Source organism: Ruegeria sp. YTSC106 (assembly GCF_059609765.1).
Map to the genome: position 1 here is coordinate 1 of NZ_JBXWMI010000019.1, position 56,041 is coordinate 56,041.

The following is a 56,041-nucleotide window of genomic DNA, read 5'->3' on the forward strand; positions in this document are numbered from 1 at the left end:
GGCGGCGGCTTTGGCGGTGGAGGCGGTTCAGGTGGCTCTGGCGGCGGCTTTGGCGGTGGAGGCGGCTCAGGTGGCTCCGGCGGCGGCTTTGGCGGCGGTGGCGGTTCAGGTGGCTCTGGCGGCGGCTTTGGCGGCGGTGGCGGTTCCGGTGGCTCCGGCGGCGGCTTTGGCGGCGGTGGCGGTTCCGGTGGCTCCGGTGGCGGTTCCGGTGGCTCTGGTGGTGGTTTTGCTGGAGGTGGAACTGCGGCCGCTGTACCTCGTACTCGACCACAAAGTGCTGCTGACGGGGTATACGCTGTCGGTGTTGAGTGTGTTGACGCAGCGACGGGTAAACTTGACGCGGCTTTATGTGATCCCTCTGTTACTGCTCCTATTGTGGGCCCTCCTTTGACCGAAGGCCGAGATCTCGCGCTGCCGTCCACATGGAATGTATGGACAGATTTCACCTATACCGAAATCGAAGACACGCGCGGGGTCGGAGAAGTCGACATAAATGACAACTATTTTGCGGCAGGGTTTGACAGGCTTGTCAGGCCGGACTTGGTCGTTGGATTTCAGGTTGAATATGAAAACCTTGATGTCGAAGGGTTTCAGGGTCAATTCAGACAAGACACTAAAGGGCTTGCTGCGGGCCCCTATTTTGCCTGGCGCATGTCCGAGAGGTGGGTGCTGAATGGACTGGCGACCGTCGGCGAGTTTTCGACGGATGTAAACGTGCTGGGCTTAAGTGGCGATTTCGACCGGACCCGGTGGCGAGCCAATCTGGAGGCGATCGGTCAGTACGAGGCCGGGAATTTCCTGTTACGTCCGTCGATTGCCTTTGACTATTATAACTACAGCGCAGAAGACTATGATCTGAGCGGCACTGTGGCAGGTGTTCCGGTCAACATAATTGGCGAAGTTGCTTCAGCGACTTACAGCGCCTTAACCCCTGAGTTGGAAATCAGCAGGCCATTTGTCACTTCGCGATCGATCGTGTCTCCTTTTGCGACGCTGAGCGCGACATACTGGTTCGACCGGGACAATGTTGGATTAGGCGCTGGATCCCAGACCGACTTGACTTGGGCCACGCGCTTAGGGGTGCGCGGGCGCGCGAGTGAGGCCGTTTATGTCGAGGCGACACTGGGATATCTGAGTTTGTTCGAAGATGATTTGGATACGACCGAAGCGTCCGTTTTTCTTTCTGTCAGCTTCTGAACCTCAAGGGGCGAAAAAGGGGGGCGCCGCCTCAAGTCAAGAGGCGGCGCCAAAACGATCAGACCAGCAGGTTGAACTGATTGATCAGCGGAAGCGAGCGTGCGCGCTTGCCCGTCAGGTCGAAAAGCGCATTGCCGAGCGCCGGCATCGAAGGCGGTGTTCCGGGTTCGCCCGCGCCGCCCATATGCCGATTGGTTTCCAGTACGCGCACCTCGACCTGCGGGGCAGTGTGTATTCGCATCGCGTCATAGTCGGGGAAGTTGAATTGCTCGACTTCGCCTTCCGCAAAGGTGATCTCGCCGAAACATGCGGCAGACAGGCCGTACATCATACCGCCGAACATCTGCGCCTTGACGTTTTCCGGGTCCAGCGCCAGCCCCATGTCGCAGGCAATCCAGGCCTTGCTGATGCGGATGGTGCCGTCTTCGTCGACCACTTCGATGACCTGAGCCACCGGGGTGCCGAAGCTGTATGTGAAGGCCACGCCCCGGCCGACGCCTTCGGTCGTCTGGCCGGCCCAGCCTGACATCTCCTTCACGGCTTCCAAACATCCCGCCGACGGCGCGTGTTCGTTCTTCATCAGATCCAGCCGGAACTCCAGCGGATCGCGGCCTGCGGCGTGAGCCATCTCATCCATGAATGTCTCATGAAAAAAGCCGTTGTGGCTGTTGCCGACCGAGCGCCAGAAGCCCACGGGGACAGCCAGATCAGCAATGTGACCGCTCATGCGGTAATTCGGTACTGCGTAGGGCTGGTTGAAGAAACCTTCGACCAGCACTTTGTCGGGGCCGCCGCCGGGGAACCCGGTGTAGCGCTCGACCGCCTGTTGGGTCGGAGATTGCGCAGCGACCTTCCCGTCTATGAGAACGGCCGTGCCGTCCTGAACCGCGCCGCGCATCCGGGCGATGGCGCCGGGGCGGAAATAGTCGTGACGCATGTCTTCTTCGCGGCTCCAGGTTGTCTGAACCGGCGTGCCGGGCATGGCCATGGCAACCTTGGTGGCGATTTCGCCGAAATCCAATTCTCCGCGGCGACCGAACCCGCCACCCAGATAGGTGGTGTGGATTTGGACGGCTTCGGTATCCAGACCGGCGGTGTTGGCAACGCGGAACTGGATCAGGGTCGGGGCCTGGTTTCCGCACCACAGTTCCAAAGCGTCGCCGGTAAACAGCGCGGTGGCGTTCATCGGCTCCATCGTTGCATGGGCCAGATAGGGCACGCGATATTCGGCGGTGATTTCCGTCGCGTTTTCCGGGCTTGCGCTGACATCGCCGTCGTCGCGCATGGTCGAGTTCGGTGCGTCGTCAAACGCCTCGGCGATCCTGGCAAAGATGCCCTCGGTTTCCGGCGGATAGGGCGCGTCGCCCCAATCAACGTCAATGGCCTCAACCGCCTGATTGGCCAACCATGTGTTGCTTGCGATCACGGCCACGCCTGTGCCCAGATCGACAACCTTCTCAACCCCGGGCATGGATCTTGCGGCGCTGTCGTCAAAACCATTCATTGCACCGCCCAGTTTGGGATTCATTCGGACGCTGGCGAATTTCATGCCGGGCAGGCGAACATCGACGCCGAATTCAGCGGTGCCCGTCGCCTTGCCCACCATGTCGAGACGCGGTTGGCTTTGGCCCAGATAACGCCATTCAGACGGGTCTCGCAACGGCACCTCAACGGGCTCCAGCCCGGCGGCATCCTCGGCAAGCATTGAATAGGCAGTCTTGTCGCCGTTGGGGGCAATGACATGGCCTGACGCCGTTTTCAGATCCGAGGGGTCGACACCCAACCGGTCTGCGGCAGCACGTTTCAGTGTTTCACGAGCCGAAGCACCGGCTTGCCGCATCCGGTCAAACCCATCTTTCATCGAGGTCGAGCCACCCGTGACTTGCAGGCTGAGCGTTTTGCCCAGAACGCCCAGTGCCTCGCCCAGATTGTGCTGGAAATTCGAGATATCGTACCCTTTGTTTGGCAACCCTTCGCCCACAAGGGCCGAGTTGTAATAGGCCGCCGCAGCGGGCCCGTGAAGAACGGTGATCTGATCCAGATCGACATCCAGTTCTTCGGCGATCAGCGCGGCCCATGTGGTTCGGACGCCCTGACCCATTTCCGCGCGGGGCGCGAACAAGGTGACACCGTTCTGGTCAATCAACACAAACGGGTTCAGTGCCGCCTCGCCTTCGCCGGGTTTCAAGGGGTTGGCCGCGGGGCGTGTAACGTAATAGGTGCCAAAGGCCACGCCGCCAGCTATCGCGGCAGAGCCGATCAGGAACGTACGGCGGAGGATTTTTCCAACGGAGGCCATTGCTTACGCCTCCTTCAGCTTGGATGCCGCGTCATGGATCGCTGCGCGGATAAGGGGATAGGTGCCGCAGCGGCACAGGTTGCCCTGCATCGCTTCGTCGATGTCTGCGTCAGAGGGGTCCGGGTTTTCCGCCAGCAATGTAGCGGCCTGCATGATCTGGCCCGACTGGCAGTATCCGCACTGCGCGACCTGATGTTCGATCCAGGCCTGTTGGATCGTGGCCAGCGCGTCCGGTGAGCCGAGCCCTTCGATCGTGGTCACGTCACCCCAGACATCCGACAGCGCCACCTGGCACGAGCGCACGGCCTCGCCATCGATGTGCACGGTGCAAGCCCCGCATGCGGCCACGCCGCAGCCGAACTTGGTGCCGGTCAGGCCGACCTCATCCCGCAGAACCCAAAGAAGGGGGACGTCATCAGGCAGGTCCACCTGATGTTGCTTTCCGTTGATCTTCAGGGTCGTCACCATGGCGCACCTCGTGTTGCTGTGGCTGGGTCATGACATAATTGTATAAAAGTGTCAGGGTGTCAATTGACAAATTGAGCAAAAAATGTCAGATCTTCAGGCATGAAAGATAACAGTGACGGCTCACGGCAACAGGCGATCCTGAATTCGGCGTTTCAGGCCTTTTCCACTTACGGATACCGAAAGACCTCAATGGACGACATCGCGCGCGGCGCGGGGATGTCTCGGCCGGCGGTGTATCTGCATTACAAGAATAAAGAGGCGATCGTCAGCAAGCTGACTGAGTTGTACTATGCCGAAAAGAGCGTCGCGGTGGCCGAAGCGCTGGCGACGCAGGGGTCGGTGCCCGAGGTTTTGACCCGTGCAGTTCAGGCGCAGACCGAAGGGATGGCAAAAATTCTGGCCTCACCCCACGGGCTTGAGATGCTGGACAACACCAAGTCCCTGTCTTCCGAAATCATCGCAGCGGGTGAGGCCAAATTGGCAGGTATCTATGCGGACTGGCTAACGCGTCAGGAACAATCGGGCCGGGTGCGCCTGCTGGCTGATGCGGCGGAGACCGGACGGACGATAACCGCCACGCTCAAGGGGTTAAAGCTGATTGGCGCCGGTGCCGAGGTCTATGAACAGCAGGTCGCACAGGTTGCGGCCCTTTTCGGCGCCGGGCTCGAAGTCAGGTAACGCGCTGACGGATCTTGTATTCGGGCGTGTCCCACAGGCGGTTCTGCATGATATCGGCGATAATCTCGACGGCGCGTTCGACATCGCCTTCGTCGATATACAAAGGTGTAAAGCCGAACCGCATTATGTCGGGTGAACGAAAATCTCCGATCACGCCGCGGGCGATCAGGGCCTGCATGGCGGCATACCCTTCCTTGAAACGGAACGAGATCTGGCTGCCACGCAGCTCTGGATTGCGGGGGCTGGCCAGTTGCAGATCCGGGCAGGTTGCCTCGACGCGTTCTATGAAAAGCTCGGTCAGTTCAACCGATTTGGCGCGAACGTCGGTCATGTCTGCCATATCCCAGATGTCCATGGCGGCCGACAATGCCGTCATCTGGATGATGGGTGGCGTTCCCACCCGCATCCGCTCAATGCCGTTGCCGGGGCGGTAATCGAGATCGAAGGCAAAGGGCGCTTCGTGCCCCAGCCAGCCGGACAGGGCAGGGCGTGTTTTTTCTGACAACCGCGGTGCCACATAAATGAAGGCCGGTGCGCCGGGGCCTCCGTTCAGGTACTTGTAAGTACACCCGACCGCGAAGTCAGCGTTGCACCCTGAAAGGTCCACGGGAATGGCCCCTGCGGAATGGGCCAGATCCCAGACCGTCACTACACCGTTGGCATGTGCCAGTTCGGTCAGCGCCTTCATGTCGTGCATGCGGCCCGAGCGGTAATCCACCTCGGTCAACATAAGAACGGCGACCTCTTCGGTGATCGCGTCGGATACGGATTCGGGATCGACAATCCGCAATTCGTAGTCGTCGCCGAGTGACCGCAACAGGCCATCCGCCATGTACAGGTCCGACGGAAAGTTCCCGTTATCCGACAGAACCACTTTGCGATCCGGATTCAGTTCAAGGGCCGAGGCCAGGGCCTGATAGACCTTGATCGACAAAGTGTCCCCGGTCACCACGCTGCCGGGCTCTGCTCCGATCAGACGACCAATCCGGTCGCCAAGCCCGGTGGGCAAGCCCATCCAACCTGCCTTGTTCCATCCGGTGATCAGCATTTGGCCCCATTCTTCGGTCAGCATCCTTTGTACTCGCGCGCCTGCCGATTTCGGCAGAGGGCCCAGAGAGTTGCCATCCAGATAGATGACACCCTCGGGCAGGTCGAACATGGCTTTGGTTGCTGCAAAATCAGTCATGAGGGCTCGCTAACTTGTGTGAACGTCGGTGATTGCTTTTGAGGTAGTCGATCCTCAAATGTGAGTCCATGCGATGCGACATACTGGTCTTTTGCCATTTTGACCCAAAAGCGGTAGGACATCGCTCAGATGCGACATGTGCTCGATCTTGTCGTCACTCAATGAGGGCTCTGCATGCGCTGGATAGATGTGCCGCCGGTTTGGCTGATTGCTTTTGCTGGGCTTGCTTGGTTGCAGGCCAAGTATCTGAAACTCGGCCTGTCGCTTGAGGGCGGTTTGACGGACCTTCTGAGCGGGGTGCTGATCGGAGGTGGCCTCCTGATAGCTGTCTTGGCAGTGGTCGAATTCCGCCGCCACAAGACAACTGTCGTTCCGCATGAAACACCGTCGTCTATGGTGCAATCAGGTATCTACAAGCGCAGTCGGAATCCGATCTATGCAGGCGATGTTCTGATCCTTGCAGGTCTTATTCTTCGTTTTGACGCCGTATTGTCCCTGGTTCTTGTACCAGTCTTCGTCTGGGAGTTGGAGCGTCGGTTCATCCTGCCGGAAGAAGATCGCCTGCGTCGAACCTTTCGCGCCGACTTCGCGCGTTATGAACGCAAGACACGGCGCTGGATCTAGGGTGAATTCTGCAATGACATCACGTCAGAAATGCTGCGCTTGCGAAATAATGTTGCGCAGGATACATCTTTGCTTAACAAAGAATACCGATCACCCGCTCAGACAGAGTAAGAATTAGGGGGACTGCCAGTGAAGATAGGCACGCCAAAGGAAATACTGGACGGCGAGAACCGGGTCGCGATGACACCGGACTCGGCCGTGCAACTGCAAAAACTGGGCTATGAGTGCCTGATCGAAAAAGGAGCGGGTGTTGCCGCCGGTTTTTCGGACGCGGCGTATGAGGCTGCGGGCGTAGAGGTGGTCAAGACAGCAGCGTCGCTGTGGAAAACCGCGGATATCATCGCCAAGGTTCGGATCCCGACCGAGACCGAGCTGAAACGTCTGACCAAGGGCAAGACGCTGATTTCCTTCTTCAATCCCGCGGGCAACGAAGAGGGGATGGAACTGGCCAAGTCCAAGGGCGCGAACGTGATCGCGATGGAGATGGTGCCGCGAATTTCGCGGGCGCAGAAAATGGATGCGCTGTCGTCGATGGCCAATATCGCGGGCTACCGCGCGGTGATCGAGGCGGGCAACAACTTTGGCCGTTTCTTCACCGGTCAGGTGACGGCGGCCGGCAAGGTGCCGCCTGCCAAAGTGCTAATCGTTGGTGCCGGTGTGGCCGGTCTGGCCGCGATCGGGACGTCGACCTCGTTGGGTGCGATCACCTATGCCTTTGACGTGCGCCCGGAAGTGGCCGAACAGGTCGAATCGATGGGGGCCGAGTTCGTCTATCTGGACTTCGAAGAGGAACAGCAAGACGGTGCAGCCACGGGTGGCTATGCTTCGGTTCAGTCAGAAGAGTTCCGCAATGCGCAGCTGGCCAAGTTCCGCGAACTGGCCCCGGAAATAGACATTGTCATCACGACGGCCCTGATCCCCAACCGCCCGGCACCAAAGCTGTGGCTGGAAGATATGGTCAAGGCAATGAAGCCGGGCTCGGTCATTGTTGATCTTGCGGCTGAGCGTGGCGGAAACGTCGAAGGCACGGTGCCTGACGAAAAGGTCGTAACCCCCAATGGCGTGACCATCATCGGCTATACCGATTTCCCCAGCCGGATGGCGGCGCAATCCTCGTCACTTTACGCCACCAATATTCGTCACATGATGACCGACCTGACGCCTGAAAAGGACGGTCAGATCAATCACGACATGGAAGATGACGTGATCCGCGGCTCGACCGTGACGCATGAAGGTGAGATCACTTTCCCGCCACCACCACCCAAGGTGCAGGCGATCGCGGCTCAGCCGAAGGTCGAGGTCAAGGAACTGACCCCGGAAGAAAAACGCGCGCAAGAGGTTGCCGCGTTCAAGGCGCAGACCAAACAGCAGTTCACCCTGCTGGGTGTTGGTGGCGCGCTGATGCTGTTGGTGGGACTGATCGCTCCGGCCAGCTTCATGCAGCACTTCATCGTCTTTGTGCTGGCCATCTTTGTAGGCTTCCAGGTGATCTGGGGCGTTGCGCACAGCCTGCACACACCGCTGATGGCGATCACCAACGCGATCTCGTCGATCATTATCGTTGGGGCGCTCATGCAGATCGGATCGGGGTCGTTCCTGGTTATCCTGCTGGCGGCGCTGTCTGTCTTCATGGCCGGGATCAACATCTTCGGCGGCTTCCTTGTCACCCGGCGCATGCTCGCCATGTTCCAGAAATCTTAAGGAGGTCGGGCATATGATTGGCTTCACTTCTGCCGCTTATGTTGTTGCGGCTGTCCTTTTCATCCTGTCGCTCGGCGGCCTTTCGAACCAGGAAAGCGCCAAGCGCGCGGTTTGGTACGGTATCGTCGGTATGGCGCTGGCGGTGTTTGCTACCCTGGTGGGTCCGGGTTCGGGTCTGTGGCTGCTGTCCATCCTGCTGATCATCGGCGGTGGCCTGATCGGTCAATATGTGGCGCAGCGCGTCCAGATGACCGAGATGCCGCAACTGGTGGCTGCGATGCACTCGCTGGTCGGTCTTGCGGCCGTGTTCGTTGGCTTCAACGCCCATTTCGAGATTGGCAACGTGGCGCAGGTCATGGCGATCGCTGACAGTGCAAGCCAGGCGGACCTGTCCGATCTGGGCGCTTTTGCCAAACTGATCGCCAAGAAAACCCCGGCTGAGCTGGCAATCCTGCATGTGGAACTGTTCCTGGGCATCTTTATCGGTGCGATCACCTTTACCGGTTCGGTCGTCGCCTATGGCAAGCTCGCAGGTAAAGTGACCTCGGCAGCGACCAAGCTGCCCGGAGGCCATGCGCTGAATGCGACGGCGGCAGGTCTCTCGCTGATCTGCCTGATCTGGTACACATCGACAGGGGGCCTGTTCCCGCTGTTCCTGATGACGCTGGCCGCGTTGTTCATCGGTTATCACCTGATCATGGGCATCGGTGGTGCTGACATGCCGGTGGTTGTGTCGATGCTGAACAGCTATTCCGGCTGGGCGGCTGCGGCGATTGGCTTCTCGCTGGGCAACGACCTGCTGATCGTGGTTGGTGCGCTCGTGGGCTCGTCAGGTGCGATCCTGTCCTACATCATGTGTAAAGCGATGAACCGTCATTTTGTCAGCGTGATCCTGGGCGGCTTTGGCGGTCCGCAAGGTGAGCAGATGGCTGTTGAGGGCGAGCAGATCGCAATCGAAGCCGACGGTGTGGCTGCGGCCTTGAACGATGCCGACAGCGTGGTGATCATCCCCGGTTACGGTATGGCCGTGGCACAGGCGCAGCAGTCGGTTTCCGAACTGGTGCGCAAGCTGCGGGCGCAAGGCAAGAACGTACGCTTTGCGATCCACCCTGTTGCGGGCCGTTTGCCGGGCCACATGAACGTATTGCTGGCCGAAGCGAAGGTGCCGTATGACATCGTTCTGGAAATGGATGAGATCAACGATGACTTTCCGGACACCGATGTGGCCATCGTCATCGGCTCAAACGACATCGTGAACCCTGCGGCGCAGGAAGACCCCAACAGCCCCATCGCCGGGATGCCGGTTCTGGAGTGTTGGAAGGCCAAGCAAGTGTTCGTGTCAAAGCGCGGTCAGGGCACCGGGTACTCGGGTATCGAAAACCCGCTGTTCTTCAAGGAGAACACCCGCATGTTCTATGGCGACGCAAAAGCCAGCTTGGACAAGCTGCTGCCCATGATCGACTGATCTTCAGGTTTGATCAGAGTGCAAAGGGCGCCTTAGGGCGCCCTTTTCTTCTTGAGTGTGCATGGGGGCGTTGCCCCCAAAACTCCCAGGATATTTCCAGCCAGATGAAGCAGGCGGAGTGTGGTAGTCTGGGGTGGAGCCGAGGATTGCGGGAGGTCGAAGATGGAGAAGGTGAACGGCATTGGCGGTGTGTTCTTTCGCGCCCGCGACCCAAAGGCGTTGAGCGCCTGGTATGAGAAGCACCTGGGTGTCGATTACTATGACCCCGTGCCCTGGAAGCAGCGTGAAGGCTATACGGTCTTTGCGCCATTCGCCGAGGACACCGAGTACTTCGGTCGGGCCGATCAGCAGTGGATGATCAATTTCCGTGTTGATGATCTGGCCGCGATGACGGCGCAGCTTGAGCAAGCTGGAATTACAGTGGAAGCCGATCCGGACTGGGACAGCGAGGTTGGAAAATTCGCCCGCATCCATGATCCCGAAGGCAACCCCATCGAGCTGTGGCAGCCAAATCAATGAGATAGCAGTGTTGTATACCATTGTATCCTTGTAAGTATATGAAATAAAAAGAGAATTGATGTATCTTTTGTGTGTCGTATAGTGCGCGAGACGAGGCGGAGCCCTGAATGACACCGATAGATGACCATCCCCTTCGCTATGCGCTGGCCAATGAACTGCATGCTCGACCGTTCCCGGTCGCGTCAATGCCCTGTACGGTGGTCTTTCTGGCGATCAAGAAACCAGAGGCTGCGGTCGCTCGTGATCGTTGTGAGGATTTGGCTCACTTGATCGACCTGCTGGACCGCCACGGCGCGCAGCATCCTCAACCTGATGCAACACATTACGCGGGTCAGATTGGTCGCCACTGGTTGAAGTGGGAGCAGCATACCGAATTCGTGACCTACACCGCGATCGCTCAGAACGTGAGTGATCGCGCCTTCAACCCGGCCGACTTTGAAGTCTTTCCGCCTGATTGGCTGATGGCCAGCCCGGGGCAAAGGGTAACGTCGGCGATGGTGCGCGTCGTTAAACGCGAAAGTGACGATGTGGTGAAGTCAAAACTGCTGGATTGGTTCGAGCCGGAAAGCCTGGCCGTGGCCAGAGTATTGGACGATGCCGCCATTTGCGCCAGTGACTTTCGTATCGATCCGGCAGGACATATGCGTTTTGCTTTATTCGTGGCCGAGGGCACCGGACGGCGCCGGACGGGGCGAATTATTCAGCGACTATGCGAAATCGAAACGTATAAGGCGATGTCGATGCTGGGTTTTGCGCGCGTCAAGCAGCTGATGCCGCGTATCGGGGAACTGGACGGGCAACTCACCCGGTTGATGGGGCAGATGACCGACAACTCGGCTCAGCCTGACGTGCTTTTGCAGGATTTGCTGTCAACGTCGATTGAACTCGAAACTTTGTCGGCCCGGTGCTCCTTCCGGTTCGGCGCCACGGGCGCTTATGAGGCTATCGTCAACCAGCGGATCGAAGTGTTGCGAGAACAGCGTTTCGAGGGTGGTCAGAATTTTGCCGATTTCATGATGCGTCGCTATGACCCCGCAATTCGCACCGTGAAATCTACGGAACGCCGCCTTCAGGCCTTGTCGGACCGGGCCATCCGTGCTGGTGAACTGCTGCGGACTAGGGTGGATGTTGAACGCAGCGCGCAAAACCAGGCGTTGCTGGAAAGCATGGACCGTCGCGCCGATCTGGCACTTCGTTTGCAGCACACGGTAGAGGGGCTTTCTGTCGTTGCCATCAGCTATTATGCGGTTTCGCTGGTCAGCTACCTTTTGTATCCGTTGACGGCCTCTGGCATCAGCAAAGGCATGCTGACAGCGGCGGTTACGATCCCTGTTGTCGCCGGGGTGTGGTACGCGGTCCGACGTATTCGCAAACGGCTCGGTTAAGCCGCAATTGCCAAGTTTCATCTGGCCTGTAGAAAGCGGGCACTTGGAACGCAGAGCGAGGGAGTCATATGATAAGCGTAGTTGCCGCATGGCGTGCTGTCGCCGCCATGTTCATTCTGAATGGTGCCCTGTTCGGGATCTGGGCGTCACGCATTCCCGCCGTGCGAGACAGGTTGGAACTGTCTCATGAGGCACTGGGATACGGTCTGTTGTTCATGGCGGCGGGGGCCGTCTGCTCGTTTCCGATAACCGGGCGACTGACGGATCGTTTCGGCGCTGTCGCAATCACCCGGATCATTGCGGTTCTGTACACAGTGTCGCTGATCTTGCTTGCCCTGGCTGATGGGTTCTGGGGGCTGGCGGTGTTCCTGTTTATCTTTGGCGCCTTCCACGGGTCCATGGATGTTGCGATGAATGCGTGGGCCGCTGAGGTTGAGCAGGCGTACGACAAACCTGTAATGTCCTCTTTCCACGCAATGTGGAGCCTTGGGGCCGGTCTTGGCGCACTCAGCGGATATGTTGCGGTTCAGATGGGGCTAACAGTTCTTGAGCATTTCCTCTTTGCTGGTGGTGTGGTTGTTGGTCTGGCACTTGCCTCATCAACGGTAAGCTGGACGTCGAGACGATCCGATGGCCCCCAAAGCTCGGTCTTTGCGTTGCCGTCCGGCACGTTGATACTGGTCGGCTTTGCGGCCCTGTGCGGTGCCTTGGGGGAAGGGGCCGTCGCGGATTGGAGCGCGATTTATCTGCGTGACATCACGGCGGCATCTGAAAGTGTCGCCGCCTTGGGCTATGCGGTGTTTTCAGTGACCATGGTGGCGTTTCGACTTGCAGGTGCCGTTGTTATCACGCGGTTCGGCCCGGTCGTTACGGCCCGTTTCGGCGGTATTTGCGCCGCGTTCGGGGTTTTCTCGGTGGTTTCTGCGGCGACGCCTTTGACTGCGTTGGCCGGGTTTGCCTTGATGGGAATAGGCTATGCCGTGATCATGCCGCTGGCATTCAGCCGGGCGGCCAGCGATCCGAATGTGCCGCCGGGGCAAGCCATCGCAAGCGTTGCGACTTTGGGGTATGGGGGGCTGTTGATCGGGCCGCCGTTGATCGGTCTTCTGGCGGAATTGTTCGGCCTGCGTTTGGCTTTTGCCGTACTGCTGCCATTGGCCGTTCTGATCGTTCTGTTGGCCGGCGCACTGAAGCGCGCCGGCTAGGTTTAGTTCAACGACCGCGGATGCGCGGATCCAGCGCGTCGCGCAGACCGTCACCCAGATAGTTGACGCTGAGAACGGTAAGCGAGATCGCCAGACCGGGCCAGAACACGCGCTCGGGGTATTGCTGCAGATAATCGACACCGTCAAACAGCAGGCGGCCCCATGTCGGGAAGTCAGGTGGGAAGCCCAAGCCCAGGAACGACAACGCGCTTTCGGTGATGATGGCCGTGGCAATCCCCAGCGTCGCCGATACCATGATCGGAGACAACACGTTCGGCAGGATATGCCGCGCGATGATCTGCGAATTGCTGGTACCGATGGACCGGGCAGCCAGAACAAATTCGCGCTCTTTGATGGCCAAAACGTCACCGCGTACGATCCGTGCTGTAGGCATCCACGAAGTGATGCCGATGGCACAGACGATCAGGATGAAGATCCCCCGCTCCAGCCCGAACGCGGCCGACAGGGGTTCGCGGAAGAGCAGCATCATGACCAGCAGCAAAGGCAGCAGGGGCAGGGCCAGAAACAGATCGGTCAGGCGCATGAGCGGGCCATCCAGCCGTCTGAAGAACCCCGCCAGAACGCCGATGAACGATCCCAGAAACAGCGCCAGCAACATCGCTGTGATGCCCACGGATACCGAAGTTTGCCCCCCCGACATCATGCGGGCCAGAATATCCCGGCCCAGTTGGTCCGTGCCGAAAGGATGCCCCCAGCTGGGTCCCTGATTTCGGGCTCGGATATCGATCTGCGTCGGATCAATGCTCCAGAGATATGGCCCCAGATACACGCCCGCCACGATGAAGATGAACAGGATCGCCCCGATCATTGCGCCTTTGTGTGTCTTGAACTGATCCCACACATCGCGCCATTGGCTGCGGGGTGGGGTGGCAAGCTCTTCCATCACGTCAGCAGTCGGCAGTGCGGTCGAGGCAGGAGCAAGCCCTTCGTCCGGGACCAGCGTATCGGTACGATCATGATCAGTCATAGCGAATCCTCGGGTCCAGAATGCCATAGAGAACGTCCGCGATCAGGTTGAACAGGACGATCAACACGGCAAAGATGAAGGTCAGGGTTTGCACCATGGGCAGGTCGTTTGCCTGAATTGCCCCGATCAGCAACTGACCGATACCATTCACCTTGAACACCTGTTCGGTGATGATGGCGCCACCGAAGATAGCCGGGATACCCAGCGCAATAACCGTCACCACGGGGATCATCGAGTTCCGCAGCACATGGACCATGACCACCGTGTATTCGCTCAGGCCTTTGGCGCGGGCGGTTCGGACGTAATCCTGATTGAGATTGTCCAGCATCGAGGCGCGCATGAACCGGCTGAGCTGCGCCGTGATTTGCAGGGCCAGAACCATGACGGGCATGATCATCTGTTTTAGCTGCAGCATGAAGCTGTCCCAACTGTTGACCACAAGCGTGGTGTCATAGATCGACGGGAACCAGCCCAGTTGGACCGAGAAGATCACGATCACCAGCACACCCGAAAAGAAGGGCGGGACAGAAAAACCGACCATCGACACGAAAGTACCCATCTGGTCAAACCAGGAATACTGACGATAAGCCGAATAGATCCCGATAGGCAGGGCGATCAGGATAGCGACCACGTATGCGGTGCCGACAACCCACAGGGTCTGGGGAATCCGCTGAACGACGATGTCCATGACAGGCGAACGGGTCTGCCAGGATATCACGCGCAGGTCGCCTTCGGAAAAGGTTGTACCGAACATCGAGTCGATCAGAACCTGCGGTTCGATCCAGAAGAACTGCACGATCCACTTCCAGAACCGGATATGCATCGGCTGGCCGAGGCCAAGCGCCTCGCGCATCTTTTCTTTGACTTCGGGGGGAACGGTGAGCGGAACCTGCGCCATCGGATCGCCGGGTGCGAGTTCGAGGAGCAGGAAGATGACGAGGCTGATGAACAGCAGTGTTGGAACCGCCAGCACCAGTCGTCTGATTGTAAAATTAAGCATTAAGAGGCGCCTTTATATGCGTCTTCTTGTTGGGGTGGTATGCAAATGACCGCGCCCCGATAACGATCGGGGCGCGGTTTTGCAAGGTCAGGGCTTAGGAACCGGTCTTGCGGTACCAGTCCGCAATGTTCCACAGCTCGCTGTCCCAAACGTTCAGGACAACGCCACCCAGGGTGTTTGCGTGCGCCGACAGACGACCACGGTGAACCAGCGGGATCATGCCACCGTTTTCAACCATGATGTCGTTCAGCTTTTTCGCGATCTCGGCACGTTGCTCAAGACCCGCAGTTTCAGCCAGCTGACCGTGCAGCTTGTCGAACTCTTCGTTGCAGAAGCGGCTGATGTTTTCACCCTGCCACTGGGTCTCGGGGCGAGGTGCCTTATCGCACAGGCCGTTGCCCAGATAGGACTGCGGGTCGGTGCCGTTGAAGGTGTTGGCGTACATCTCAACGTCAGCATAGAACTTCTGGAAGGTGTCAGGCGAGCCCGGGTCACCACCGAAGAAGACCGACGCGTTGATGTTGCGCAGTTCGGATTCGATACCGATCTGGCTCCACCACTCCTTGATCAGCGCCTGGAAGTCCTGACGGACAGCGTTGGTCGAGGTCTGGTAGACGATTTTCAAAGGAACACCGTCTTTTTCGCGAACGCCGTCGCCATCGGTATCCACGATACCCGCATCATCCAACAGCTTTTTCGCGCCTTCGATATCCTGCGTGTCGCAGGTCATCGAGGTCGAGTTGAACGCGGCAGGCGCCGGAACCCAGTTGCAGGTCACTTTACCAGCCTGACCATAGCCGATCTCCACCAGCAGCGGACGGTCGATGGCCATGGACATGGCTTTGTAAACGGCCGGATCCTTCAGGAACGGGTGCGGGTGCTTTGCGGTCGAACGCTCGCCTTCCGGCAGGTCGGGCGACGGGTTGGTCTGGTTCATCATGATACGCTCGACCAGCGGGCCGAAGCCTGCAACCGGCGTACCTTTGCCACCTTCCTGCATCTGTGCGATCACTTCAGGCGCCAACTGAAGGTTCCAGGCATAGTCAAATTCACCGGTTTCCATGACGGCACGACCAGCAGCAGTTGCGTCACCACCGCCCTTGAAGGTCACAGTCGCAAAGGCCGGTTTGGCCGGGTCACGATAATTGTCATTTGCCTTGAATGTAATCACGTCGTTCGGTTTGAACTCGGTGACGACAAATGGGCCGGTTCCGATGGGGTTGAAGTTCTGGTCGGTGCATTCAGGCGCTTTCGCACCAAGGCAATCGGCGAACTGTGCGGCCTGAATGATCGGGCTTTCGCCGCCGACAAACGGGCCATAGGGGAACGGTGTTGGCTTGTCGAAGGTAACTTTAACGGTCAGGTCATCAACAGCTTCGACCGAGGTGACGCCTTCGAACTTTGTCACCTGCGCGCAGCCACCTTCCGGGTGCATACAGTAATCGGCGGTGAACTTCACGTCAGCGGCGGTGAACGCAGAGCCGTCCGACCATTTGATTCCCGGCGTGATTTTCCATGTGATCGACGTCAGATCTTCGCTGACACCGCCATTTTCCACGGTCGGAATCTCGGATGCCAGATACGGCACCATGTTGCCGTCCTGATCGTAGCGGGCCAGAGGCTCGATCACCAGCGAAGCTGATTCCACGTCTTTCGTGCCGCCAGACAGGAACGGGTTCAGGATCGACGGAGCCTGCCAATAGATGATGCTGACATTGCCGTCCGAACCGCGCTCGGCAAAGGCCGCGGGGGCCATTGCCGTGCTTGCGATCGCACCAAGCAAAAGGGTTTTGATTTTCATAAGTCACTCCCGAATTGGACACGTTCGTGTCTCGATTATCTCCGCAAGGCCTGCGGGTTTGGCGTTGCCGTCTTGGGTTAAGGCTTTGACTAGCAAAGATAATAGCGCTAACGGTTTCCGTTGGCACTGCCGCCCCAAGCCGGTTACGTTGGGTATCGAAACAGAACTTGAGAAAAATGCAAGTGGTGCCGTCGCGAAAATGTGTAATGGGTTTGACTTTTCCCAGTGGCCCGCCGTAGCGTTCGGCATTCAGAACAAGAATAACGTCGTCAAGGGAGCGCGCACGTGCTGGATCAGCCTATTGCTCAAATCAGAAAACTACGGGTGGAGTTTCAGACGAAGGACGGTCCTGTTGTCGGCGTTGAGGACGTTTCGTTCGAGGTCAAACCAGGCGAAACCGTTTGTATCGTTGGCGAATCGGGCTCGGGAAAGTCGGTTTCGTCATTGTCTTTGATGCGGCTGGTCGAGTTCGGTGGCGGCAAAATCGCGGGCGGAGAGCTGCTGTTTGATCGTCGCGATGGCGAAGAAGTGGACCTGGCCAAGGTCGATCAGGATCTGATGAAACAGATTCGCGGCAATGAAATCGGGATGATCTTTCAGGAGCCGATGACCGCCCTGAACCCCGTTTTCACCGTTGGTCGCCAGTTGACCGAAGGACTGCGTATCCACAAGGAAATGTCGAAGTCACAGGCAGAAGCGCGGGCGCTTGAATTGTTGCGCCAGGTTCGCATACCTGAGCCTGAGCGCCGCCTGAAACAGTATCCGCACGAGCTGTCGGGCGGGATGCGTCAACGCGTTGTCATTGCGATGGCTATGGCCTGTGAGCCGCGCCTGCTGATCGCCGACGAACCCACCACAGCGCTTGACGTGACCATTCAGGCCGAAATTCTCGCGCTGATGGACCGTCTCAAGCGGGAAACCGGCACGGCTGTGATGTTCATCACCCACGATATGGCTGTGGTTGCCCAGATGGCCGACCGTGTCGTCGTCATGTACCGCGGCAACAAGGTCGAAGAAGGCACCGTCAAAGAAATCTTTGAAAACCCGCAGCACGACTATACTAAAGCCTTGCTGGCCGCGGTGCCGAAACTGGGCGAGATGCAAGGTAAATTTGCGCCCGAGCCGATGAAACTGCTGGGGGTCGAAGGGCAGAATATTGCACCAATCCCGGGCACAGACGAGGTTCTTCTGACCGTCAAGAACCTGACGACCCGGTTCCCGGTCAAAGGCGGGCTTTTGCGGCGCACGATCTCGAACGTTCATGCGGTCGAGGATGTCTCGTTCACACTGAACAAAGGTCAAACGCTCAGTCTTGTCGGCGAATCCGGGTGCGGCAAGTCTTCGGCGGGGCGCTCGATCCTGCGACTGGTCGAGCCTCTGGCGGGCGAGATTGATATGGACGGTGTTGATATCATGAAGCTTGATCCGTCTGGCTTGCGCAAGGCGCGGCTGGACATGCAGATGATCTTTCAGGATCCGTTCGCCTCGCTGAACCCGCAGATGCAGCTGGTCGATCAGGTGGCCGAGCCGATGCGCAACTATGGCGTGGCATCGGGATCGGAACTGCAGGACCGCGTGGCGCAACTGTTCGACAAGGTGCAACTGCCGCGCAGCTTCATGCGTCGGTTCCCGCATGAAATGTCGGGCGGTCAGCGGCAGCGGATTGCCATCGCGCGGGCTCTGGCCCTGAACCCCAAGCTTATCATCGCGGATGAGGCGGTTTCGGCCCTCGACGTGTCGGTGCAGGCGCAGGTTTTGAACCTGATGATGGAATTGCAGTCCGAACTGGGCTTGTCTTATCTGTTCATCAGTCACGATATGGCCGTGGTTGAAAGGGTTAGCCATTATGTCGGGGTCATGTATCTGGGTCGAATTGTCGAACTTGGGCCCCGGGCGCGGGTATTCGAGAACCCGCAGCATCCCTATACACAGGCGCTGATGAAGGCGGTTCCGATTGCGGACCCGAACAAGCGGAAATCGGAAAAGGATCTGAATTTCAAACCGATCCCATCTCCGATTCATCCCACTGACTACACGCCGGAACCTTCGCAATATCGAGAGGTTGAGGCCGGGCACTTCATTCTGACCACCGACAGCGGGTATTGACCCCAATGGCGAAACGCTTGACGCCGCTTGAGATCATGACAAAGCTGATCTCATTTCCGACCGTAAGCCGTGACACCAATCTGCCGCTGGTGGATTGGGTTGAGGAATATCTGCAAGGTCATGGAATCGCACCCCATCGGTGGCCGGACCCGGATCAACCGCACAAGGCTGCAATTTTTGCGCATGTGGGTCCGATGGAAGAGGGTGCGCTGGTTCTGTCCGGGCATACGGATGTCGTGCCGATCGAAGGGCAGCCTTGGGATTCCGATCCGTTCACGGTGACCGAGAAGGACGGCAAGTATTTCGGTCGCGGCACCTGCGACATGAAGGGTTTTGACGCTCTGGCGATCTGGGCTCTGGTCGAGGCGCATTACGCTGAAATAAAGCGGCCGCTGCAACTTGCGCTCAGCTTTGACGAAGAGGTCGGATGCACCGGTGCGCCGCCCATGATTGAGGCAATGCAACAGGTCTTGCCCAAGGGATCAGCAGTGATCGTGGGTGAGCCGTCAATGATGCAGGCTGTGACGGGGCACAAGGGCGGGTTCGGCTTTGATACTCACATCGTGGGGTTCGAAGTGCACAGTTCGATCATGCATACCGGCGTGAATGCGATCATGGCGGCGGCACCTCTGATCGACTGGGCAAATCACAGAAATGCCGAAAGCATGGCCGCTGAGCCGAGCGAAATCGCGGTCGTATTTGACCCGCCGTGGACAACCTGTCATGTCGGAATGATAGAAGGCGGGACAGCCCACAACATCACTGCCAAAGACTGTCGGTTCATGATGGATTTCCGCACAGTGCCGGATGAGTCAAAGGCGCAATGGCAGGACGCGTATTTTCAGCAGGTCCGCGCGGCCGAGGCACGGATGCAGGCTGTCCACCCTGAAACACGCATCGAACTGAAGGAACATTTTTCAATTCCGGGACTGGTGCCTGAACGGGACGGAGAAGCGGAAGCTTTAGTGCGTACGCTGACCGGGGATAACGCAAGCCACGTTGTCAGCTACGGGACAGAGGCGGGGCAGTTTCAGGAGGCCGGGTATTCAGCCGTGATTTGCGGTCCTGGTGATATTGCGCAGGCTCATCAGCCGAACGAGTTCATATCGATCGCGCAGTTCGATGCGGGGCACAAGTTTATGCAACGACTGGTTGAAAAGCTCGGCGCGGCGTAAGATTCAACATAGCATCAATTGTTCAGAGGAAGGTCTTGAGATGCCTGTCAAAAACAGACTTGCAGAAATGCACGGCGATATTGCCGCGTGGCGCCGCCACCTGCATGCGCATCCTGAATTGATGTATGACGTGCACGAAACCGCTGCTTTTGTCGTCGAGCGCCTCAAGGAGTTTGGTGTTGATGAGATCACTCCGGGAATTGGCAAGACCGGTGTCGTGGCCGTTATCCGCGGGCGGCAGGACACGACCGGGCGCGTAATCGGACTGCGCGCAGATATGGACGCACTGCCGATCGAAGAGGCGACTGGGCTGGACTATGCTTCTACCGTTTCGGGCAAGATGCACGCCTGCGGGCATGACGGGCATACCTCGATGCTGCTTGGGGCCGCCCAGTACCTGGCTGAAACCCGAAACTTCGATGGCACTGTTGTTCTGATTTTTCAGCCCGCAGAAGAAGGCGGTGCAGGCGGTCTGGCCATGTGTCGGGACGGCCTGATGGAACGCTGGGGCATTGATGAGGTCTATGGCATGCACAATATGCCGGGGTTGCCAGTGGGCGAGTTCGCGATCCGACCCGGCGCATTGTTGGCCTCATCTGATGAGTTCGAAATCACGATCACCGGCAAGGGCGGACACGCCGCCGCACCGCATGACGCGGTAGACACGACTTTGGTGGCCTCGCATATTGTCGTGTCGTTGCAATCGGTTGTGGCGCGCACCGTCGATCCGATCAAACGCGTCGTCCTGACCGTGGGCACGTTCGAAACGGACAGCGTCGCGTCGAACGTGATCGCGCACACCGTCCGTTTGCAGGGGACCGTCCGGACACTCGACCCAGAATACCGCACGATAGCAGAAGAGCGCGTGCGCAGGATCGCCGAGGATACGGCCTCGGCCTTTGGAGCGAAGGCGGAAGTTGTCTGGACGCCGGGGTATCCTGTGACGGTAAATTCCGAGACAGAGACAACATACGCTGCCGAGGCAGCCGAGGCCGTCGCGGGCAAGGTCAATGACAACACTGATCCGATCATGCCCTCGGAAGATTTCGCCTACATGCTTGAAGAACGGCCCGGAGCCTACATCTTTATCGGGAACGGGGACACGGCCATGTGCCATCACCCGGAATACAACTTTGACGACGACGCGATTCCCGCCGGCTGTAGCTGGTTTGCCGAGATCGTGGAACGACGATTGCGCGTCGCTTAAATCAGGGAGAATGCCATGCCGATCAAAAACCGCCTCGCAGAGATGCACGAAGAGATCACAGGTTGGCGGCGTGACATTCACCAACATCCGGAAATCCTGTACGACACGCACCGCACCAGTGCACTGGTGGCCGACAAACTGAAGGAATTCGGCTGTGACGAGGTCGTAACCGGCATCGGGGGTACCGGCGTGGTCGGGGTTATTCGCGGCAAAAGCGACACGCAGGGCCGCGTGATTGGTTTGCGGGCCGATATGGATGCCCTGCCGATGCAGGAACAGACCGGGCTGGACTATGCCTCGAAAACACCAAATGCGATGCATGCCTGCGGGCATGACGGGCATACTGCCATGGTCTTGGGAGCGGCTAAGTACCTGTCTGAGACGCGCAATTTCGATGGCACCGCAATCGTGATCTTTCAGCCCGCCGAAGAGGGCGGGAATGGCGCAGAGGCCATGTGCAAGGACGGTCTGATGGACCGGTTTGGCATTCAGGAAGTTTACGCGATGCACAATGTGCCGGGCGTGGCGACCGGGCAATTCGCAATCCGCTCAGGCCCGTTGCTGGCGGCGGCGGACGAGATTGACATCCATCTTGAAGGGCGCGGAGGCCACGCGGCAAAACCCCATGAGACGGTCGATACAACCGTGATGCTGTCGCAACTGATTGTCGCGTTGCAGACGATCGTGTCGCGCAATGCGGACCCGATCCTGCAAACCGTGTTGTCCGTGACCTCGGTCGAGACGTCCTCGAAAGCGTTCAACGTGATCCCGCAATCGGCGCAGATACGCGGTACCGTGCGGACCCATTCCAACGAGATGCGTGATCTGATCGAACAGCGCCTCAAAGAGGTCGCCGAAGGGATTGCAGGAACATTCGGTGGTTCCGTGAACGTCAACTACACGCGTGGCGTGCCGGTGACGATCAACGCCGAAACTCAAACGGGATATGCGGCAGAAGCCGCGGTCTCGGTCGGGGGCAGCTGCATCGAGGCACCGATGGTGATGGGGGGTGAGGATTTCTCGTTCATGCTGGAGGAACGGCCCGGAGCCTTTATCGTTCTGGGCAACGGTGACAGCGCCGGGTTGCACCACCCCGAATACAACTTCAACGACGAGATCATCCCGATCGGATGTTCGTGGTTTGCAGAAATGGTCGAGCGCCGGATGCCGGCGGCTTGAATTAGGAGAGAGAAGATATGCCAGTCAAAAACCGCTTTGCCGAATTGCAGGATGAAATCACCGCGTGGCGACGGGATCTGCACGAAAACCCGGAAATCCTGTTTGAGACCCATCGCACCAGCGCAGTGGTGGCCGAGAAGCTGAAAGAGTTCGGCTGCGACGAGGTCGTCACTGGAATCGGACGTACCGGCGTTGTGGGTGTGATCAAAGGCAAGTCGGACAGTGCGGGCAAGGTGATCGGTCTGCGGGCAGATATGGATGCGCTGCCGATTCATGAGGCGACAGGGTTGGACTATGCCTCGAAAACGCCGGGCGCGATGCATGCGTGTGGCCATGATGGCCATACGGCGATGCTGTTGGGTGCTGCGAAATACCTGTCCGAAACCCGCAACTTCGATGGCACGGTTGTTGTGATCTTCCAGCCTGCCGAAGAAGGCGGCGGCGGTGGTCGCGAAATGTGCGAAGATGGCATGATGGACCGCTGGAATATTCAGGAGGTCTACGGGATGCATAATTGGCCCGGACAACCTGTAGGTAAGTTCGCAATCCGTCCCGGTTCCTTCTTTGCCGCAACCGATCAGTTTGACATCACTTTTGAAGGGCGAGGTGGTCATGCTGCCAAGCCGCATGAAACAGTAGACACCACGGTACTGGCTGCGCAGGCGGTTTTGGCGCTTCAGACCATTTCCTCGCGCAATGCCGATCCGATCGATCAGGTCGTGGTGTCGGTGACGTCGTTTGAGACCTCGTCGAAAGCGTTCAATGTGATCCCGCAGACTGTTCAGATCAAAGGCACCGTGCGCACCATGAGCAAGGATACGCGGGATCTGGCCGAAAAGCGGATCAATGAGATCTGCAATGGAATCGCGGCCACGTTCGGAGGCACCGCAAACGTGACCTACATCCGCGGGTACCCGGTGATGGTGAACAGTGAAGAACAGACAGAGTTCGCCGCAGCTGTTGCCCGGTCGGTATCCGGCGATTGTGACGATGCGCCTTTGGTCATGGGAGGCGAGGACTTTGCCTTCATGCTGGAGGAACGTCCCGGGGCCTATATTTTAATGGGTAACGGCGATACGGCCATGGTTCACCACCCGGAGTACAACTTCAACGATGAGGCGATTCCCGCCGGGTGCAGCTGGTGGGCAGAGATCGTTGAGCAGCGTATGCCGGCGGCCTGATCGGACGAGTGGGGGCTCTGCCCCCACACCCCCGGGATACTTTTGGCCAGATGAAGAGGGATCCCGCCCGGTCACGTCAGGTCGAGCGAACAGGATAGCGTGTCAACAACAGAGTCCAGCGCTTTGCTTTGGGTCTTGACGCAGGTTTGGGCGGCGCTGCGGGCCTTTTTCAGGGCCTGACCGTCTGAAAGCCAATGCTCGACCGCCGCGGAGAGATCCTTTTCGGTTCGAACCTCCATGGCGCCACCGGTTTTGATCAACGGCGCGAAAGTTTCTGCAAAATTGAAGTATCCGGGGCCGGTAATCACGGCGGCTCCGGCCTGTGCCGGTTCGAATGGGTTGTGACCGCCGATGTCTTTCAGGGAGCCACCCAGGAACACGATGGGACAAAGCGCGTACCATGTGCCGGTCTCACCCAGTGTATCCGCGACATATACCTGGGTCTCGGCTTTGATCGGGGAATTTTCGGATCGGAACGCGGCGTTGAGATCGGAGGCTTCCAGTAGTTTGGCGATATCGCCGCGGCGCTCTGGGTGGCGCGGGATCAGCAGCAGCAGCAGATCGGGCCAGCGTTCCAGAAGTGATTTATGCGCGGCAAGAACGCTTTCCTCTTCGCCTGCGTGGGTCGAGCTGGCGATCCACACCGGTCTGCCAGAGACTTTAGAACGTATGTCATCCAGCGTGTTGTGGTCCACGGGAAGGGGATCGGACATGGCTTTGAGATTGGTGCCGGGCCGGACGCGATCGGCAGGGGCACCCATCGACGTCAGGTTGGCTGCGGTTTTGTCGTTCTGCGTCAGGAACAGGTTAAATTTGTTCAAGACGAACCGCGCTGTTTCGGGGCGCTTTTTCCAGCCAGCGACGGACTTGTCCGACAGTCGTGCATTCAGAAGGGCGAGCGGAATGCCGCGTTTGGCACTTTCAACAATCAACCGTGGCCAGATTTCACTTTCGACGAAAACCCCGCCCTCTGGTTGCCAATGGCTCAGAAAGCGCCGGACGGGACCTGCCGTGTCAAGCGGCGGGTATTGATGCCGTGTGCGGGGCGGCAGGCGTTTTTCGATAAGAGCCGCTGAGGTCGGGGTGCCGGAGGTGATTAGAAATTCGGTTTCGGGCAGGCGGTCAGCCAGCCGTCTGATCAGGCTGAGGACCGAAAGGCTTTCGCCAACGCTGGCGGCGTGGAACCAGATCAAACGCCCATTTGGCCTAGGCAGGCTGGCATGTCCAAGTCGTTCTTGTTGCCGCTCAACAGGTACGTTTGCTGCCCGCAACTTATTCCGAACAATTCGCCATATCAGAGGTGCTGCAAGAGACGTGAGGGTGCAGTACACATGATACAACGCCGTGGGGCGGCCGTTGTGATCCGGCATATCAGCCGCCTGTGTGACTCATGTGACGGCTCATCCTGCCATCGACGGCTTGGCGCGAATAGTCGAAGTCATGCCCCTTGGGCTTGAGATTGATGGCAGATCGGATCGCGTCTTCAAGTGGCTGTTCGGTATCAGGGTGATCGCGCAGGGCTCCGCGCAGGTCAGACATATCCTCCTGACCCAGGCACATGTAAAGTTCGCCAGTGCAGGTCAGGCGGACCCTGTTGCAGCTTTCACAGAAATTGTGCGACAGCGGCGTGATAAAGCCGATTTTCTGGCCGGTTTCCTCGAGCCGCACGTAACGGGCAGGGCCACCGGTGCGTTCGGCCAGATCGGTGACCGAATAGTGGTTTTCGTATTCTTTCCGCACGTCTTTGAGCGACCAGTACTGATCCAGGCGGTCTTCGTTGCCGATATCGCCCATAGGCATGACTTCGATCCAGGTCAGATCCATGTCCCGCTCGGCACACCAGTCCGTGATTTTCGGAAGTTCGGGTTCATTGAACCCTTTCAGCGCGACCGCGTTGATCTTGATCCGCAGGCCAGCCTTTTGCGCGGCGTCAATTCCGTCCAATACCTGTTTCAGGCGACCCCAGCGCGTGACCTTGGCAAACTTGTCATCGTCCAATGTATCCAGAGAGACATTCACCCGCCGTACGCCAGCGGCATACAGGTCTTCGGCGAAGCGGTGCAGTTGCGATCCATTTGTTGTCAGCGTCAGTTCTTTCAATGCACCGCTGTCCAGGTGGCGTGTCATCGAGTTGAAGAACGTCATGATATTCCGACGCACCAACGGCTCACCACCCGTGATGCGCAGCTTTTCGACACCCATCCTGACGAAGGTCGAGCACATCCGGTCCAGTTCTTCCAGTGTCAGCAGGTCTTTCTTGGGCAGAAAGGTCATGTTTTCGGACATGCAATACACGCAGCGGAAGTCGCAGCGGTCCGTGACGGAGACGCGGAGATACGTAATGGCGCGGGCAAACGGGTCGATGAGCGGAGCTGTCATGATGTAATAGGTAAAGCCGTAACATGCCCGCGACAAGGGCGAACTGTGCTTTGCGCTGGAACAGATGGGCGCAGGGCTGTAGGTGTCAGCCATGAAGAAAACACTTGTTTTACTATTTGTGGTCATGGCTGGATGCGACGCCGTGCGGTCAACGACTGACCGAGTTTTAGGCGGTGGCGACGCGCCTGCCCAGACGGCACCCGACGCTGAAGTTGGTACCGCAGTTGCTGAAGAGGTGCTGCAACCCGAACCGGTTTCCGCGCGGCCAAACTGGGTCGGGGCGAAAACCACCATAGCCGGGCTTGGGGATCCGACCACTCCGGGGCGCTGGATGCAGACACCGCTGGTGGACACCGAAGTTACGGCGCGCGTAGTGGTGCCACGAACAGGGGCGCAGGCCTACATCACTTTGGTCCCGGTCTCAGGCCCCGACAGTAGCGGCAGCCGCTTGTCTCTGGACGCTATGAGGGCGTTGTTGGTGCCTTTCGACGAACTCGTTGAGGTCGAAGTCTACGCAGATTGATTTTTCAGGTATTTACCTGCTTCATGGCGGGCAAAGGGTTTCATGGTATCGCCGTGTTGGCTCAGAAAGGTGATGACACGCTTTGGGTCGTGTTTGGATAACTCTCGCAGCCACCAGGCGATGGATTTCTGAATGAACCAGTTGCGGTCCGGAACATATCCGGCAGCCCAGCCAAGGATGCGATCACGGCGGTGCAGGTCGTCGGGCTTGGGGTGGTTCTGTTTGGTCCAGGGTAGGGTTGCAACCAGGGCCGCGCGTCGGGTCCACATGTGATCGGACTGGGTCCAATGTTCAACCTGATCCAGTCGGTCAGGATCTGCTGAAAGCCTCTTTTGCATAGCCATGCACGCGTGATCCGCGACGGCCCATGCATCGAAATCCGGCAGCCAGCTTTGAAGCAAGTCCCAAACCGTCGCGTCAGGTCGGATGCGCGCCTGTGTCAAAAGCTTGGATGCAGCAAGACGCCCTTCGTGGATGTTTGTTTGCCATAACGCGTCCGCCAATGCGATCCGCGCCGGCACATCCAGTTCTTGCCGCCACGCCTTGGTCAGGTCGTTGAGAACCGGGTTTGCGACGCCCAGATAGATGCGATCCGCCTTATGATAACTAGCCATCTGGCTCGCCCGTTCGGGGTCACCATGCGCTTTGATCTGATCGAGATATCCGGTCAGCATGGGGATCACAATGGAACGCCTGTTGGTTTCCCATCAATCGTCTGGCCGTTCCTTTCCATCCAATAGGAACGGATTTCCTCATCTGATTTTCCATCCACCCATTTCTGCATCGTGTCGCGGTCGGATTGGAATTCCATGAAAGGCACGGCATAGCCGCAGGAGGTTTGTACCATCTCGATCGACTGGTCATAGATTTGCCGTGCACTGCGGTGACTTGGGAAGAGACCGGCAAGGTCGTCCCAACCTTCGTTGCCAACATGCAGGCAACGCGCTGTGCCATAGGTGCGAAGAATCATCGGCCGCGTTGTGAAAGAACACCACATCAGCGTCATCCGGTTGACCTGCAAAAGATGCCCTGCAGTTTCGTTGCCACTGCCAGTGAGGTTCATCCAGACAATGCGGTTTGGTCCCAGTACACGCAGCGAGTCCATTCCTTTTGGGGAAATATTGACCCGACCTTCGGCCCCGGCGGTGCCGACGAAGAACATATGCTGTTCTTCAATGAACTTTTGATGCGCATCATCAAGCTGCGGGAACTGCTTGGCCATAAATCACTCCACCGTTACCGACTTCGCCAGATTGCGCGGTTGATCCACATCCGTGCCCTTGGCAACAGCCGTGTGATAGGCCAGCAATTGTGCGGGCACCGAGTAGAGGATCGGTGCAAGGCTGGTGTGAACATGTGGCATGCGGATGGTGCTCCAGACACCGTCGCCGGCCTCGTCAATGCCATCATCATCAGAGACAAGGATCACTTTACCTTTCCGTGCCATCACTTCCTGCATGTTCGAGACGGTCTTGTCGAAAACCGTATCACGTGGAGCCATGACAACCACGGGCATATGCTTGTCGATCAGGGCGATAGGGCCGTGTTTCAACTCTCCCGACGCGTATCCTTCGGCGTGGATATAGCTGATTTCCTTGAGCTTCAGCGCGCCTTCCATTGCCAGCGGATACATCAGGCCACGGCCCAGAAACAGGACGTCGCGCGCCTCGGACAGGCGTTGGGCGGCCTTGCGGATTGCTCGGTTCTGATCGAGTGCCGCGTTCAGTACAGTCGGCAACCCACGCAGCGCAGCGGCATGATCGGCGATTTCCTCATCCGTCAGCGTGCCCCGGTCTGCGGCGGCCTTGAGCGCCAGCATCAGCAGCACGCTCAACTGGCAGGTGAAGGCCTTGGTCGAGGCGACGCCGATCTCGACACCGGCATGGATCGGCAAGGCGATATCGCTTTCCCGTGCGATCGAGCTTTCGGGGACGTTGACGACCGAAACGATCTTGTCGGCCTTGCCCTCGCAATAGCGCAGAGCCGCCAGGGTATCGGCGGTTTCGCCCGACTGGCTGACGAACAGGGCCAGCGTCCGGTCCGTGATCGGAGGTTCGCGATAGCGGAACTCGCTGGCAATATCGACCTCTACGGGCATTTTGGCCAGTTGTTCGAACCAGTACTTCGCGGTCAGGCAGGCGTAAAACGCGGTGCCACAGGCCACCATGGTCAGGCGATCCAGCTTGCTGAAATCCAGATCCGTGTCCGGCAGCACCACGCGGTCGCCGCTCGTGGGCAGGTAGGACCGGATTGCTTCCGCCACAACGATGGGCTGTTCAGCGATTTCCTTGGCCATGAAGTGCTTGTGTTCGCCCTTGTCCGCGCGCGCATGATCCAGCTTGATCTTGTGCTTTTCCCGGTTTGCCAGCTCACCGGCCTCGTTGCGGATTTCAAGTGACGTCCTGGTCAGAACCGCGCGGTCGCCTTCTTCCAGATATGTGATCTGATTGGTCAGCGGGGCCAGAGCAATGGCATCAGACCCCACATACATCTCACCATCCCCATGGCCGATGGCCAGTGGTGATCCCTTGCGGGCCGCCACGATCAGGTCGTCCTCACCGTCGAACAGAAAGGCCAGTGCAAATGCGCCTTCCAACTGGTCGATTGTCTTGAATGCGGCCTCAACCGGGGGCAGGCCCAAGTTCAGGTGGTGTTCAGTCATAAGAGCAACCGTTTCCGTGTCGGTTTCGGTTTGGAAATCAATACCATGTTCGGCTAGTTCGGCCCTCAGGTCGCGATAGTTTTCGACGATGCCGTTATGAACGACGGCCACCGGGCCCGCCTTGTGCGGATGTGCATTGTTGACTGACGGGGCACCATGTGTGGCCCAGCGGGTATGGCCAATGCCGGATTTTCCGGGAAGAGGATCATGCACCAGTAGGTCGCTGAGGTTGACCAGCTTGCCAACCGCGCGCCGCCGGCCCAATGCGCCGTCGTTGACGGTTGCAATCCCGGCGCTGTCATAGCCGCGATATTCCAGCCGTTTCAGGGCTTCTACTAGAATGGGGGCGGCCTCGTGCTGCCCCAAAACACCTACTATTCCACACATTTCTCAGGCCTTTTTATCGTGGCGAGCCTTTTTCGCCTTCAACATATCAAACAATTTACGCGCATATCCGGGCTTGTTTTCCTGCTTGGCGCGGGCCACGGCCAATGCCTCCGGGTCCACATCCTTGGTCACGACAGTGCCCGTTGCGGTCATCGCCCCATCTCCTACAGTAACCGGGGCAACCAGCATGGTGTTCGAGCCGATAAAGACGTTCTCACCAATCGTGGTTTTATGCTTCATCACGCCGTCATAGTTACAGGTGATCGTCCCCGCGCCGATGTTGGTCGCAGCGCCAACGGACGCGTCACCGATATAGCTGAGGTGATTGACCTTTGCGCCTTCGGCGATTTCGGCATTCTTGATCTCGACAAAATTGCCGACCCGAGTGTTTTCAGCGAGTTCGGCGCCGGGGCGCAGGCGAGCGTAGGGGCCGACGACCGCGCCCCGGCTGACATGGCAGCCCTCAAGATGCGAAAAGGCCCGGATCGTCGCGCCGCTTTCAACAGTGACGCCCGGTCCGAACACCACATTCGGTTCGATCACCGTATCGCGCCCGACCACCGTATCCGCAGCCAGGTACACCGTCTCTGGAGCCATCAATGTGACGCCCAGGTCAAGAAGCTCAGCTCGGGCGCGCGCCTGAAACACGGCATCTGCAGCGGCCAGATCAACGCGAGAGTTCACGCCCAGTGTCTGTGCCTCATCGCAAGCGACAGCGGTCACGTTCAGTCCACGGCTGCGCGCAATTTCAACCACGTCAGTCAGATAGTACTCGCCCGAAGCGTTGTCGTTTCCGACCTCATCGATCAACGAAAACAGCAGCTGCGCATTGCAGGCCAAAAGCCCTGAATTGCAGAAAGTTATGCATCGTTCTTCATCGGAAGCATCTTTAAACTCGACAATGCGTTCCAGCACATCGCCATTCATGACCAACCGGCCATAACGGGCAGGGTCGACCGCCTCAAAGCCAAGAATGACCAAGTCATTCCCTGACCGTGCATCGATCATCCTTTCCAGCGTGTCAGGCTGCAAGAACGGGGTGTCGCCGTAAAGAACAACCACATCGCCATCGAATCCACTCAATGCGTTCCGGGCCTGAGCGACCGCATGGGCTGTTCCCAACTGGTCTTCCTGAACGGCGATTCGTACATCTTCATCCTCGGCCATTGCAGCCTTGGCCACAGCTTCGGACCCGTGGCCGGTAACGATCACAGTACGTTCGGGCGACAGGACGGATCCGGCGCGCATCGCATGGATCAGCATCGGAACCTGAGCGATGGGATGCAGGACTTTGGGAAGATCCGAATTCATCCTGGTGCCTTTTCCGGCGGCAAGGATGACAAGGGCATTGCTCATGAAATCGTTTTCTCTTTGTGTTTTGTTGCGGTCCGTTTTATCCGCTGAGGTCAAAGGCGCAAGCCGTTCGGCCATCAAACAAGATTGCCGATTGAAACAGGACACGGCGAAAACCCGCCGAGCAAGGGGGCGAAATGCGCACCGTCATCTTCGATCTGGATGGTACTTTGGCGGATACATCCGGCGATTTGCTGACCGCTGCGAACCATTGTTTCCGCGCGATGGGGCACGGAGATGTACTGGTCCATGGCGCAGATGCAGGTATAGCGCTGCGAGGTGGACGCATGATGTTGACCCACGGGTTAAAACGTGTCGGGGCCTATGACGAGGATACAGTCCAGGCCTACTATCCGGTTCTGCTTGAAGCTTATGCTCGGGACATCGACACCCACACCAGTTTCTATCCCGGGGCACTACAGGCGGTCGAGTTGCTGAGCAACGCAGGTTACGGTGTTGGCATTTGCACAAACAAACCGGAACATCTGGCCGAATTGTTGCTGACACGCATGGGGGTGCGGGACCGTTTTGCTTCTTTGGTCGGGGCCGATACGCTGCCGGTCCGCAAACCGGACCCGGCCCCGCTGCGGGAAGCTGCGCGCCGTGCCGGGGGCGATCCGGACTGGTGCGTGCTGGTCGGAGATTCGGATACTGACCGCAATACCGCAAAAGCGGCAGGCGTTCCTTCGGTGCTGGTTACCTTCGGCCCATCGGGGGATGACATGGCGGCTTTGGAACCCGAAGCACTGCTGCATCATTTTGATGATTTGCCCGGCCTCGTGCCCGATCTGATCGGTGCGGCAGCCTGAAACCTTGACCGGACCCTTTCGGAGCCTCAGAACAAGACCATGACCGACGTATTCTCTGGCAGCTTTACGCAGCAGGAACCCCTTCCGGAAGATGCAATCGACGCGGCTCTGGCCGTTCTGCGCCATGGGCGTCTGCATCGTTACAATGTCGCCCCCGGAGAGTTGGGGGAAACGGCCTTGCTGGAGCAGGAATTTGCCGCCCAGATGGGGGCCAAATACTGCCTGGCGGTTTCGTCTGGCGGTTACGCTCTGGCCACAGCCATGCGCGCGGTTGGCGTGCAACCCGGAGATTCGGTTCTGACCAATGCGTTTACACTGGCGCCGGTGCCGGGGTCGATTGCCTCAGTCGGAGGGCGGGCAATCTTTGTCGGTGTGACGGACGGCCTGACAATTGATCTGGATGATCTTGAGGTCAAGCTGGATCAGGCTCGTGTTCTGATGCTCAGCCATATGCGCGGACATCTGTGTGATATGGACCGGCTAATGCAGATGTGTGACGCAGCCGGCGTGATCGTGATCGAGGATTGCGCACACACGATGGGTGCAGCCTGGCGCGGTCAGTTGTCGGGGCGGCAGGGTGCAATCGGGTGTTATTCCTGTCAGACCTACAAGCATGTCAATTCGGGCGAAGGGGGCTTGCTGGTCACCGATGACGAGGAACTGGCGGCCAAGGCCACGATGTTGTCGGGGTCATACATGCTGTATGAACGCCACTTGGCCGCCCCGGGGCCAGAAGTGTTCGAGCGGATCAAGTACACCACACCCAATGTCTCGGGCCGGATGGACAATTTGCGCGCGGCGATCCTGCGCCCGCAATTGCGGGATCTGGACCGGCAGGTGGGCCGGTGGAACGAGCGCTATCGCGAGATCGAAACCGGGTTGCGCGGCACTCCGGGCCTGACGATTGTCGAGCGGCCCGAGGCGGAAACCTATGTTGGGTCTTCGATCCAGTTTCTGTTGCTGGATTGGTCGCCTGAACGGATAGCTGAAGTCATCAGCCGTTGCGCGGCTCGTGGGGTTGAGCTGAAGTGGTTCGGAGGTGCTGAGCCGACAGGTTTCACGTCGCGCTATGACAGTTGGCGATATTTTGAAAGCCAGCGGATGCCTGAAAGTGACCGCGTTCTGGCCGGCGTGATGGATATGCGCGTGCCTTTGACGTTTTCCCTGGAGGATTGTCGATTGATCGCCCGGATCATCCGGGCTGAAGTGAGTGCGGTTTATCAGTCTTAACTAAGCGGAGTGCGCCTGCGGCGCACGCTCGATCTTTTGAAACGCCGCCTGTTTCGGGCGGCGTTTTCCATTTCAGACGAGCTGTCACAAAGATTGACCGGGAACAGATTCGCTGCTAGAGATTTATTGAACACTTGTTCATTAAAGCGGAGGGAAGACGCAGATGTTCATGGCCACGATGAAGTTCGATCTGGGTGAGGATGTGAATGCCCTGCGCGAGATGGTGCATCGCTGGGCGCAGGAGCGTGTCAAGCCGATGGCGGTTGAGATCGACGCCACGAATGCCTTTCCGAACGAGCTGTGGAAAGAGATGGGAGAGCTTGGTCTGTTGGGTGTCACCGTGCCTGAAGAGTATGGCGGTGCAGGCATGTCTTATCTGGCGCATACGATCGCCGTGGAAGAGGTTGCGCGTGCATCGGCCTCGGTTTCCTTGTCATACGGGGCTCATTCCAACCTGTGCGTGAACCAGATCAAGCTGAACGGCACCGACGAGCAGAAGCAGAAATACCTGCCACGCCTGATTTCCGGGGAGCATGTAGGGGCGCTGGCAATGTCAGAGCCCTCGGCCGGGTCGGATGTGGTGTCGATGAAGCTGCGCGCTGAAAAGCGTAACGACCATTACCGCTTGAATGGCAATAAATACTGGATCACCAATGGACCGGACGCGGATACTCTGGTGGTTTATGCCAAGACGAATCCCGATGCCGGATCGAAGGGCATCACGGCATTTCTGATCGAAAAAGAGATGAAGGGTTTTTCGACCTCGCCCCATTTCGACAAGCTGGGTATGCGCGGATCGAACACGGCTGAGCTTATCTTTGAAGACGTAGAGGTCCCGTTCGAGAACGTGTTGGGCGAAGAGGGCAAGGGTGTGGCCGTGCTTATGTCGGGGCTGGATTATGAACGGGTCGTGCTGGCCGGCATCGGGACCGGCATCATGGCCGCTTGCCTGGACGAAGTGATGCCCTATGTGGCTGAGCGCAAGCAGTTCGGCAGACCCATCGGCAGCTTTCAGTTGATGCAGGGCAAGATTGCCGACATGTACACCGCGATGAATTCGGCGCGGGCCTATGTCTACGAGGTGGCCAAAGCCTGTGATCGGGGCGATGTGACCCGGCAGGATGCGGCGGCGTGCTGCCTTTACGCGTCGGAACAGGCGATGGTTCAGGCCCATCAGGCGGTTCAGGCGCTGGGCGGGGCGGGTTTCCTGTCGGATGCGCCGGTCAGCCGGATTTTCCGGGATGCCAAGCTCATGGAAATCGGCGCAGGCACCAGCGAGATTCGCCGGATGCTGATCGGCCGCGAAATGATGAATGAAATGCTCTGAGAGCAAAAAACGCCCTGCGGATGAGGAAACCGCAGGGCGTTTTGGAGACGGGATCAGAACCGATGGACGTAGGAAACACCGACCAGCCAGGGATCGATTTCCGCGGTGCCGATGGGGGCGCCGTTGAGCGAGACGTCCGAGTCAATGTCGAACCAGCGCACGTTCAGGCGGATCGCCCCGTTGTCGGTGACCATGTAATCCAGACCGCCCTGCAACGAGACGCCGAAGGAGTCATCGACCTTGATGTTACCCAGGGGCGATTGCTCGTCGAAGAAGATCGTATAGTTGAGGCCGGCACCGACATAGGGTTTCCAGGCGCTGTTGGTCGGGAAGTGATAGTTCAGCGACAAGGTGGGCGGCAACTGCTTGACCGTGGCCGCGTCCGTACCGCCAAGGGCAACGGTGTGTTTGAACGGGGTCGCAGCCAAAAGCTCGATACCCAGGTTGTCGCGAATAAAGTACTCAGCAGTGAAAATCGGGCGGGTGTCCGCGTCGATCGTTGCTGCCGCACCAGCCAGCGTGCCGTTGTCGGATTTCGGGTCCAGATAGCCAACACCGATACCCAGCGTCCAGTCCCCTTGCGACTGGGCCAAAGCTGGAGCCGCCAGGGCGACCAGTGCAGTAGACAGTGTCAAAGCGGCGAGTTTCTTTGTCATATTCTTGCCTTTGGTTATGTTGATGCTCTTGGTTTCGCAAAGGCGGTGTCCGGCCACTCTGATCTGCATCAAGTTTGCGTGATGCGTCCGCCCAAGATCACGTCGCGAAGCATCAGGAAAACAAGGGGAATTCGCGTTGCTGCACGCTGAACGCATACCGGGTTTGCGCTCAGAAGGAGGTTGGGACATACCGGACCGGCTGAACATGGCGCAGCAATGTCTGAACCATCCGGCCGATCAGGTGGCGCTTATCGATCTGACCGGATCAGGGCGGCGGCTGACAACCTATGGGCAACTGGCGCAAATGACTGATGGGATTGCCCGCGCCCTGCTGGCCCGCGTCCGGCCCGGTGATCGGATCGGAGTGCTGCTGAGCCAGTCTCCCTGGTGCACAGCGGCGCATCTGGCAATCTGGAAGATCGGCGGGACTTCGGTGCCCTTGTTCAAGTTGTTCAAGCAGGATGCGCTGCGGTCGCGGGCTGGCGATGCAGGCGTTCAGATCGTGCTGACCGATGCCGAAGGGGCGGATCTGCTGGGCGATCTGGCCGAACCTCTGATTGCATCCGAAATTGGCGAGGCGGGTCCGGCTGTACCGTTTGCAGCGACCGGGCCTGAAGATCCGGCTGTATTGATCTATACCTCAGGCACCACGGGCAGCTCGAAGGGCGCGCTGCATGGGCACCGGGTTCTGACCGGGCATCTGCCGGGCGTCTCGATCAGCCACAATCACCTGCGCGAAGGAGACTGCCTTTGGACCCCGGCGGATTGGGCGTGGATCGGCGGGCTGTTCGATGTGCTGATGCCGGGCCTTGCGCTGGGTATCCCGGTTGTCGCGGCACGGCTTGAGAAGTTCACCCCCGAAGCCTGCGCCGAAATCATTGCGCGGGGCGGGGTGCGGAATGCTTTCTTTCCCCCGACCGCGCTGCGGATGCTCAAGGCCGCGGATCAGGCGATCCCCGGTTTGCGCTCGGTCGCGTCCGGGGGTGAGCCGCTGGGGGCCGAGATGCTAGCCTGGGGCCAAGGTGCGTTTGGACTGACGATCAACGAGTTCTACGGCCAGACCGAATGCAATATGGTCGTATCCTCCTGCGCCAAGGATTTCCCCGTTCAACCCGGCTGCATCGGCAAGCCGGTGCCCGGGCATGAGGTCGCGGTGATCGACGATGACGGCAACCCGACCAGCGAGGAAGGCGATGTCGCCATCCGGCGCGGCTCGGCCTCGATGCTGTTGGAATACTGGAACCGACCCGAGGCGACGGCTGAGAAGTTCCGGGGTGATTGGTTGATCACCGGGGATCGTGGTGTTTGGGAGGGGGACTATCTGCGCTTTGTTGGTCGCGATGACGACGTGATCACCTCAGCCGGTTATCGCATTGGCCCCGCAGAGATTGAGGATTGCCTGCTGACCCACCCGGCGGTCGCAACGGTCGGCGTAGTCGGCAAGCCTGACCCGCTGCGGACCGAGATCGTGAAGGCTTATGTGGTGTTGAAACCGGGTGCTGAGGCCACGGGTGCCGAGTTGCAGAAGTGGGTCAAGGACCGTCTGGCGCAGTATTCCTATCCACGCGAGGTGGCGTTTCTGGAGGAACTGCCGATGACGGTGACGGGGAAGGTGATCCGCAAGGAGTTGAAGGCGCGGGCGGCTGAGGAAGTACATGAATGAAGCGACTGCTGACACTGTTTGTATTGACCTTTGGTGCTACCGCTCCGCTAGCTGCTGAGGAAACGATAGAAACGCTGGATGTCCCTACTTGGTTTGACGGTTGCACAGCGCTGTCCGGCACCCTCATAGCTAACGAAATGGATACTCGATGTATGTCTTCGGCATATGACTACTGCGAACTTGGACATCCGCCCGTGGAAAGGCGCGTTTGTATTGAGAAATTGAACGCTCATCTTCTGGCAAAAACCAAAGAAATCGCAGAGGGCTTGCCTGATCAAGTGGCAGGTTTGAGCGGCTTTAAGAAATGGTCTTACCCGCGTCGTTTGGAGGAATTCAGAAACGATGAATTTGATCCGGACTGCTCTCAGATGACAGAGTTTATGTGTGAGACTTTTAATATCGTAGTGCGATGGAGCGCAGCCAGAGACCTTGAACGATTGTCAGATGCGCCAGGAGGTTTAAAAGCAGAATGAAACTCACATCCAAAGCCATGCCCACCTCCGAGGGCTTCAAAGCAAACCGCACCGCCCATCTCGACGCGCTGGCGCAAATCTCCGAAGCTGCTGAAGCGGCTCGCATGGGCGGTGGTGAGAAATCTCGCGCGCGGCACGTCTCTCGGGGCAAGATGCTTCCCAGACGCCGGGTGGCGAACCTGCTGGATGCCGGGTCTCCGTTTCTCGAAATCGGCGCGACGGCGGCGCACGGGATGTATGGCGATGCCGCGCCCTGTGCCGGGGTGATCGCGGGTATTGGCCGGGTACAAGGGCGCGAGGTCATGGTGGTGTGCAACGATGCCACCGTGAAGGGCGGCACTTACTATCCGATGACCGTCAAAAAACACCTCCGCGCGCAGGAGATCGCCGAGGAAAACCATCTGCCCTGCATCTATCTGGTCGATAGCGGCGGTGCGAACCTTCCCAATCAGGATGAGGTCTTCCCGGACCGCGACCACTTTGGCCGTATCTTCTATAACCAAGCGCGGATGAGCGCGAAGGGGATCGCTCAGATCGCCGTCGTGATGGGCTCGTGCACGGCGGGCGGCGCCTATGTGCCCGCGATGTCCGATGTGACCATCATCGTGAAAGAACAGGGTACGATCTTTCTGGCCGGCCCGCCTCTGGTCAAGGCGGCGACGGGCGAGGTCGTCAGCGCTGAAGATCTGGGCGGCGGCGACGTGCACACGCGCCTGTCTGGTGTGGCAGACTATCTGGCCGAGGATGATGCCCACGCGCTGGCCTTGGCTCGCCGTGCGGTGGGGTCGCTGAACCTGCGCAAACCGCAGACGGTGGATTGGGCCAGCCCCGAAGACCCGGCTTATGACCCCGAGGAAATCCTGGGCGTTGTCCCTGCTGATCTGCGCACCCCCTATGATATCCGCGAGGTGATTGCGCGGTTGGTCGATGGCTCGCGCTTTGACGAGTTCAAGCCTCGGTTCGGTGAGACACTGGTGACCGGTTTCGCCCATGTCAAAGGCTGTCCGGTTGGCATTGTTGCCAATAACGGCGTGCTGTTCTCTGAGGCGGCGCAGAAGGGCGCTCATTTTGTCGAGCTGTGTTCGCAACGTAAAATCCCGCTTGTGTTCCTGCAAAACATCACCGGGTTCATGGTGGGCAGGAAATACGAAAACGAGGGGATCGCGCGGCATGGGGCCAAGATGGTGACGGCGGTGGCGACCACTTCGGTGCCCAAGATCACGATGCTGGTCGGTGGCTCGTTCGGGGCCGGGAACTATGGCATGGCGGGTCGCGCCTATCAGCCGCGCTTCCTGTGGACCTGGCCGAATTCGCGGATTTCGGTGATGGGTGGTGAGCAGGCGGCTGGCGTTCTGGCCACCGTCAAGCGCGACGGGATAGAACGGCAGGGTGGCACGTGGTCCGCAGAAGAAGAGGCCGAATTCAAACGCCCGACGCTGGATATGTTCGAGGAACAGTCGCATCCACTCTATGCCTCGGCCCGTCTGTGGGATGACGGCATCATCGACCCGCGTAAAAGCCGCGATGTGCTGGCGCTGTCGCTGAGCGCCGCTCTGAATGCGCCGATCGAGGAGACACGTTTCGGCGTGTTCAGGATGTAAGATGAGCGAGAGTTTGAAAGACATCATGGCCCGCTATCCCGGTGCGCAAACCTTCAAATTCGGCGACAACCCCTTGCTGAGTGCAGAGCTTCTGGCTTTGGTCCGTTCTGGCCGTAAAACAGCGACCTGCGATGCGCTCTGCAACTATCCAGACGGCAGTCCTGAAATGCCGAAGCCCGGTCGACGCGATATTGCGCTGAACTGGGATGACACACCGGCTTTGGTCATTGAAACCGTCGATGTCTCGATCCAGCGTTATTGTAATGTGACCGAGGAATTCGCTTTGGCTGAAGGTGAGAATGAAACGCTTGAAGGATGGCGCGAAGATCATCGCCGTTATTTCCAACGAAACGGCGGCTTTGATCCCGAGATGAAACTCGTGTGCGAACGGTTCCGTCTCGTCGAAGATCTGGCAGTGGAAGGGTGAAAGACATGTTCAGTAAAATCCTGATTGCCAACCGGGGTGAGATCGCCTGCCGGGTGATGGAGACGGCTCAGAAGTTGGGCGTGTCCTGCGTTGCTGTCTATTCCGATGCGGACGCGGCGGCTAAACATGTTCAGATGGCGGACGAGGCGGTTCATATTGGCGGTCCCGCCCCGGCAGATAGCTATTTGAAGGGCGATGTGATCATACAGGCGGCGCTGGATACCGGCGCACAGGCGATCCATCCGGGCTATGGGTTTCTTTCAGAAAACCCCGGTTTCGTGGATGCGGTTCAGGCTGCGGGTCTGACCTTTATCGGCCCCTCGGCGGATGCGATCCGCAAGATGGGCCTCAAGGACGCGGCCAAGGTGTTGATGGAGCAGGCCGGCGTGCCAGTCGTGCCAGGTTATCACGGGGACAATCAAGACCCCGAACATCTGGCAGGTGCGGCGGACACGATAGGCTATCCGGTTCTGATCAAGGCCGTCGCAGGCGGCGGCGGCAAGGGGATGCGGCTGGTCGAGAAACCGGAGGACTTCGCGGCCGCGCTGGACAGCGCGCGGGGTGAGGCCCGGACCGCCTTCGGCAATGATGCCGTGCTGGTCGAGAAATTCGTGGCCAAGCCCCGTCATATCGAGGTTCAGGTCTTTGGCGATGGTACGCATGCAGTGCATCTGTTTGAACGCGACTGCTCGTTGCAACGCCGCCACCAGAAGGTGATCGAAGAAGCCCCGGCCCCGGGTATGACATTCGAAATGCGTGAGGCTATGGGGCAGGCGGGCGTTCGCGCCGCCGAGGCGATCGGCTATAAAGGCGCAGGCACGGTCGAGTTCATCGTTGATGCCTCTGAAGGGCTGCGCCCAGACAGGTTCTGGTTCATGGAGATGAACACGCGCCTGCAGGTGGAACACCCGGTAACAGAGGCCATCACAGGCATTGATCTGGTCGAATGGCAGTTGCGCGTAGCCTCAGGCGAAAACCTTCCCAAAAAACAGGATGATCTGGCGATCTCCGGCCATGCATTTGAGGCCCGGCTTTATGCCGAGGACGTTCCGAAAGGGTTCCTGCCAGCGACGGGAACGCTGACTCATCTGGTTTTCCCTGCCAATTGTCGCGCCGATAGCGGCGTTCGCGCGGGGGACACGATCAGCCCGTGGTATGACCCGATGATCGCCAAAGTAGTGGTGCATGGATCGACACGCGCCGTCGCGCTTGAGACGTTGAACCGGGTGCTGCAACAGACTGAAGTTGCAGGTACTGTCACAAATCTGGCTTTTCTGGGCGCGTTGACGCGTCACGAAGGATTTGCCTCGGGCGATGTCGATACGGGGCTTATCGGTCGAGATATCGAAGCGTTGGTACAGGAACCTGAGCCATCGGTTGCAACGGCAGTCGCAGCTGCGATGACTGCACTGGATCTTGTGGATGTCGACCCGGAAACCGGGTTTTCTCTCTGGGCGCCGCTGCATCGCGCTGTGCAACTGTCCAGTAACGATGAAGTGCTGAAGTTGGACGTGCAGGTCGACGGGCCGGATCGCCAGATTTGGCAGATTGGCGAGGATCGCGTTGTTGCGGAACGTGCCGCCGGGCGATGGGCGTTGAACGGTAGGCAAATGCCTCGCGTTGCTGCAAACAATGGGACACTGACGGTTTTCACCAACAACGGTCAGAGCTTCGACATCATCGATCCGCTGGACCGGGATGCCAGCACCACAGGCGACACCAATGTGATCGAGGCTCCTATGCCCGGTCTGGTCAAAGCCGTCTTTGCCACAGCGGGACAAACCGTACAGGAAGGTGATCGTCTGGCCATTTTGGAAGCGATGAAGATGGAGCATTCTCTGCTTGCGGCGCGGGACGGGGTTGTTGCCGAGGTGCTGGTCGAGGACGGTTCGCAGGTCGAAGCCGGGGCTGCCTTGGTGAGGTTGGAGGAAGAAGCTTGACCTGTACCCGCGCAACGCGGCGTGCAAAGGTCAGACGATCTTTGTTTGAAGCGACAACAATCCAGAAGGAGGGGCGACATGGGTGACCTGGTCGAAATCTACGAGGTCGGGCCGCGCGACGGGCTGCAGAACGAAAAGCGCGAGATACCGGTGTCAGACAAGATCGCCTTGGTCGACTGCCTCAGCCTTGCGGGTTTCCGCAGGATCGAGGTCGCAAGCTTTGTCTCTCCGAAATGGGTGCCGCAGATGGCGGGATCGGCTCAGGTTCTGGGCGGAATCACCCGAGTGGATGGGGTGCGCTATGCCGCGCTGACGCCGAACATGCATGGATATGGCGATGCGCTGGCGGCCAAGGCGGACGAGATCGCCGTGTTTGCCTCGGCCTCCGAAGGATTCTCAAAGGCCAATATCAATGCCTCTATCGCCGAGTCGATTGAGCGGTTTACGCCGATTCTGGAGGCGGCGCGGCATGTCGACCTGCCTGTTCGCGGTTATGTCTCATGCGCGACGGATTGCCCATACGACGGTCCGACTCCGCCCGAAAAAGTGGCCGAGGTCGCTGATCGGCTTTTTGCGCTGGGCTGTTATGAGGTTTCACTGGGCGACACGATTGGACAGGGGACGCCGGATAAGGTCGCGCACATGCTTCTGGCGGTTCGCGAGAGGGTTCCGGTGACGCGATTGGCGGGGCATTTTCATGACACCAATGGGCGTGCGATCGATAATATCGACGCTGCATTGGCGCTTGGTGTGCGGGTGTTTGACGCAGCCGTGGGCGGGTTGGGCGGTTGCCCCTACGCCCCGGGTGCCGCAGGAAACGTAGCCACCGAGGCTGTTGTGGCGCACTTGCATCGCCTGGGATACGAAACCGGTCTGGATATCGACGTGATTGAAGAGGCGGCGCAGATGGCCAGGGCTTTGAGAGGCTGACATGTTTGAAACGATCACGATCACGACAGATGTGCGTGGTGTCGCCACACTCACTCTGAACCGGCCGGAAAAACACAACGCCATGTCGGGGCAAATGATCACTGAATTGACCGAGGCTGCATCACAACTGGGTCCGGATGACGCTGTCCGAGTGGTCGTTCTGGCAGCGGCGGGAAAGACGTTCTGCGCCGGCGGTGATCTGGGATGGATGCAGGACCAGATGGCGGCCGACAAAAAGACGCGTTTTGTCGAGGCGCGCAAGCTGGCCGAGATGTTGCAGGCTCTGAACACAATACCAAAGCCTTTGATTGGGGCGTTGCAGGGCAATGCCTTCGGTGGCGGTGTGGGAATGGCAGCCGTGTGCGATGTCGCGATTGGGGTCGACAGTCTGAAGATGGGGTTGACCGAAACGCGCCTGGGACTGATCCCCGCAACAATTGGCCCCTATGTCATCGCCCGCATGGGCGAAGCCCGCGCGCGCCGGGTGTTCATGTCAGCCCGTTTGTTCGATGCTTCCGAGGCCGTTGATCTGGGCCTGCTGGCGAAAACCGTTTCGGCAGATCGGCTTTCGGACGCGGTTGAAGACGAAATTCGCCCCTATTTGTCTTGCGCGCCCGGGGCGGTTGCCTCTGCCAAGGCGCTGGTACGCTCTCTGGGTCCGCGCATCGACGATGCCGTGATCGATCAGACCATAGGAGAGCTGGTCGAACGGTGGGAAACACAAGAGGCAGGCGAAGGGATCGCGGCGTTTTTTGAAAAACGAAAACCTGCATGGAATAAGTAGGTTTTACCAGGTTCCGCCAAGCTAAAGCCAAACGCTGGTACTGCGATTCTATGCCGCGCTGTCAAGCGCAGGTTTGATTGCGAAGGGGGCTGTGTTCGGTTGACCCTCTGACCCCGCAGGGATAGAGAATGTCCAGTCAACATGCCAATTGACGGCGCACCCGACAAGATGCGTGCGCAGGAAAGGAGCTATTCGTGGAAGACCTGCTGCGGGAGTACCTCCCGATTCTGGTGTTTCTGGCCGTTGCCGTGGGCCTTGGGATCGTCTTGATCCTAGCCGCCGTCGTACTGGCCGTCCGCAATCCCGACCCCGAAAAGGTCAGCGCATATGAATGTGGTTTCAATGCCTTCGACGACGCGCGGATGAAATTCGACGTCCGATTCTATCTGGTCTCGATTCTGTTCATCATCTTCGATCTGGAAATTGCTTTCCTGTTTCCCTGGGCGGTGGGCTTCAAGGACATCAGCGATGTCGGGTTCTGGTCCATGATGGTGTTCCTGGGCGTTCTGACCATCGGCTTTGCCTATGAATGGAAGAAGGGGGCGCTGGAATGGGAGTGATGACAGGTGCCAACACTGCCGGTGTCGACAAGGAAGTCGCCACCCAGGCCCTGAACGCCGAGTTGCAGGACAAAGGTTTTCTGCTGACCTCGACCGAAGACATCATCAACTGGGCGCGCACTGGCTCGCTGCATTGGATGACCTTTGGTCTGGCCTGCTGCGCGGTTGAGATGATGCATACCTCTATGCCACGTTATGATGCAGAACGGTTTGGTATCGCGCCTCGGGCGTCCCCGCGCCAGTCGGATGTGATGATCGTGGCAGGAACACTGACCAACAAGATGGCCCCGGCTTTGCGCAAGGTCTATGACCAGATGCCTGAGCCACGCTATGTGATCTCGATGGGCTCCTGCGCGAATGGCGGTGGGTATTACCACTATTCTTATTCCGTCGTGCGTGGATGTGACCGGGTTGTTCCTGTGGACATCTACGTGCCCGGCTGCCCTCCGACGGCTGAGGCCTTGTTGTATGGCCTGATGCAGCTGCAGCGTAAAATCCGCCGTACCGGCACAATTGTCCGCTGAGGAGAGAGCTGATGAGCGAAGCACTCAAGGAACTCGGCACACAGTTGGAGCTGAAACGGTCTGATTGTGTTCTGTCATGGGACGTAACCCACGGCGAACTGAACGTGGACGTGGCACCGTCGAATCTCGTGGAATTCGTCGAATTCCTGAAATCCGACCAGAACTGCAAATTCTCGACTCTGGTGGATATCACCGGCGTGGATTACCCCGAGCGCGCCAAGCGGTTCGACGTGGTGTATCACTTCCTTTCGATGTACCAGAACCAGCGCATCCGGCTGCGGGTCTCGATCCGTGAAGACGACATGGTGCCGTCGATCGTTGACGTGCACCCCTCGGCCAATTGGTTCGAGCGTGAGGTGTTCGACATGTTCGGCATCCTGTTCTCGGGCCATCCGGACCTGCGGCGCATCCTGACCGACTATGGGTTCCGTGGTTACCCACTGCGCAAGGATTTCCCGACCACCGGCTATACCGAAGTGCGCTATGATGAGGCGCAAAAGCGCGTGGTCTACGAGCCGGTCAGCCTGGTGCAGGAATACCGACAGTTTGATTTCATGTCCCCGTGGGAGGGTGCGAACTACATTCTGCCGGGGGATGAGAAACAGGAGACCGAATAATGGGTGGCATCTGGTGGCTGATCCTGTCTGCGCTGACCATCATTCCGATGGTGAAGATTTTGCCGTTCTTCGGGATCAACAAATACTGGTGCCTGCTGTGTCTGGTTCCCTTTGGCACGATAGCCTTGCTGTGGTGGGTCGGGCTGAAACTGCAAGAGTTGGAGCGCCGCTGAGATGATGGGTGAGTTGATCATTCTGGGCGCATTGGGGGTTCTGCTGGCGGGGGCCGCAGCCAAGGCCGCTGAAGCGGAAAAGGTTCGGGTTCGGGCCGATGCGAAAAAGAAACGAGGGCGTTGATGGACGGCTCAAGATACGATGACGGCAGCACGGACGCGCTGAGCGGAGAACAGAAGATCCGCAATTTCAACATTAACTTCGGCCCGCAACACCCTGCGGCGCACGGGGTTCTGCGCCTTGTGCTGGAACTGGACGGTGAGATCGTCGAACGCTGCGATCCGCATATCGGCCTGCTGCACCGTGGCACCGAAAAACTGATGGAAAGCCGGACCTATCTTCAGAACCTGCCGTATTTCGACCGGTTGGATTATGTGGCGCCGATGAACCAGGAACATGCCTGGTGCCTGGCCATCGAAAAGCTAACCGGGGTCGAAGTGCCGCGCCGGGGCTCGCTGATCCGGGTTCTGTATTCCGAAATCGGACGCATCCTGAACCACCTGCTGAACGTGACAACGCAGGCGATGGACGTGGGCGCATTGACCCCGCCGCTCTGGGGTTTTGAAGAGCGTGAAAAGCTGATGGTGTTCTATGAGCGTGCCTGTGGCGCCCGCCTGCACGCGGCCTATTTCCGCCCCGGTGGTGTTCATCAGGATTTGCCGCCGGAACTGCTGGACGATATCGAGGCATGGAGCCACGAATTCCCCAACGTTCTGGACGACATCGACGGCCTGTTGACCGAAAACCGCATCTTCAAACAGCGCAACGCCGATATTGGCATCGTGACCGAGGATGACATCCAGAAATACGGCTTCTCGGGCGTGATGGTGCGCGGATCCGGTCTGGCATGGGATTTGCGCCGCGCGCAGCCCTATGAATGCTATGACGAGTTCGAGTTCCAGATTCCCGTCGGCAAGAACGGCGACTGCTATGATCGCTATCTGGTGCGCATGGAAGAGATGCGCCAATCGCTGCTGATCATCCAGCAGGCCATCGTCAAAATCCGCGACTGCCCCGGTGACGTTCTAGCCCGAGGCAAGATCACCCCGCCGAAACGGTCGGACATGAAGACCTCGATGGAAAGCCTGATCCATCACTTCAAGCTGTACACCGAAGGCTTCCACGTCCCCGCAGGTGAAGTTTATGCCGCTGTCGAAGCCCCCAAGGGCGAGTTCGGCGTCTATCTGGTCGCCGACGGCACCAACAAACCCTACCGCGCCAAGCTGCGCGCACCGGGTTTCCTGCACCTGCAAGCCATGGATTACGTCGCCAAGGGCCATCAGCTGGCCGACGTCGCCGCCATCATCGGCACCATGGATGTCGTATTTGGAGAGATTGACCGCTAATGCTCCGCCGTCTTCATCCCGAACAACCCGAAAGCTTTGCCTTCACCGCTGCCAACCAGCAATGGGCCGAAGCGCAGATCACCAAATACCCCGAGGGGCGTCAGGCCAGCGCGGTCATCCCGCTGCTGTGGCGCGCGCAGGAACAAGAGGGCTGGTTGAGCCGTCCGGCGATTGAATCCGTCGCAGATATGCTGGGCATGGCCTATATCCGTGTGCTTGAGGTTGCCTCTTTCTACTTCATGTTCCAGCTTCAACCGGTTGGCTCGGTGGCGCATATTCAGGTCTGCGGCACGACCTCCTGCATGATCTGCGGGGCCGAAGATCTGATCGCGGTCTGCAAGGAAAAGATTGCGGCGAAAGCACATGCACTTTCTGCCGATGGCAAGCTGAGCTGGGAAGAGGTGGAATGCCTCGGCTCGTGCACCAACGCGCCGATGGCGCAAATCGGCAAGGATTACTACGAGGATCTGACGGCCGAGAGCTTTGGCAGGATCATCGACGATCTGGTGGCGGGCAAGGTGCCGACGCCCGGTCCTCAAAACGGACGTTATGCGGCTGAGCCGTTGAAGGGCCTCAGCAGCCTGACCGAGCATGAAGCTGGCAAGCCGCAATACAACGCCAGTGTTGAGCTGGCGACCGATCTGGGCGACACGGTCAAACGTATCGACGGGACTGAGGTTGCGATCCTGACGCCGTGGCTTGGCAAGGATGGCAAGCAGGCGGGTGCGTCGGCGGCAGCAAAACCTCCGAAATCGCCCGAGGCGCCGAAGCCGGCTGTGAAACAAGCGGCTGAGGCGAAAGCCAAACCTGTTGCCAAGGAAGCCGCGGCCAAGCCCGCAGACGTCACCGAAGATCAGCCCGAGACTCTGACCGCCGCACGCGACGGTAAGGCAGATGACTTGAAGCTGTTGAAAGGCGTCGGTCCCAAGCTGGAGCAGACATTGAACGAGCTGGGTTTCTATCACTACGACCAGATCGCTGCCTGGACGCCGGAACAGGTGGCCTGGGTCGATGCGCGTTTGAAATTCAAGGGCCGGATCGAGCGCGATGATTGGATTGAACAGGCGGCCAAGCTTGCAGCGGGTGAAGAGACCGAATTTGCCAAACGTGCCAAATCTGAGGGCACGGACGAAGACTAGACGGATGCCCGTCCGGGGTATCGGGGGAAAATGGACAAGGACAAGGAAAAGGCCATAGCCCGCAAGGGCCGACATATCGGGATGGTCATCGCTGTGACCATGCTGATCTGGCTTGCAATGAACCTGTTCATTGGCCCCGAGCTGGGTTTGACGACCCGGCACGCTCTGCTGTTTGATCTCGCTGCTCTGGCGGGGTTCATCTATGCGGGGATCAACATTTTTCAACTCTGGCGCATGCGTCAGGACAGCTGAAGGTAACACGCGATGCTGAAGGATCAGGACCGGATCTTTACCAACATCTACGGGATGCATGAGCGCACGCTGAAAGGTGCGCAGGCCCGCGGGCATTGGGACGGCACTGCTGGCCTGATTGATAAGGGTCGCGACTGGATCATCCAGACGATGAAAGACTCGGGCCTGCGTGGTCGCGGCGGCGCGGGCTTTCCAACCGGTCTGAAATGGTCATTCATGCCAAAGGAAAGTGACGGGCGCCCGTCCTATCTGGTGGTCAACGCGGACGAATCCGAACCCGGAACCTGCAAAGACCGAGAGATCATGCGCCACGATCCGCATACGCTGATCGAAGGTTGCCTGATCGCGTCTTTCGCGATGAACGCCCACACCTGTTACATCTACCTGCGTGGCGAATATATCCGCGAGCGTGAGGCGCTGCAGGCGGCGATTGATGAGGCTTATGATGCCGGCTTGCTGGGCAAGAACGCCGCCGGTTCAGGTTGGGATTTTGATATCTTCCTGCATCACGGCGCTGGTGCCTATATCTGCGGCGAGGAAACCGCCCTTATTGAAAGCCTTGAGGGCAAGAAGGGCATGCCGCGGATGAAGCCTCCGTTTCCAGCAGGCGCTGGCCTGTATGGTTGCCCGACAACTGTGAACAATGTGGAATCGATTGCGGTCGTGCCGACCATCCTGCGCCGGGGGGCCGACTGGTTCGCTGGCTTCGGTCGCCAAAACAACGCGGGCACCAAGCTGTTTGCGATCTCAGGCCATGTGAACAACCCCTGCGTCGTGGAAGAGGCAATGTCGATTTCCTTCGAGGAGCTGATCGAGACCCATTGCGGCGGCATTCGCGGCGGCTGGGACAATGTGCTGGCCGTGATCCCCGGTGGATCCTCGGTTCCGTGTGTGCGCGGTGAGAACATGCGCGACGCGATCATGGATTTCGATTATCTGCGCAACGATCTGGGCTCAGGGCTTGGAACGGCAGCGGTGATCGTGATGGACAAGTCCACCGACATCATCAAGGCGATCTGGCGCCTGTCGAAATTCTATAAGCATGAAAGCTGTGGTCAGTGCACCCCATGTCGCGAAGGCACCGGTTGGATGATGCGGGTCATGGACCGTCTGGTGCGCGGCGAAGCTGAACTGGAAGAGATCGACATGCTGTTTGACGTGACAAAGCAGGTCGAGGGTCACACGATCTGCGCGCTCGGCGATGCGGCAGCCTGGCCGATCCAGGGCCTGATCCGCAATTTCCGGGAAGAAATCGAAGGCCGCATCAAGGCACAGAAATCGGGCCGTATGGGTGCGATGGCGGCGGAGTGAACGGGATGGACATGTTTGCAGAATACAGCCACGCGATTTCATCGGTTGTGCTTTTCACACTAGTGGTTCTGTTCCTGGCCCCGTTTTCAGCGCTGGCCAAGCAGGGCAAGGGCCTCGCGCCGGGGGCGACTCCAGAGCAGGATTATTCTGACCAGGCCTATCGTCTGAACCGGGCCTATCTGAACGGAACGGAAACGCTTCCGGCGTTTGTGGCCGTTGTGACCGCGGCGGTTTTACTGGGCGCCAGCCCGTTCTGGGTCAATCTTCTGGCGTCTGTCGCTTTGGTCGCGCGTTTGGTGATGCTGGTGGTGCACTTCAAAGGCATAGGTAAGCCAAACAGTGGCCTGCGGTCCGTGCTGTATGTATTGGGCTGGGCCTGCATGTTTGTGATTGGGCTTATGGCATTGGTGGCGGCGTTCTGATGGCGACCCGGCAGATGAGAACACTAAGAGGGATAATATGACGGCCCGAAAAACCCTTGTAGTCCTGCTGGTACTGGCAAGCGTGTCCGCCTGCGGCATCATCAAGCCGTCGGAAGATCGTCTTCTGTTCGACGGAAAGTCGTTCAAGGCCAAGGCGAAGCCGGTCGACAAGAAAGCATCGCCCACGGACTTTACTGTTGTGGTGAAGGGCGCGTCCGCGTCCTTGGACGGCGCGCGTGAAGCCGGTCGCCATGAAGGAACCAAGTTCTGTGTGCAGAATTTTGGATCTTCCCGGATCGATTGGAAAGTGGGGCCGGATACCGAGCCGCAAAACCTGCGCATCAGTGATGATCAATTGACGTTTGCAGGAAAATGCCAACGGCCATGACACGCGTTTTTGCATATCACGACGTGGATTGCAGGCCGTTATTGCCTAGCAAGACCGGACCCTTTCGTTTTGGAACATCCAAAACGAAAGGAAGAACCATGTCTTTTGCAAAAACACTCGCCTTGGCCGCCGTGATCACGTTTCCGGCTGTTGCAGAAGCAAAGCCGCCCTTGAGGGATGTCAAAGAGATCGACGACGAACTCTATTACATCGCCATCGCAAATGAGATCTCCGAATTCTGTCCGTCGATCAGCGGGCGGCGATTGAAAGCGATCAGTGTTATGTGGGGGCTGCGGTCCAAAGCGAACAAACTGGGGTACTCGGACAGTGAAATCCGCTCATATGTCGACTCGGATTCAGAGAAAGACCGGATGCGCGCCAAGGGCGAGGCGTATCTGGCTTCGAATGGCGTGACCTATGACAACCCCAACACGTTCTGCACTCTAGGGCAGAAAGAAATCCAAAGAAACAGCGCTATTGGCGTTTATTTGAGGGCGAATTGAGAGCCATGTCTGACCTCCGCAAGATCAATATCGACGGACAGGAAATCGAAGTCGATGGCGCGATGACCCTGATCCAGGCTTGTGAACAAGCCGGGGTCGAAGTGCCGCGCTTCTGTTACCACGAGCGCTTGTCGATTGCCGGCAATTGCCGGATGTGCCTGGTCGAGGTTGTGGGGGGGCCGCCGAAACCTGCGGCCTCCTGCGCAATGCAGGTGCGTGACCTGCGTCCGGGGCCTGAGGGCCAGCCCCCGGTGGTCAAGACGAACTCACCCATGGTCAAAAAGGCCCGCGAAGGCGTGATGGAGTTCCTGCTGATCAACCATCCGCTGGATTGCCCGATCTGCGATCAGGGTGGTGAATGCGACCTTCAGGATCAGGCGATGGCGTATGGCATGTCCGGATCCCGTTTCAAGGAAGCAAAGCGGGCGGTCGATGATCTGGATCTGGGACCGCTTGTGGGCACCGCAATGACCCGCTGCATCAGCTGCACCCGCTGCGTGCGCTTCACCACCGAAGTTGCCGGGATAACTCAGATGGGTCAGACCGGGCGCGGCGAGGATGCCGAGATCACCTCGTATCTGAACCAGACTCTGGATTCGAATTTGCAGGGCAACATCATCGATCTGTGCCCGGTTGGGGCGCTGACTTCCAAGCCCTACGCCTTTACCGCGCGTCCGTGGGAACTGACCAAGACCGAAAGCATTGATGTGATGGATGCGCTTGGTTCGAACATCCGCGTGGATACGAAGGGGCGCGAAGTGATGCGGTTCCTGCCGCGTAACCATGATGGCGTGAACGAGGAATGGATCAGCGATAAAACTCGTTTTGTCTGGGATGGGTTGCGCCGCCAGCGTCTGGATAGACCTTATGTGCGTGAAAACGGAAAACTGCGCCGGGCCACCTGGCCCGAGGCACTGACCAAAGCCGCAGAGGCGCTGAAAGGCGCCGAGAAGCCTGCCGGTATCGTGGGCGATCTGGCTCCCGTCGAGGCGGTATTTGCGCTAAAACAGCTGATCGAAGGGCAGGGCGGTGTTGTTGAGTGCCGTACCGATTGCGCCAAGCTGCCTGCGGGGAATCGTGGTGCTTATGCGGGGACCGCAGCGATCGAAGATATCGACAGCGCCGAGCGCATCCTGCTGATCGGGACCAACCCGCGCGACGAAGCGCCGGTTCTCAACGCCCGCATTCGCAAGGCCTGGGCACATGGTGCCGAGGTTGCTCTGGTCGGTCCGGCGGCAGATTTGACCTACGACTATCATCATATGGGTGATGACCGTGCCGCGCTGCAAAAGGTCGTCGACATGGGCGGTGATGACGTGATCAAAGGCAAGGCATCTTTGATCATCGTCGGGCAGGGCGCCTTGCAAGAGGCTGACGGCGCTGCTGTTCTGGCTGCCGCGCAAACCATTGCTACCAATACTGAAAGTGGTCTGATCGTTCTGCACACTGCTGCGTCGCGCGTGGGGGGGATGGATGTGGATGCCACCAACGAGGGTGGCATGGACGCCGTCAGCGCCGCTGATGTGATCTACAACCTTGGTGCAGACGAAGTCGAAATTGGCGAAGGTGCCTTTGTTATCTATCAGGGCAGTCATGGAGACCGGGGCGCACACCGCGCCGATGTGATCCTGCCGGGCGCAGCCTATACCGAGGAAAACGGTCTGTTCGTGAATACCGAGGGTCGCCCGCAGCTGGCAATGCGCGCGGGGTTCGCGCCGGGCGACGCCAAGGAGAACTGGGCCATCCTGCGTGCCCTGTCTGCCGAATTGGGTGCAACACTGCCCTTCGATTCGCTGGCGCAACTGCGCACTGCGCTGATCGAGGCGGTTCCGCATCTCGCCCGGATTGATGAAGTGGCGCAGAATGAGGTTCAGGCACTGGACGCCGGACCTCTGGGTAAGGCAAGTTTCCGCAATACGGTCAGGGATTTCTATCTGACCAACCCAATCGCGCGTGCTTCGCAGTTGATGGCCGAACTTTCGGCGCAGGCACAGGCCCGTAAGTCAGAGAAGATTGCGGCTGAATGAACCACTCCTGTTTCATATCGCAACCAGATGTGGCAGCCGGGTGGCAGATGGCCGCGCCTGAATTGCGTGTGAATTTGAAGATTAAGGGTGGCGCAAAGACGGCAGATGCTGTTTACACCAACGCGCCGACCCAGCCGCAAAATGCGCAGGCATCTGGCCTTTGCATCACACGCGGAAAACGGAATACCCACGGTGTGAGGACCAATGGCTGAATTCTTTAACACCCCAGGCGGAATAGCCATCATCATTCTGGCGCAAGTGCTTGCCGTTGTGGCCTTTGTGATGATTTCACTGTTGTTCCTTGTTTACGGAGACCGCAAGATATGGGCCGCTGTCCAGATGCGCCGTGGCCCCAACGTGGTTGGCGTCTACGGCCTGCTGCAATCGGTGGCGGATGCCCTGAAATACGTGGTAAAAGAGGTCGTGATCCCCGCGGGCGCCGACCGGACTGTCTTTATCCTCGCGCCGCTGACATCCTTCGTTCTGGCGATGATCGCCTGGGCGGTGATCCCGTTCAACGATGGCTGGGTTCTGTCGGATATCAACGTCGCCATACTCTATGTCTTTGCCGTGTCTTCGCTTGAGGTTTATGGCGTGATCATGGGCGGTTGGGCGTCGAACTCAAAGTACCCGTTCCTCGGGTCGCTGCGCTCGGCTGCGCAGATGATTTCCTACGAGGTTTCGATCGGCCTGATCATCATCGGCGTGATCATCTCAACCGGGTCTATGAATTTCGGTGACATTGTACGTGCACAAGATGGCTCGTTCGGGTTCTTCAGCTGGTACTGGCTACCGCATTTCCCAATGGTGTTCCTGTTCTTCATCTCGGCCTTGGCTGAAACCAACCGTCCACCGTTTGACCTGCCCGAGGCGGAATCAGAACTGGTCGCCGGTTACCAGGTCGAATATTCGGCCACGCCTTTCCTGCTGTTCATGGCCGGGGAATACATCGCAATCTTCCTGATGTGCGCGCTGACCTCGCTGCTGTTCTTCGGCGGCTGGCTGTCGCCGATCCCGGGCTTGCCTGATGGCGTGCTGTGGATGGTTGCCAAGATGGCGTTCTTCTTCTTCATCTTCGCAATGGTCAAGGCGATCACACCCCGCTATCGCTATGACCAGTTGATGCGACTGGGCTGGAAAGTCTTCCTGCCATTCTCGCTGGTCTGGGTGGTGTTCGTGGCCTTCGCGGCGAAATTCGACTGGTTCTGGGGCGCGTTTGCCCGTTGGAGCGTAGGAGGCTGATATGACCCAAATCGACTACACCCGCGCCGCCAAGTACTTTTTGCTGCAAGACTTCTGGGTCGGCTTCAAACTGGGGCTGAAGTATTTCTTCGCCCCCAAGGCCACTATCAACTATCCCCATGAAAAGGGCCCTCTGTCGCCGCGTTTTCGGGGCGAGCACGCCCTGCGCCGTTACCCGAATGGCGAGGAACGCTGCATCGCCTGCAAACTGTGCGAGGCGATCTGCCCGGCGCAGGCCATCACCATCGACGCCGAACCGCGCGAAGATGGCAGCCGCCGCACCACGCGCTATGACATCGACATGACCAAATGCATCTATTGCGGTTTCTGCCAGGAGGCCTGCCCGGTCGATGCCATCGTCGAAGGCCCCAACTTTGAATTCGCGACGGAAACCCGGGAAGAGCTGTTCTACGACAAGGAAAAGCTGCTGGATAACGGTGAACGCTGGGAAGCCGAGATTGCCCGCAATCTGGAAATGGACGCGCCGTACAGATGAGTGACACGCCGACAAATCCGTTCGAGCTGATGATGAAGCAGGCTCAGGACATGGCCAAGGCGATGAACCCGGCGATGGAGAATTTCTCGCCCAAGGGGTTCGAGGCGCTGTGGCCGACCATGCCCAAAGAGGTCATGGAGATGATGTTCGGCAATACCGTTAACAAGGACGGGCTGGACGCCAAGACCCGCCTGCTTCTGACGCTAGCCGGGCTGACTTGCCAGGGCGCACAGGCGGATGCGGCAGTGCGCCAGACCGTGCGCCATGCATTGGAAGCGGGTGCAAAGAAACAAGAGATCGTGGAAACGATCGGTCAGATGTCGGTCTTTGCCGGCATCCCGGCCATGAGCCGCGCGCTGGAACTGGCGCAAGAGGTCATGGGCGATAACGAGGATGAGGATCAATGACCGTCTTTGCCTTCTATCTGTTTGCCATCAGCGCCATCACCGGCGGGCTGTTCACGGTGATCAGCCGCCAGCCGGTGCACTCGGTGCTGTGGCTGATCCTGTCCTTCCTGTCTTCGGCAGGGTTGTTCGTGCTGCTGGGGGCCGAGTTCGTGGCGATGCTGCTGATCATCGTCTATGTCGGCGCGGTCGCGGTGCTGTTCCTGTTTGTGGTGATGATGCTGGACGTGGACTTTGCCGAGCTGAAGGCCGAGATGGCGCGCTATATGCCGCTGGCCTTGCTGATTGGTCTGGTTATCCTGATGCAGTTCGTCATGGCCTTTGGGGCATGGGACAGCGCGCAGGGCGCGGCGGCCAATCTGGCCCAGCCGGTGCCAGTGGATCGCCACAATACCGAGGCGCTTGGCGTCATCCTTTATGATCAATACTTCCTTCTGTTCCAATTGGCGGGCCTGATCCTGCTGGTGGCTATGATCGGCGCGATTGTTTTGACACTGCGCCACCGCAAGGACATCAAGCGTCAAGACATCATCGGCCAGATGATGCGCGACCCGGCCAAGGCGATGGAGCTGAAAGACGTGAAACCGGGGCAGGGACTTTGAGACCATGATCGGACTTGAACACTATCTTACGGTCGCGGCGACGCTGTTCGTCATCGGCATCTTCGGTCTCTTCCTGAACCGCAAGAACGTCATCATCCTGCTGATGAGCATCGAACTGATGCTGCTGGCGGTGAATATCAACCTCGTGGCGTTTTCCAGCTTCCTCGGTGATCTGGTCGGGCAGGTATTCACCCTGTTCGTGCTGACCGTTGCGGCGGCCGAGGCAGCGATTGGTCTGGCCATTCTGGTCTGCTTCTTCCGCAACCGTGGCACCATCGCGGTTGAAGACGTCAATATGATGAAGGGCTAAGAGAACTATGGAAACCACCATCCTCTTTGCCCCGCTGGTGGGCGCGCTGCTCTGCGGGTTCGGCTGGAAGTTCATTGGCGAGAAAGCTGCCATGTGGACGGCAACGGGCCTGCTGTTTCTGGCCTGTTTGCTGTCGTGGATCGTGTTCTTGACCTTCGACGGGGTAACCCAGCAGATCGAGATCATGCGCTGGATCGAAAGCGGCTCGCTGTCGACAAGCTGGGCCATTCGTCTGGACCGGCTGACCGCGATCATGCTGATCGTTGTGACGACCGTTTCGGCGCTGGTGCACCTCTATTCCTTTGGCTACATGGATCACGACCCGCAGTGGCGCGAAGGCGAAAGCTATAAGCCGCGTTTCTTTGCCTATCTGTCCTTCTTCACCTTTGCGATGCTGATGCTGGTAACAGCGGACAACCTTGTTCAGATGTTCTTTGGCTGGGAAGGCGTGGGCGTCGCGTCCTACTTGTTGATCGGCTTCTATTACCGCAAACCGTCGGCCAATGCGGCGGCGATGAAAGCGTTTATCGTGAACCGAGTGGGTGACTTTGGCTTCGCTCTGGGCATTTTTGCGCTGTTCTTCTTGACCGACAGCATCAATTTCTCGGATATCTTTGCGTCAGCCCCCGCGCTAGCAGAGGAAAAACTGCACTTCCTGTGGGGCGAATGGACCGCCATCGAAGTGATCTGCGTCCTGCTGTTCATCGGTGCGATGGGTAAGTCGGCACAGCTGATCCTGCACACCTGGTTGCCGGATGCGATGGAAGGCCCGACGCCCGTGTCGGCCCTGATCCACGCCGCCACAATGGTAACTGCTGGCGTGTTCCTCGTCTGCCGCATGTCGCCGCTGATGGAGTTCGCACCGGGCGCGACCGGGTTCATCACCTTCCTTGGGGCCTCGACAGCGTTCTTTGCGGCAACCGTGGGTCTGGTTCAGACCGATATCAAACGCGTCATCGCCTATTCGACCTGTTCTCAGCTGGGGTACATGTTCGTTGCCGCCGGTGTCGGCATGTATTCAGCCGCGATGTTCCATCTGCTGACCCATGCTTTCTTCAAAGCGCTGTTGTTCCTCGGCGCGGGGTCGGTGATCCACGCCATGCATCACGAGCAGGAAATGACCGAGTATGGCGGGTTGCGGAAGAAAATTCCGTACACGTTCTGGGCGATGATGATCGGTACGTTGGCCATCACGGGTGTCGGCATTCCGCTTACC

At 58.7% G+C, this 56,041-nt stretch carries 57 protein-coding genes (1 of these 57 cut by a window edge); 44 read left to right on the forward strand and 13 right to left on the reverse strand.

All coding sequences use genetic code 11. The features are described from left to right. On the forward strand, positions 1-391 hold a 391-nt coding region (locus AC2FEB_RS19980; protein ID WP_496675307.1), incomplete at its 5' end, for a hypothetical protein. Continuing rightward, positions 388-1,197, forward strand: coding sequence for an autotransporter outer membrane beta-barrel domain-containing protein (locus AC2FEB_RS19985; RefSeq protein WP_162896736.1), 810 nt, complete (start codon positions 388-390; stop codon positions 1,195-1,197). The genes AC2FEB_RS19980 and AC2FEB_RS19985, both read left to right, overlap by 4 nt. Before the next feature lie 58 nt (positions 1,198-1,255). On the opposite strand, the gene AC2FEB_RS19990 is transcribed toward AC2FEB_RS19985, so the two are convergent. Together AC2FEB_RS19990 and AC2FEB_RS19995 are read right to left on the reverse strand one after the other, a co-directional pair. After that, on the reverse strand, positions 1,256-3,496 hold the full coding sequence (locus AC2FEB_RS19990; RefSeq protein ID WP_496675309.1) for a xanthine dehydrogenase family protein molybdopterin-binding subunit: 2,241 nt from the start codon (positions 3,494-3,496) through the stop codon (positions 1,256-1,258). 3 nt (positions 3,497-3,499) lie between these two features. After that, entirely contained in the window at positions 3,500-3,964 is a 465-nt protein-coding gene (locus AC2FEB_RS19995; RefSeq protein WP_496675311.1) for a (2Fe-2S)-binding protein, read from the reverse strand. A 99-nt stretch (positions 3,965-4,063) separates the two neighbouring features. Here AC2FEB_RS19995 and AC2FEB_RS20000 point away from each other — a divergent pair, with 99 nt between their 5' ends. Then, the gene (locus AC2FEB_RS20000) at positions 4,064-4,642 is read left to right on the forward strand and encodes a TetR/AcrR family transcriptional regulator (RefSeq protein WP_496675313.1); all 579 of its coding nucleotides are present in this window, start codon (positions 4,064-4,066) and stop codon (positions 4,640-4,642) included. Here the strand turns inward: AC2FEB_RS20000 and kynU are convergent. After that, positions 4,635-5,828 carry a kynureninase gene (kynU, locus tag AC2FEB_RS20005; protein WP_496675315.1) on the reverse strand — a complete coding sequence of 398 codons (1,194 nt, stop codon included), beginning with the start codon at positions 5,826-5,828 and terminating at the stop codon, positions 4,635-4,637. The genes AC2FEB_RS20000 and kynU overlap by 8 nt on opposite strands. Before the next feature lie 174 nt (positions 5,829-6,002). Between kynU and AC2FEB_RS20010 the strand changes: the two genes are divergently transcribed. The 6 genes from AC2FEB_RS20010 to AC2FEB_RS20035 all read left to right on the forward strand — a co-directional run bounded on the left by AC2FEB_RS20010 (position 6,003) and on the right by AC2FEB_RS20035 (position 12,727). Then, positions 6,003-6,452, forward strand: coding sequence for a methyltransferase family protein (locus AC2FEB_RS20010; RefSeq protein WP_496675317.1), 450 nt, complete (start codon positions 6,003-6,005; stop codon positions 6,450-6,452). A 129-nt stretch (positions 6,453-6,581) separates the two neighbouring features. After that, on the forward strand, positions 6,582-8,153 hold the full coding sequence (locus tag AC2FEB_RS20015; protein WP_496675319.1) for a Re/Si-specific NAD(P)(+) transhydrogenase subunit alpha: 1,572 nt from the start codon (positions 6,582-6,584) through the stop codon (positions 8,151-8,153). A 13-nt stretch (positions 8,154-8,166) separates the two neighbouring features. Further along, positions 8,167-9,618: an NAD(P)(+) transhydrogenase (Re/Si-specific) subunit beta gene (locus AC2FEB_RS20020; protein WP_117868370.1), complete on the forward strand. Its 1,452-nt coding sequence runs from the start codon at positions 8,167-8,169 to the stop codon at positions 9,616-9,618. Positions 9,619-9,780: 162 nt separating this feature from the next. Continuing rightward, entirely contained in the window at positions 9,781-10,137 is a 357-nt protein-coding gene (locus AC2FEB_RS20025; RefSeq protein WP_117868371.1) for a VOC family protein, read from the forward strand. A 107-nt stretch (positions 10,138-10,244) separates the two neighbouring features. After that, positions 10,245-11,522, forward strand: a complete 1,278-nt coding sequence (locus tag AC2FEB_RS20030) for a DUF3422 family protein (protein ID WP_117868372.1) — start codon at positions 10,245-10,247, stop codon at positions 11,520-11,522. Positions 11,523-11,590: 68 nt separating this feature from the next. After that, on the forward strand, positions 11,591-12,727 hold the full coding sequence (locus tag AC2FEB_RS20035; RefSeq protein WP_117868373.1) for an MFS transporter: 1,137 nt from the start codon (positions 11,591-11,593) through the stop codon (positions 12,725-12,727). A gap of 7 nt (positions 12,728-12,734) precedes the next feature. Here the strand turns inward: AC2FEB_RS20035 and AC2FEB_RS20040 are convergent, their stop codons facing one another. From AC2FEB_RS20040 to AC2FEB_RS20050, 3 genes are all read right to left on the reverse strand, one after another. Further along, positions 12,735-13,715 carry an ABC transporter permease gene (locus AC2FEB_RS20040; RefSeq protein ID WP_117868374.1) on the reverse strand — a complete coding sequence of 327 codons (981 nt, stop codon included), beginning with the start codon at positions 13,713-13,715 and terminating at the stop codon, positions 12,735-12,737. Then, a complete protein-coding gene (locus tag AC2FEB_RS20045; RefSeq protein WP_117868375.1) occupies positions 13,708-14,715 on the reverse strand; it encodes an ABC transporter permease in 1,008 nt (335 codons plus the stop codon). The genes AC2FEB_RS20040 and AC2FEB_RS20045 overlap by 8 nt, the downstream gene beginning before the upstream one ends. Positions 14,716-14,809: 94 nt before the next feature. Further along, entirely contained in the window at positions 14,810-16,516 is a 1,707-nt protein-coding gene (locus AC2FEB_RS20050) for a peptide ABC transporter substrate-binding protein (protein WP_117868376.1), read from the reverse strand. Between the two features lie 285 nt (positions 16,517-16,801). On the opposite strand from AC2FEB_RS20050, the gene AC2FEB_RS20055 reads away from it, so the two are divergent. The 5 genes from AC2FEB_RS20055 to AC2FEB_RS20075 are packed head-to-tail and all read left to right on the forward strand — an operon-like array spanning position 16,802 to position 23,364. Then, positions 16,802-18,622 carry an ABC transporter ATP-binding protein gene (locus AC2FEB_RS20055; protein WP_117868377.1) on the forward strand — a complete coding sequence of 607 codons (1,821 nt, stop codon included), beginning with the start codon at positions 16,802-16,804 and terminating at the stop codon, positions 18,620-18,622. 5 nt (positions 18,623-18,627) lie between these two features. Beyond that, complete coding sequence (argE, locus tag AC2FEB_RS20060) at positions 18,628-19,797, forward strand: acetylornithine deacetylase (RefSeq protein WP_117868378.1); 1,170 nt, start codon at positions 18,628-18,630, stop codon at positions 19,795-19,797. A gap of 40 nt (positions 19,798-19,837) precedes the next feature. Continuing rightward, a complete protein-coding gene (locus AC2FEB_RS20065; protein WP_117868379.1) occupies positions 19,838-21,004 on the forward strand; it encodes a M20 aminoacylase family protein in 1,167 nt (388 codons plus the stop codon). Between the two features lie 15 nt (positions 21,005-21,019). Further along, positions 21,020-22,183, forward strand: coding sequence for a M20 aminoacylase family protein (locus AC2FEB_RS20070; RefSeq protein ID WP_496884333.1), 1,164 nt, complete (start codon positions 21,020-21,022; stop codon positions 22,181-22,183). A gap of 17 nt (positions 22,184-22,200) precedes the next feature. Beyond that, complete coding sequence (locus AC2FEB_RS20075) at positions 22,201-23,364, forward strand: M20 aminoacylase family protein (RefSeq protein WP_117868381.1); 1,164 nt, start codon at positions 22,201-22,203, stop codon at positions 23,362-23,364. A 71-nt stretch (positions 23,365-23,435) separates the two neighbouring features. On the opposite strand, the gene AC2FEB_RS20080 is transcribed toward AC2FEB_RS20075, so the two are convergent. Continuing rightward, complete coding sequence (locus AC2FEB_RS20080; RefSeq protein ID WP_117868382.1) at positions 23,436-24,734, reverse strand: 3-deoxy-D-manno-octulosonic acid transferase; 1,299 nt, start codon at positions 24,732-24,734, stop codon at positions 23,436-23,438. 1 nt (position 24,735) lies between these two features. Further along, complete coding sequence (gene moaA, locus AC2FEB_RS20085; protein WP_117872627.1) at positions 24,736-25,743, reverse strand: GTP 3',8-cyclase MoaA; 1,008 nt, start codon at positions 25,741-25,743, stop codon at positions 24,736-24,738. A gap of 91 nt (positions 25,744-25,834) precedes the next feature. On the opposite strand from moaA, the gene AC2FEB_RS20090 reads away from it, so the two are divergent. Continuing rightward, the gene (locus AC2FEB_RS20090) at positions 25,835-26,266 is read left to right on the forward strand and encodes a hypothetical protein (RefSeq protein WP_117868383.1); all 432 of its coding nucleotides are present in this window, start codon (positions 25,835-25,837) and stop codon (positions 26,264-26,266) included. Here AC2FEB_RS20090 and AC2FEB_RS20095 read toward each other — a convergent pair. The 4 genes from AC2FEB_RS20095 to glmU are packed head-to-tail and all read right to left on the reverse strand — an operon-like array spanning position 26,254 to position 30,671. Beyond that, positions 26,254-26,940, reverse strand: coding sequence for a DNA alkylation repair protein (locus AC2FEB_RS20095; protein WP_496675325.1), 687 nt, complete (start codon positions 26,938-26,940; stop codon positions 26,254-26,256). The genes AC2FEB_RS20090 and AC2FEB_RS20095 overlap by 13 nt on opposite strands. 5 nt (positions 26,941-26,945) lie before the next feature. Further along, positions 26,946-27,488 (reverse strand): pyridoxamine 5'-phosphate oxidase family protein, encoded by a 543-nt coding sequence (locus AC2FEB_RS20100; RefSeq protein ID WP_299894628.1) that lies wholly within the window; start codon positions 27,486-27,488, stop codon positions 26,946-26,948. A 3-nt stretch (positions 27,489-27,491) separates the two neighbouring features. Next, positions 27,492-29,315: a glutamine--fructose-6-phosphate transaminase (isomerizing) gene (gene glmS / locus AC2FEB_RS20105; protein ID WP_496675328.1), complete on the reverse strand. Its 1,824-nt coding sequence runs from the start codon at positions 29,313-29,315 to the stop codon at positions 27,492-27,494. 3 nt (positions 29,316-29,318) lie between these two features. Continuing rightward, positions 29,319-30,671 (reverse strand): bifunctional UDP-N-acetylglucosamine diphosphorylase/glucosamine-1-phosphate N-acetyltransferase GlmU, encoded by a 1,353-nt coding sequence (gene glmU, locus AC2FEB_RS20110; RefSeq protein WP_496675330.1) that lies wholly within the window; start codon positions 30,669-30,671, stop codon positions 29,319-29,321. A 134-nt stretch (positions 30,672-30,805) separates the two neighbouring features. Here glmU and AC2FEB_RS20115 point away from each other — a divergent pair, with 134 nt between their 5' ends. The 3 genes from AC2FEB_RS20115 to AC2FEB_RS20125 all read left to right on the forward strand — a co-directional run bounded on the left by AC2FEB_RS20115 (position 30,806) and on the right by AC2FEB_RS20125 (position 34,034). Beyond that, complete coding sequence (locus tag AC2FEB_RS20115) at positions 30,806-31,477, forward strand: HAD-IA family hydrolase (protein WP_117868387.1); 672 nt, start codon at positions 30,806-30,808, stop codon at positions 31,475-31,477. Between the two features lie 39 nt (positions 31,478-31,516). Continuing rightward, positions 31,517-32,707 carry a DegT/DnrJ/EryC1/StrS family aminotransferase gene (locus AC2FEB_RS20120; RefSeq protein ID WP_496675332.1) on the forward strand — a complete coding sequence of 397 codons (1,191 nt, stop codon included), beginning with the start codon at positions 31,517-31,519 and terminating at the stop codon, positions 32,705-32,707. A gap of 163 nt (positions 32,708-32,870) precedes the next feature. Continuing rightward, positions 32,871-34,034 carry an isovaleryl-CoA dehydrogenase gene (locus AC2FEB_RS20125; protein WP_117868389.1) on the forward strand — a complete coding sequence of 388 codons (1,164 nt, stop codon included), beginning with the start codon at positions 32,871-32,873 and terminating at the stop codon, positions 34,032-34,034. A 53-nt stretch (positions 34,035-34,087) separates the two neighbouring features. Here AC2FEB_RS20125 and AC2FEB_RS20130 read toward each other — a convergent pair whose 3' ends face one another. Beyond that, positions 34,088-34,690, reverse strand: a complete 603-nt coding sequence (locus tag AC2FEB_RS20130) for an OmpW/AlkL family protein (RefSeq protein ID WP_496675334.1) — start codon at positions 34,688-34,690, stop codon at positions 34,088-34,090. A 136-nt stretch (positions 34,691-34,826) separates the two neighbouring features. Here AC2FEB_RS20130 and AC2FEB_RS20135 point away from each other — a divergent pair, with 136 nt between their 5' ends. From AC2FEB_RS20135 to nuoL, 26 genes are all read left to right on the forward strand, one after another. Continuing rightward, positions 34,827-36,353 carry an AMP-binding protein gene (locus AC2FEB_RS20135; RefSeq protein WP_496675336.1) on the forward strand — a complete coding sequence of 509 codons (1,527 nt, stop codon included), beginning with the start codon at positions 34,827-34,829 and terminating at the stop codon, positions 36,351-36,353. Further along, positions 36,350-36,826 carry a hypothetical protein gene (locus AC2FEB_RS20140; RefSeq protein ID WP_496675338.1) on the forward strand — a complete coding sequence of 159 codons (477 nt, stop codon included), beginning with the start codon at positions 36,350-36,352 and terminating at the stop codon, positions 36,824-36,826. The genes AC2FEB_RS20135 and AC2FEB_RS20140 overlap by 4 nt, the downstream gene beginning before the upstream one ends. After that, complete coding sequence (locus AC2FEB_RS20145) at positions 36,823-38,427, forward strand: carboxyl transferase domain-containing protein (RefSeq protein WP_117868392.1); 1,605 nt, start codon at positions 36,823-36,825, stop codon at positions 38,425-38,427. Before AC2FEB_RS20140 ends, AC2FEB_RS20145 begins: the two co-directional genes overlap by 4 nt. A gap of 1 nt (position 38,428) precedes the next feature. Beyond that, positions 38,429-38,854: an ASCH domain-containing protein gene (locus AC2FEB_RS20150; RefSeq protein ID WP_117868393.1), complete on the forward strand. Its 426-nt coding sequence runs from the start codon at positions 38,429-38,431 to the stop codon at positions 38,852-38,854. A gap of 5 nt (positions 38,855-38,859) precedes the next feature. Next, positions 38,860-40,794 (forward strand): acetyl/propionyl/methylcrotonyl-CoA carboxylase subunit alpha, encoded by a 1,935-nt coding sequence (locus AC2FEB_RS20155; protein WP_117868394.1) that lies wholly within the window; start codon positions 38,860-38,862, stop codon positions 40,792-40,794. Between the two features lie 78 nt (positions 40,795-40,872). Next, positions 40,873-41,724: a hydroxymethylglutaryl-CoA lyase gene (locus AC2FEB_RS20160; RefSeq protein WP_496675340.1), complete on the forward strand. Its 852-nt coding sequence runs from the start codon at positions 40,873-40,875 to the stop codon at positions 41,722-41,724. A gap of 1 nt (position 41,725) precedes the next feature. After that, complete coding sequence (locus AC2FEB_RS20165; protein ID WP_117868396.1) at positions 41,726-42,508, forward strand: crotonase/enoyl-CoA hydratase family protein; 783 nt, start codon at positions 41,726-41,728, stop codon at positions 42,506-42,508. A gap of 194 nt (positions 42,509-42,702) precedes the next feature. Next, on the forward strand, positions 42,703-43,068 hold the full coding sequence (locus AC2FEB_RS20170) for an NADH-quinone oxidoreductase subunit A (protein ID WP_050602775.1): 366 nt from the start codon (positions 42,703-42,705) through the stop codon (positions 43,066-43,068). Further along, positions 43,059-43,592: a NuoB/complex I 20 kDa subunit family protein gene (locus AC2FEB_RS20175; RefSeq protein WP_010442777.1), complete on the forward strand. Its 534-nt coding sequence runs from the start codon at positions 43,059-43,061 to the stop codon at positions 43,590-43,592. Before AC2FEB_RS20170 ends, AC2FEB_RS20175 begins: the two co-directional genes overlap by 10 nt. Positions 43,593-43,603: 11 nt before the next feature. Then, positions 43,604-44,209: an NADH-quinone oxidoreductase subunit C gene (locus AC2FEB_RS20180; RefSeq protein WP_117868397.1), complete on the forward strand. Its 606-nt coding sequence runs from the start codon at positions 43,604-43,606 to the stop codon at positions 44,207-44,209. Further along, positions 44,209-44,382 carry a hypothetical protein gene (locus AC2FEB_RS20185; RefSeq protein ID WP_010442775.1) on the forward strand — a complete coding sequence of 58 codons (174 nt, stop codon included), beginning with the start codon at positions 44,209-44,211 and terminating at the stop codon, positions 44,380-44,382. The genes AC2FEB_RS20180 and AC2FEB_RS20185 overlap by 1 nt, the downstream gene beginning before the upstream one ends. Before the next feature lies 1 nt (position 44,383). Further along, on the forward strand, positions 44,384-44,506 hold the full coding sequence (locus AC2FEB_RS20190; RefSeq protein WP_256367742.1) for a hypothetical protein: 123 nt from the start codon (positions 44,384-44,386) through the stop codon (positions 44,504-44,506). Continuing rightward, positions 44,506-45,729: an NADH-quinone oxidoreductase subunit D gene (locus tag AC2FEB_RS20195; RefSeq protein WP_496675343.1), complete on the forward strand. Its 1,224-nt coding sequence runs from the start codon at positions 44,506-44,508 to the stop codon at positions 45,727-45,729. Before AC2FEB_RS20190 ends, AC2FEB_RS20195 begins: the two co-directional genes overlap by 1 nt. After that, complete coding sequence (locus AC2FEB_RS20200) at positions 45,729-46,868, forward strand: NADH-quinone oxidoreductase subunit E (protein ID WP_117868399.1); 1,140 nt, start codon at positions 45,729-45,731, stop codon at positions 46,866-46,868. The genes AC2FEB_RS20195 and AC2FEB_RS20200 overlap by 1 nt, the downstream gene beginning before the upstream one ends. Before the next feature lie 30 nt (positions 46,869-46,898). After that, complete coding sequence (locus tag AC2FEB_RS20205) at positions 46,899-47,120, forward strand: DUF5337 domain-containing protein (protein ID WP_117868400.1); 222 nt, start codon at positions 46,899-46,901, stop codon at positions 47,118-47,120. A gap of 12 nt (positions 47,121-47,132) precedes the next feature. After that, positions 47,133-48,431, forward strand: coding sequence for an NADH-quinone oxidoreductase subunit NuoF (gene nuoF / locus AC2FEB_RS20210; RefSeq protein ID WP_117868401.1), 1,299 nt, complete (start codon positions 47,133-47,135; stop codon positions 48,429-48,431). 5 nt (positions 48,432-48,436) lie between these two features. Continuing rightward, positions 48,437-48,853 carry an MAPEG family protein gene (locus AC2FEB_RS20215; RefSeq protein ID WP_117868402.1) on the forward strand — a complete coding sequence of 139 codons (417 nt, stop codon included), beginning with the start codon at positions 48,437-48,439 and terminating at the stop codon, positions 48,851-48,853. A 37-nt stretch (positions 48,854-48,890) separates the two neighbouring features. Further along, positions 48,891-49,241 (forward strand): hypothetical protein, encoded by a 351-nt coding sequence (locus AC2FEB_RS20220; RefSeq protein ID WP_117868403.1) that lies wholly within the window; start codon positions 48,891-48,893, stop codon positions 49,239-49,241. Positions 49,242-49,339: 98 nt separating this feature from the next. Then, positions 49,340-49,744: a DUF5333 domain-containing protein gene (locus AC2FEB_RS20225; protein WP_117868404.1), complete on the forward strand. Its 405-nt coding sequence runs from the start codon at positions 49,340-49,342 to the stop codon at positions 49,742-49,744. A gap of 5 nt (positions 49,745-49,749) precedes the next feature. Beyond that, positions 49,750-51,771, forward strand: a complete 2,022-nt coding sequence (nuoG, locus tag AC2FEB_RS20230) for an NADH-quinone oxidoreductase subunit NuoG (protein WP_496884334.1) — start codon at positions 49,750-49,752, stop codon at positions 51,769-51,771. 204 nt (positions 51,772-51,975) lie between these two features. After that, positions 51,976-53,013, forward strand: a complete 1,038-nt coding sequence (nuoH, locus tag AC2FEB_RS20235; RefSeq protein ID WP_117868407.1) for an NADH-quinone oxidoreductase subunit NuoH — start codon at positions 51,976-51,978, stop codon at positions 53,011-53,013. Position 53,014: 1 nt separating this feature from the next. Then, positions 53,015-53,509: an NADH-quinone oxidoreductase subunit NuoI gene (gene nuoI / locus AC2FEB_RS20240; RefSeq protein ID WP_117868408.1), complete on the forward strand. Its 495-nt coding sequence runs from the start codon at positions 53,015-53,017 to the stop codon at positions 53,507-53,509. Then, positions 53,506-53,916 (forward strand): carboxymuconolactone decarboxylase family protein, encoded by a 411-nt coding sequence (locus AC2FEB_RS20245; RefSeq protein ID WP_117868409.1) that lies wholly within the window; start codon positions 53,506-53,508, stop codon positions 53,914-53,916. Before nuoI ends, AC2FEB_RS20245 begins: the two co-directional genes overlap by 4 nt. Further along, positions 53,913-54,515 carry an NADH-quinone oxidoreductase subunit J gene (locus tag AC2FEB_RS20250; protein WP_085821135.1) on the forward strand — a complete coding sequence of 201 codons (603 nt, stop codon included), beginning with the start codon at positions 53,913-53,915 and terminating at the stop codon, positions 54,513-54,515. The genes AC2FEB_RS20245 and AC2FEB_RS20250 overlap by 4 nt, the downstream gene beginning before the upstream one ends. 4 nt (positions 54,516-54,519) lie before the next feature. Continuing rightward, positions 54,520-54,825: an NADH-quinone oxidoreductase subunit NuoK gene (gene nuoK, locus AC2FEB_RS20255; RefSeq protein WP_005984024.1), complete on the forward strand. Its 306-nt coding sequence runs from the start codon at positions 54,520-54,522 to the stop codon at positions 54,823-54,825. Positions 54,826-54,832: 7 nt separating this feature from the next. After that, a protein-coding gene (nuoL, locus tag AC2FEB_RS20260) for an NADH-quinone oxidoreductase subunit L (RefSeq protein WP_117868410.1) crosses the window boundary here: on the forward strand, positions 54,833-56,041 show its 5' portion. It continues 945 nt past the right edge of the window; 1,209 of the gene's 2,154 nt are visible here — the first part of the coding sequence; the start codon lies at positions 54,833-54,835; its stop codon lies beyond the right edge, outside the window.

Excerpts from the sequence above, each read along its gene's own strand:
- AC2FEB_RS20000 (WP_496675313.1), top strand. The coding sequence starts at position 4,064 with ATGAAAGATAACAGTGACGGCTCACGGCAACAGGCGATCCTGAATTCG.
- AC2FEB_RS20125 (WP_117868389.1), top strand. The coding sequence starts at position 32,871 with ATGTTCATGGCCACGATGAAGTTCGATCTGGGTGAGGATGTGAATGCC.
- AC2FEB_RS20080 (WP_117868382.1), bottom strand. The coding sequence starts at position 24,734 with ATGCCGGATCACAACGGCCGCCCCACGGCGTTGTATCATGTGTACTGC.
- AC2FEB_RS19995 (WP_496675311.1), bottom strand. The coding sequence starts at position 3,964 with ATGGTGACGACCCTGAAGATCAACGGAAAGCAACATCAGGTGGACCTG.
- AC2FEB_RS20045 (WP_117868375.1), bottom strand. The coding sequence starts at position 14,715 with ATGCTTAATTTTACAATCAGACGACTGGTGCTGGCGGTTCCAACACTG.
- AC2FEB_RS20120 (WP_496675332.1), top strand. The coding sequence starts at position 31,517 with ATGACCGACGTATTCTCTGGCAGCTTTACGCAGCAGGAACCCCTTCCG.
- glmS (WP_496675328.1), bottom strand. The coding sequence starts at position 29,315 with ATGTGTGGAATAGTAGGTGTTTTGGGGCAGCACGAGGCCGCCCCCATT.
- AC2FEB_RS19990 (WP_496675309.1), bottom strand. The coding sequence starts at position 3,496 with ATGGCCTCCGTTGGAAAAATCCTCCGCCGTACGTTCCTGATCGGCTCT.
- AC2FEB_RS20020 (WP_117868370.1), top strand. The coding sequence starts at position 8,167 with ATGATTGGCTTCACTTCTGCCGCTTATGTTGTTGCGGCTGTCCTTTTC.
- AC2FEB_RS20035 (WP_117868373.1), top strand. The coding sequence starts at position 11,591 with ATGATAAGCGTAGTTGCCGCATGGCGTGCTGTCGCCGCCATGTTCATT.
- nuoH (WP_117868407.1), top strand. The coding sequence starts at position 51,976 with ATGGCTGAATTCTTTAACACCCCAGGCGGAATAGCCATCATCATTCTG.
- AC2FEB_RS20115 (WP_117868387.1), top strand. The coding sequence starts at position 30,806 with ATGCGCACCGTCATCTTCGATCTGGATGGTACTTTGGCGGATACATCC.
- AC2FEB_RS20140 (WP_496675338.1), top strand. The coding sequence starts at position 36,350 with ATGAAGCGACTGCTGACACTGTTTGTATTGACCTTTGGTGCTACCGCT.
- AC2FEB_RS20165 (WP_117868396.1), top strand. The coding sequence starts at position 41,726 with ATGTTTGAAACGATCACGATCACGACAGATGTGCGTGGTGTCGCCACA.
- AC2FEB_RS20180 (WP_117868397.1), top strand. The coding sequence starts at position 43,604 with ATGAGCGAAGCACTCAAGGAACTCGGCACACAGTTGGAGCTGAAACGG.
- kynU (WP_496675315.1), bottom strand. The coding sequence starts at position 5,828 with ATGACTGATTTTGCAGCAACCAAAGCCATGTTCGACCTGCCCGAGGGT.
- AC2FEB_RS20065 (WP_117868379.1), top strand. The coding sequence starts at position 19,838 with ATGCCTGTCAAAAACAGACTTGCAGAAATGCACGGCGATATTGCCGCG.
- nuoI (WP_117868408.1), top strand. The coding sequence starts at position 53,015 with ATGACCCAAATCGACTACACCCGCGCCGCCAAGTACTTTTTGCTGCAA.
- AC2FEB_RS20190 (WP_256367742.1), top strand. The coding sequence starts at position 44,384 with ATGATGGGTGAGTTGATCATTCTGGGCGCATTGGGGGTTCTGCTGGCG.
- AC2FEB_RS20195 (WP_496675343.1), top strand. The coding sequence starts at position 44,506 with ATGGACGGCTCAAGATACGATGACGGCAGCACGGACGCGCTGAGCGGA.
- AC2FEB_RS20215 (WP_117868402.1), top strand. The coding sequence starts at position 48,437 with ATGGACATGTTTGCAGAATACAGCCACGCGATTTCATCGGTTGTGCTT.
- AC2FEB_RS20050 (WP_117868376.1), bottom strand. The coding sequence starts at position 16,516 with ATGAAAATCAAAACCCTTTTGCTTGGTGCGATCGCAAGCACGGCAATG.
- nuoK (WP_005984024.1), top strand. The coding sequence starts at position 54,520 with ATGATCGGACTTGAACACTATCTTACGGTCGCGGCGACGCTGTTCGTC.
- AC2FEB_RS20160 (WP_496675340.1), top strand. The coding sequence starts at position 40,873 with ATGGGTGACCTGGTCGAAATCTACGAGGTCGGGCCGCGCGACGGGCTG.
- AC2FEB_RS20245 (WP_117868409.1), top strand. The coding sequence starts at position 53,506 with ATGAGTGACACGCCGACAAATCCGTTCGAGCTGATGATGAAGCAGGCT.
- AC2FEB_RS20070 (WP_496884333.1), top strand. The coding sequence starts at position 21,020 with ATGCCGATCAAAAACCGCCTCGCAGAGATGCACGAAGAGATCACAGGT.
- AC2FEB_RS20130 (WP_496675334.1), bottom strand. The coding sequence starts at position 34,690 with ATGACAAAGAAACTCGCCGCTTTGACACTGTCTACTGCACTGGTCGCC.
- nuoG (WP_496884334.1), top strand. The coding sequence starts at position 49,750 with ATGTCTGACCTCCGCAAGATCAATATCGACGGACAGGAAATCGAAGTC.
- AC2FEB_RS20095 (WP_496675325.1), bottom strand. The coding sequence starts at position 26,940 with ATGCTGACCGGATATCTCGATCAGATCAAAGCGCATGGTGACCCCGAA.
- AC2FEB_RS20155 (WP_117868394.1), top strand. The coding sequence starts at position 38,860 with ATGTTCAGTAAAATCCTGATTGCCAACCGGGGTGAGATCGCCTGCCGG.
- AC2FEB_RS20100 (WP_299894628.1), bottom strand. The coding sequence starts at position 27,488 with ATGGCCAAGCAGTTCCCGCAGCTTGATGATGCGCATCAAAAGTTCATT.
- AC2FEB_RS20040 (WP_117868374.1), bottom strand. The coding sequence starts at position 13,715 with ATGACTGATCATGATCGTACCGATACGCTGGTCCCGGACGAAGGGCTT.
- AC2FEB_RS20030 (WP_117868372.1), top strand. The coding sequence starts at position 10,245 with ATGACACCGATAGATGACCATCCCCTTCGCTATGCGCTGGCCAATGAA.
- AC2FEB_RS20025 (WP_117868371.1), top strand. The coding sequence starts at position 9,781 with ATGGAGAAGGTGAACGGCATTGGCGGTGTGTTCTTTCGCGCCCGCGAC.
- AC2FEB_RS20010 (WP_496675317.1), top strand. The coding sequence starts at position 6,003 with ATGCGCTGGATAGATGTGCCGCCGGTTTGGCTGATTGCTTTTGCTGGG.
- moaA (WP_117872627.1), bottom strand. The coding sequence starts at position 25,743 with ATGACAGCTCCGCTCATCGACCCGTTTGCCCGCGCCATTACGTATCTC.
- glmU (WP_496675330.1), bottom strand. The coding sequence starts at position 30,671 with ATGAGCAATGCCCTTGTCATCCTTGCCGCCGGAAAAGGCACCAGGATG.
- AC2FEB_RS20075 (WP_117868381.1), top strand. The coding sequence starts at position 22,201 with ATGCCAGTCAAAAACCGCTTTGCCGAATTGCAGGATGAAATCACCGCG.
- nuoF (WP_117868401.1), top strand. The coding sequence starts at position 47,133 with ATGCTGAAGGATCAGGACCGGATCTTTACCAACATCTACGGGATGCAT.
- AC2FEB_RS20200 (WP_117868399.1), top strand. The coding sequence starts at position 45,729 with ATGCTCCGCCGTCTTCATCCCGAACAACCCGAAAGCTTTGCCTTCACC.
- AC2FEB_RS20090 (WP_117868383.1), top strand. The coding sequence starts at position 25,835 with ATGAAGAAAACACTTGTTTTACTATTTGTGGTCATGGCTGGATGCGAC.
- argE (WP_117868378.1), top strand. The coding sequence starts at position 18,628 with ATGGCGAAACGCTTGACGCCGCTTGAGATCATGACAAAGCTGATCTCA.
- AC2FEB_RS20185 (WP_010442775.1), top strand. The coding sequence starts at position 44,209 with ATGGGTGGCATCTGGTGGCTGATCCTGTCTGCGCTGACCATCATTCCG.
- AC2FEB_RS20175 (WP_010442777.1), top strand. The coding sequence starts at position 43,059 with ATGGGAGTGATGACAGGTGCCAACACTGCCGGTGTCGACAAGGAAGTC.
- AC2FEB_RS20225 (WP_117868404.1), top strand. The coding sequence starts at position 49,340 with ATGTCTTTTGCAAAAACACTCGCCTTGGCCGCCGTGATCACGTTTCCG.
- AC2FEB_RS20250 (WP_085821135.1), top strand. The coding sequence starts at position 53,913 with ATGACCGTCTTTGCCTTCTATCTGTTTGCCATCAGCGCCATCACCGGC.
- AC2FEB_RS20150 (WP_117868393.1), top strand. The coding sequence starts at position 38,429 with ATGAGCGAGAGTTTGAAAGACATCATGGCCCGCTATCCCGGTGCGCAA.
- AC2FEB_RS20220 (WP_117868403.1), top strand. The coding sequence starts at position 48,891 with ATGACGGCCCGAAAAACCCTTGTAGTCCTGCTGGTACTGGCAAGCGTG.
- AC2FEB_RS20145 (WP_117868392.1), top strand. The coding sequence starts at position 36,823 with ATGAAACTCACATCCAAAGCCATGCCCACCTCCGAGGGCTTCAAAGCA.
- AC2FEB_RS20205 (WP_117868400.1), top strand. The coding sequence starts at position 46,899 with ATGGACAAGGACAAGGAAAAGGCCATAGCCCGCAAGGGCCGACATATC.